The following is a 55,756-nucleotide window of genomic DNA, read 5'->3' as shown; positions in this document are numbered from 1 at the left end:
AACATCGCCGGCCGGCTGCTGTACCTGGTGGGCGAGGACGACCACGTCGTCCTGCCGGAGCAGCAGCGCGAGATCGCCGCAGCGCTGCACGCCGCCGGCTCGCAGCACCGGTTCGTCGCCTACCCGGGCGCCGGGCACGGCTTCCTGCGCACCGACCCGGCCGCGGCCGCCGACGCCTGGGAGCGCGTGCGGGATCTCCTGCTGAGGAAACAGCAGTAGGCCCGGTGCACGAGTGCACCGGGCCTACTGGGCTACTGAGTAGCGGGGACAGGATTTGAACCTGCGACCTCTGGGTTATGAGCCCAGCGAGCTACCGAGCTGCTCCACCCCGCGTCGGTAAACACGACTGTACGGCACCGGCCCCTCAGCGCGAAATCGCATTTCGCCACTCGTCGTCGAGGATGCTGAACACCTCCGAGTCCCGCCAGCCGTCGCGGAGCAGCATGTCGTGGCGGTGGCGGCCCTCCCACGTCATGCCGAGCTTGCCGAGCACCCGGGCCGACCCGGCGTTGCGCGGGTCGCAGGTGGCGTGGATCCGGTGGAGTCCGAGCTCCCCGAAGCCGCGGGCGAGCAGTTCGCGGCCGATCGCCGTCGCCACGCCCCGGCCCCAGAGGCGGGGGTGGACGATGTAGCTGATCTCGCCCTGCCGATGGTTCCGGTTGCGGACGTGCAACTCGCCCACGCCGACCACGTCGTCGTCGATGCGCGCCGCGTAGGTGAAGCGTCGCTGGGGCACCTCGGACCAGGCCTGGACGGCTGCCGCCACGTAGGCGCGGGTCTCTGCCTCGGTGTTGGGTCCCCAGGGCTGGAAGCGGCAGGCCTCGGGGAGGGCGGCCCAGGTGTGAACGGCCTGCCAGTCCGCGGGTTCGACCCTGCTCAATGTCACCATGGACCGATTGTGCCGCACGGCCCGCGCGCCGAACGCGCGGGCCGTGGAGACGAGTTGCTACTGGCCGTACAGGCGCCCGGCGAAGCGGCGGGCGAAGCCGTCGCCGGTGTTGGCCGTGACGGTGAAGTCGTAGCGGCCCGCCGCGGTGGCGTGCAGGGTGGCGTTGGCGGAGCCGCCGGCGGCCACGGTCACCTGGGTGGCGGTGCCGCCAGTGGCGAGGTAGGCGGCGTTCGGGTTGATGGTGAAGACAGCGGCCACGCTGCCGGCGTTGGTCAGCGTGAGGGCGAGGGTCGCGCCGTCCAGCTGGTCCACCGCGTACGCCTCGGGGTGTGCCTTGCTGGTGCTGGTCCAGGTGAGCACGTTGCCCTGGAAGCCGCGCAGGTAGCCGTCGGGGCCGTGCAGGTCGATGTCGTAGAGGCCGCCGCCGTAGGTCTTGGCGGAGAAGTAGTCGGAGATCGAGCCGCCGGCCGCGCAGGTGTAGGGCCACGCGGCGTACGTCCGGTCGTTGACGGTGTAGGCGGTGAACCCGGCGCCCAGCGCGCCCGCGGAGACCGTCTTGAACCAGAGCCGGCCGGTCGAGGTGTCCGTCCAGGACGTGGTGTTGAAGACGTAGCCGACCGGCTGCGCGGGGCGGTCGCCGGACTCCTGGGCCGGCAGCGCGCCGGCGGCGGGGACCTTGGGTGCGGGCAGCGACTCCTGCTTGTTCGCGGCGGCGACCAGGGCGGCGGTGTTCGGCAGACCGGTGGGGAAGGCGACCGGGCTCACGCCGAAGTTGAACGCGCTGGTGAGGTCGCCGGCGACCTCGCGCCGCCAGGCCGAGATGTTGGTGCACTGCACGCCGGTGACGAGCTCGGCGAACCGCAGCGGCGAGGTGTGGTCGAAGGTCTGCGAGCAGACCCGGCCGCCGGTGCTCCAGGGCGAGATGACGGTCATCGGCACGCGCGGGCCCATGCCGATCGGCGCGCCGTTGATGTACTCGTCCGCCGTGCCGGAGGGCGCGGTGGGCGGCGGGACGTGGTCGAAGAAGCCGTCGTTCTCGTCGAAGTTGTAGAAGACGACGGTGGAGTCCCAGGTGGCCTGGTCGCTCGCGATCGCGGCCAGCACGCCGCTGACGAAGTCGGCGCCGTCGGCGGGCCGGGAGGCGGGGTGCTCGCTCAGGGCCGTCGGGGCGACCACCCAGGAGACGGTGGGGAAGGTGCCGGCCGCGATGTCCGCGGCGATCGCGGAGTTGATGGAGCCGACCCGGGCCATGCCGTTGGTGTAGAGCGGGGAGGACGGCGAGGCGCTGGTGAACTGGGTGAACCAGGCCAGCGGGTTGTCGTCGAAGTTGTCGGCCTGCTGGTAGACCCGCCAGGAGACGCCGGCGTCCTGGAGCATCTCCGGGTAGGTGGCCCAGGAGTAGCCGTTCTCGCTGTTGTCGGTGACCGGGCCGCCGCCGGTGCCGTTCGGGTCGATCATGCCGGTCCACTGGTACAGCCGGTTCGGGTTGGTCGGGCCCTGGACCGAGCAGAAGTACTGGTCGCAGATGGTGAACGCGTCGGCGAGGCCGAAGTGGAACGGGATGTCGGCGCGGTTGTAGTAGCCCATGGTGAACCCGGTCTTCTCCGGGATCCAGTTGTTGTTGAGGCCGCCGTTCCACGCGCCGTGCGTGCCGGACCAGCTGTGGTCCAGGTCGCCGACCTGCTGGGCGTCGGTGGTGGCGGTGTTCAGGTGCCAGGGCTGGAGGATCGTGCCGCCGCCGGCGCTGCCCTTGGTGGACTGGTTCCACACGGTCGAGCCCTTGGGGAAGCGCAGCAGCGAGGTGTCGCCGAAGCCGCGCACGCCCTGCAGGGTGCCGTAGTAGTGGTCGAAGGAACGGTTCTCCTGCATCAGGATCACGACGTGCTTGACCGAGGAGAGCGAGCCGCTGCCGGTGCTCGCCGCCATCGCGCGACGGACCGAACCGGGCAGCACACCGAGCGCGCTGCCGGCACCGAGGGCGGCGGCCGAACCGAGCAGCGTACGGCGGGAGATCGGGGACATGCAGGGCCCTTTCGTCAGGGCCGCGCGGGGGCGGGAGACCGCGCGGCACTCGTGGGTCACGACTACCGAGAAGGGTGCGGGAACCCTCAGCAACTTGTCTGGACAAGTTCGCTGTACGGCACATGACGCACAGACAACGAATCGGCGAGCCTGCGAAAAGGGCGGCTACCGGGCGGCTACCGGGCAGTGGTCTGCGAGAAGCGCAGCATGTTGCCCGCGGGGTCGCGGAAGGCGCAGTCGCGCACGCCGTACGGCTGGTCGATCGGCTCCTGGACCACCTCGGCGCCGGACGCCTGGATGTGCTCGAAGGTGGCGTCGCAGTCGTCGGTCCTGAACGCCACCCCGCGCAGCACCCCCTTGGCCAGCAGCTCCGAGAGGATCTTCTGGTCGTCCGGCGAGGCGCACGGGTTCGCGCCGGGCGCCTCCAGGACGATCTCCAGGTCCGGCTGCAACGGGGGGCTGAGCGTCACCCAGCGCATCCCCTCGAACGCGACGTCGGTCCGCACCTGGAAGCCGAGCACGTCGCGGTAGAAGGCGAGCGCGCGCTCGTGGTCGTCAACGCCGATGAAGCAGTGGGAGATTCTGAGGTCCATGTTTCAAGGCTAGAGCTTGGGGCGGGTACCCCTGACCGGTCTGGTGTGCATCTTGGCGAAGCAGGCCGGGATCGCGGCGCCCAGCTCGTGGTCGCGAGCCCGGTACGCGCTCGGGGTCTCGCCGACCAGCTCGGTGAACCGCGAGCTGAACGACCCCAGCGAGGAGCAGCCGACCGCGAAGCAGACCTCCGTCACGCTCAGGTCGCCGCGGCGCAGCAGCGCCTTCGCCCGCTCGATGCGGCGCGTCATCAGGTACCCGTACGGCGTCTCGCCGAACGCGGCGCGGAAGCTGCGCGAGAAGTGGCCCGGCGACATCAGGGCGACCCGCGCCAGCGCCGGGACGTCGAGCGGCTGGGCGTAGTCGCGGTCCATCGCATCCCGCGCCCGGCGCAACCTGACCAGATCTGCTGTCACGCGTTCCAGGATGGCACGGGGCACCGACAGCGACGTACGCTGCCCACTGCCTCCGCCCGCCGCACCCCTGGGAGTCCCGGCCTTGCTCACCCTGGACCTGCATCCGATCTTCCGGAACAACCGCGACATCGAGCTCGCCCTGCGGGAGATCCTCTTCAAGGCGGTCCGGACCGGCGAGACGGTGATCGAGATCATCCCGGGGAAAGGGACCGGCCAGCTGAGGAAGCGGGTGCTCGCCTTCCTCGGCCAGCGCCACATCAGGAAGTTGTACGACCGCGTCGAGGCGGACCAGAGCAACACCGGCCGGATCCTGGTGCACCTCAAGCCGTAGCCCGGAGTAGCCCGGAGCCGTAGTCCGGGCCCGGCTACAGTGGCCGCATGACCATCCATCACCTGGACTGCGCCAGCATGTGCCCACTCGGCGGACGGCTGCTGCTGGGCAGCGGCGGACGGCTGACCGGACGCATGGTGGCCCACTGCCTGGTGGTGGAGTCCGCCGACGGCCTGATCCTGGTGGACACCGGGCTGGGGACCGGCGACATCGCCGACCCGGGCCGGCTGGGCCGCGGGTTCCTGACGATGGTGCGCCCGCAGCTCTCGCTCGCCTCCACCGCCCTGCACCAGCTGCGCGCGCTGGGCCACCGACCGCAGGACGTCCGCCACATCGTGCTGACCCACCTCGACGTCGACCACGCCGGCGGCCTCGCCGACTTCCCGGATGCCCGGGTGCACGTGCTGGCCGACGAGCTGCGGGCCGCCCGGGCCCGCGCGACCCGCGGCGAACGGGACCGGTACCGGCCGGTCCAGTGGGCACACGGGCCGCGCTGGGTGGAGCACGGGAGCGGTGGGGAGTCCTGGTACGGCTTCCAGGCGGTCCGGCCGCTGGCCGAAGCGAGCTCCGACCTCCTGCTGGTGCCGCTGCCGGGCCACACCCGCGGCCACAGCGGCGTCGCGGTCCGCGACGGCGAGGGCTGGCTGCTGCACTGCGGGGACGCCTACTTCTCGCACACGGACATCGACCCCGGCGCGGGTCGCCGCCCGCCCGGCCTGCGCGCCTTCCAGCGGATGGTGGCCGTGGACGACCGCGCCCGCCTGCACAACCAGGAGCGGCTGCGCGCGCTGCGCCGCGAGCACGGCGCCGAGGTCCGGCTGATCTGCGCCCACGACCCCGACGAGTTCGACCGCGCGGCCGGATAGCCGCACAGCCGGGTAATCGGGCGGCCGGGACCAGGGCGGGTCAGCGTGCGGTCCCGGCCGCGGCGGGGCCGGTGCGGAGGCCGGGCCCCGCCGGGCAGCCCCGCTCTTGGGGGGTGGAGGGCTGCCGTGACCGGGAACTCTAGACCCGCGCGGGCAGCCTGAACAGGGCTATGACCAGCGGTTTTTCCGGACACGGACATGCCAGGCGAGAGGCGCCGGGAAGCAGGTCACGTCACGGCGCGGCGCAGATGCCTCGCGCGTAGTCGAAGGTGGCGGCCGCCTGGGAGTACTGCCACTCGGGGGCGAGCAGGTTGGCGTCCAACTGCGCGGCGGCCTGCGGGTCTTCGACGATGTAGCCGAAGTCCTGCAGCCAGGCCGGGTACAGGTTCTTGGAGCCGATGTAGAACGCCGAGCCGTCGACCGAGACCAGCTTGTGGTGCAGCGCGAACGGGTGTCCGTCCGCCCAGCTGCTGCCGTCGGCGGCGCGGAAGGAGGCGAGCTGGAGGTTCTGGCACATCGCGGCCTGAGCAGACACCGGGTTGCCGGTGAGCGCGGTGAGGCGGCTGCGAAGCGCGTCGCTGACCTCCGAGAGCGACTTGATCTGCGAGTAGCCGCCGCTGCCGACCGCGCCGCGGTTGGCCGGGTCGCTGACCGTGATGCGGACCTTGACCCCGGCGGCGAGCTTGGCCGCGAGGGTGTCGTAGAGCCGGACGTCGTAGCGGGGAAGCGGGGGGCAGGTGCCGTTCAGGTCCTGCTGGGAGATCTCGACATGGCTGGTGGCACTGGCCACCAGCGCCCGCAGGGCGTTCTCCTCCGGGTTGACCGTCTCGTAGTCGCGGTCGGCGTTGGTGTGGTCGGGCAGGTGGATCAGGCCGCAGGCGGTGTCGGGCGCGGTGGCCGGGACGGGCTGGTACGTCGAGGCCGGGTCGCTGCTGCGGATGCCGACGCCCAGGCCGCCGACGGCGATCACCGGGACGGTGCCGGTCGCGGCGGCGGGGGCCGGGTTCGCGTCCTGCTCCAGGGTCGGCAGGCAGGGCGACCCGCCGGTGGAGGCGAACCAGGCGGCCGACAGCGGACCGGTGTTGCGGCAGGTCCAGGTCCACAGGGTGTCGAGGTAGGCGCCGGCGGCGGAGGCGGCCGGGCCGGTCAACGCGAGGTCGACGTCCGACACCGGGTGGGTGGTGTCGATGTAGTCGTCCTTCCAGTTGTTGATGCCGCCGGTGATCACGCTCTGGCCGTCGACCACCAGGAGCTTGGAGTGGTTCCAGGAGAACGAGGTCTTGGCGGTGGTCATCGACGCGACGTTCAGCGTGACGCCGTCCGCCGCCGGGCCGAGCTTCTTGACCAGCTCGTCGCGGTAGGAGGACGGCAGGGCGCTGATGTTGTAGAGCGGCGCGGCCCCGACCAGGATCCGGACCGTCAGGTGGTGGCCGGCGGCCGTCGAGGCCTTCAGGCCGGCGACGATGGCGTCCTCGAACTCCCCGTTCGGGAACGGCGCGAGCGAGGAGATGTCCACGGTACGGGTCGCCTGCGCGATGTTCCCGGTCATCTTCGCGAGCAGCCGGTCCGTGCCGGGCCGCTGGGCGCAGCTCGGGTCCCCCCAGCACCCGGGGGTCTGCAGCAGCCAGCCGGCCGGGTCGTCGGCCGGGGCGTCCAGGCTGTTGCCGCTGGTCCGCTGCCAGACGGATCCTTCGAGGCCCGGCGAGACCTGACGCAGCGTCTGCTCGACGGCGTCCAGGTGCGGCGTGGCCGAGGCGGGCGCTGCGGCGGGCGCCGGCACTGGGGTGTCCGCCAGCGCCGGAGTCGCGGATATCGCGACGAGGACGGCGGCGAACAGGGGGATCTGGTGGCGAAGCAAGGGCAATTCCTCCATAGGGTCTGCGAGTCCCCCGCGAATGACCCCTGGAATCTACCCGATAGTAACCTCACGTTGTGTCAGCGGCAGGTGTAGGTGAAGGTGGTGGACGCCGAACGGGCCTGCGGCGACAGGACGTTCAGCGTCGCGGTGGCCTGCATCGTGCCGTGGCCGTCGAAGGTCCAGCGCAGCACGACGTCGGTCCGGTGGCTGCCGCGGGCGATCGGCTGGGACAGCTCGTCGGAGACGGTGCCGTCGCTGCGCTGCCAGCGGTAGCGGACGGTTCCGGCGCCGCCGTCGGTCTGCAGGGTGCCGGTCACCACCGCGGTGCCGTCGCAGCCGGGACCGGCGGCGTCGCTGCGCACGGCCACGCCGGTCACCCGGACCGCCGGGGTGTAGCGCTGCCAGGCCAGGAAAGCCAGCACCGCGAGCAGGACGGCGATCGGCAGCAGCCAGCCGCCCAGCGCCCGGCGGCGACGGCGTACGGCGGGGACGTCTGAGGCGTCGGAGGCGGTGTCGCCGTGCCAGACGGCGGCGGCGAGCGCCGGGACGGCCGGCGCGGCGGCGGGGACACCGGGGCCGAAGCGGCGCAGTTCGCCGGGCGCCAGGGGTGCCGGGAGCGCCGCAGTCGGTTCCTCCTCGGCGAACTCCACCGTGGCCGCGTCGAGCGCGACTGTGGCGTCGAGCGCAACCGTGGCATCGAGCGCGACTGTGGCATCGGCGGCGGCGGTGCGCTTGACCAGGCTGACGCCGGTGGGAGCCACCGGGGTGCCGGCGGCGGGGGTCGGCCAGGCCGAGCTGTCGAGCAGGGTGGCGCTGTCGTCGGCGGGGGTCGGGGGCTGCTGAGGACTGGTCATGAGGTTTCCCTGGAGCAAAGGCTGGGCGAGTACGGGGTGGTGGGCGAGCGGATGCGCTCAGCCAGGGGGGTTGCAGAGCACCGAGGGCGTCCGCGTCGTGGCGAAGGGCGCGGGTGCGGCGCTCTGGGCTCCCCAGTACGCCGAGCGGTCGCCGTTGCCGAACGTACGGGTGACCGAGACGGTGCCGCGCTGCGGCAGCGGGACGGTCGTGCTGCCGACCACGATGACCCGGCCGTTGCTGTCGGTGTCCGTCCAGTCGATGGTCAGCTGACCGGTCCCCGTGCCGCTGGTGGCGACCGTCACGGGAACGCTGATGCCGTAGTTGGTGCAGCTCGGCGTGCCCAGCCCGACCCGCAGGATCCGCAGCGCGGGCGCGGGCGAGGGGCTCGGCTTGGGGGACGGCGAGGCGGAGGTCGGCGACGCCGTCGTGGGGCCTGCCACCGTGGGCGGCGCCGCGATGGTGGGCGGCGCGGCCATCGTCGGAGCTCCGGGCACCGAGGGAGCCCCGCCGGTGGCCGAGGACGTCGCGGGGGCCTCGGTGACGGCGCCGCCGAGGCGCGCCGAGGCGGACGCTGACGGCGTGGGGGTGGCCGAGACGGACGCTGATGCCGAAGGCGGGACCTGGCCGGAGGCGGAAGAGGAGGCGGAAGAGGCGGAAGAGGCGGACGGCGCGGGCGCGGAGGCCCCCGGGCCCAGACTCGTCGTCAGCTCCGGGGCCGGAGCGCCCACCGTGCTGCGGACGTCGGCGGCGTTCTCCCCCGCTATCGCGATCCCGCCGACCCCCGCGGTGAGCAGCACCGCCGCCGCGACGCCGCCGGTCAGCCGGGTCCGGCGACCGGTCCGCGCCCAGAGCGACCGCACGGGCGCGGCCGCCTCCGTCGCGACGCCGCCGAGCGTGGTGGTGGCCAGCGCCGTGGTGCCCCCGCCCGCCGCGCCGCCCGCCGAGGGCAGCAGCAGCGGGAGCAGCGCCACCAGGGCGGCGAGCTTGCGCTGCCCGCACTCCTCCCAGTCCTCGCCGTACCCGGCCGCCGCGACCGCCTCCAGTTCGACCACCAGCTCGGCCGCGCTGGACGGGCGGCCCTGCGGGGTCTTGGCCAGGCCCTTGCGGATCAGCGGCCGCACCTGGTCGGGCGCCAGCTCGTCGGGGATCGGCGCCTCGGTGTGCTGGAGCGCGAGTTCGACCAGCGTGGTGCCGCCGTACGGCTTCGCGCCGGTCAGGCACTCGAAGAAGGTCACGGTGGCCGCGTACACGTCGGCGGCCGGCGAGGCCGGTCGGCCGGCCCACTGCTCGGGCGCCATGTAGGCGGGCGTGCCCGAGATCGTACCGCTGTCGCCGCTGCGCACCGCGACGCCGAAGTCGACCAGCTTGGACGAACCGTCCGCGGCGACCAGCACGTTGGCCGGCTTGTAGTCGCGGTGCACGACCCCGGCGGCGTGGGCGGCGGCCAGGCCGAGCAACGAGCCCTTGAGGACCACCAGCGCGGCCTCCGGCCCGGTGGCCCCCTCCTGCTGGAGCAGCGTGCGCAGCGCGATGCCGTCCACCAGCTCCATCACGATGGCGGCGCCGAGCCCGCTCTCCACGTACTCGTACAACTGCGCGACGTGCGGCGAGCGCAGGTCGCCGAGCAGGGTGGCCTCGGCGCGGAAGGCCTCGCGGCCCTCGGCCGCCCGGCTCAGGTACTTGATGGCGACGGGGGTGCCGGTGGCCTCGTGCCGGGCGAGCACGACCCGGCCGCTGGCCCCCGCACCGAGCACCCGATCGTGGACGTACCCGGGCAGCTCCCAGGCCTCGGGTCTGTGGGACGCGTCGTTGCCGTTCATCGCCGATCGTTCCTTCTGTCGCGGAATTGCCGAGCGCACAGTAGTACGTGCCGCTGCCATCGACGCGTCCTCGACGCCTCGGGGTTGCGGGTCCGCGGGTCACGGTTCGGGTGCTTCGTGCACCACTGGAGTCGATCTTCGTTCTTATCGGTTTGTCCCCGGTGCGCACGGGCCGGTAGAACTACGGGCCGAGCCATCAGCTGGGAGCACGTACTTGACTGACACACCCGCAGAACCCGGTCGTCCCACCCTTCGTCCGATCACCGGACCGGAGGAGGTCGACCTGTTCAACCGGATCCCCTACGTCTTCAACCACGAAGTGGCCGCGGACCTGGAGTCCGGACACCGCCGCCCGGCCTGGACCTGGGTCGCGCTGGACGAGGACGGACGGCTGCTGGCCCGTGTCTCCTGGTGGTGCCGCCCCTCCGACGTCGAGCCCCTCCTGCTGGACGTCTTCGACTACCTGCCCGGCCACCGGGCCGCCGGCGCCGCGCTGTTGCGGGCGGCGCTGGCCGCGGTCGTCCCGGCGGACGTCGTGCCGCCCCGGTACACCCGGTTCCTGCCGGCCGACTGGCGCGCGGACGCCGAGCTGTGCGCCGCCGTCGAGGGCCGGCTCGCCGTGGTGCAGGAGCTGGGTGCGCGGCCGTTCGTGGAGCGGCTGCGCCTGCGGTGGACGGCCGGCACTCCGGTCCCGGCGCCCACCGGGCGGCTGGCCTTCCGGGCGGTGGCCGGGGAGGTGGAGCTGATCGACCTGCTGACGCGGATCCTGCCGGGCACGCTGGACGCGCACAGCCTGGACGACCTGAGCCGGATGACCCCGCGGCAGGCCGCGCAGTTCCACTACGACGACGAGTTCGCGCAGTACACCAGTCCGCGCGACTGGTGGCGGGTGGCCAGCCTGCCGCTGAGCGGCGAGCCGGTGGGCCTGGTGGTCGCCGCGCGCAACAGCTACCGCCCGATCATCGCGTACCTCGGGGTGCTGCCCGCGCACCGTGGCCAGGGCTATGCGGACGAGATCCTCGCCGAGGGCACCCGGGTGCTGGCGGCCACCGGGCCGGAGTGCATCGGGGCGTCCACGGACGTCGGCAACACCCCCATGGCGGCGGCCTTCGCCCGGGCCGGGTATCCCGTCCTGGAGCGGGAGATCATGCTCGGCTGGGAGGCGCCCGTCTACGCGTTGGACCTGCCGGCGGCCTGAGGCCGCCGCTTCAGCGCGGCCGGTCGCAGCCGCTCGCCGCGGAAGAAGCCGCGCAGCCTGCCGAGCCGGGTGAACCGCTCGCGGTTGGCCACCGAGGCCCGGTCCAGCTCCTCCATCAGGCGCCGGGAGCGGTGGTCCAGGTCCAGTTCGTCCAGGATCCGGTCGATCTCGGCCAGCAGTGAGCCGTGCAGCTGCCAGGCCTTGGGATGCTCCTGAACCCGGCGCAGCAGCAGCTGGGCGACGTTCTCCCGGCTGGCCCAGGCGGCGGCGAGCTCGGCCGCCAGCCGGTCCTCGGCCTCCTCGGCGTTGCGGCTGACCTGCGTGGTCACCAGGACGGCGAAGCTGACCAGCGCACCACCCAGGTGTCCCAGCAGCTCCTCCAGCGCCACCGCCACCTCCGCCGGGAAGAGCTCCTCGCCCTCGTCGCGGCGCTTGGCCAGGTCGGTGAGCGAGCGGGCCAGCACCCGGATGACGACCACGCAGATCTCCAGCGTGTCCAGCCCGGTGCGCAGCATCACCCGGGAGACCACGCCCTCGGTGATCCTCGGGTTCAGCCGCAGGCTGTCCTCGGCCTGCCGCAGGGCGCCGTCGACGTCGGCGATGGCCTGGTCAAGGCGGCGCGCCTCGTGCAGCCTGGCGGCGGCCTGCGCCACCGGGGTGTGGCCGCCGAGCTCCTCGCCGATCCGCACCAGCAGGTGACGGGCCCGGCGGGCCAGGTCCTCGATGGACTCGCCGGCCGTGTCCACCCAGACCGGCGGCGCGAACAGGAAATTGAAGAGCAGGCCCACCCCAGCCCCGATCAGCGTCTCCAGCACCCGGTCCCAGGCCTGCGACGCCAGCCTGGTGACCCCGAGCACCAGCATCGCGCTGATCGCGACCTCGTTGACGAACTCGTCCACCCGCACGAACCGGCCGATCGTCAGCGAGGCCAGGATGATCAGCGCCAGGCTCCACCAGGACAGGCCCACCACCGAGCTGAACCCCACCGCGATCAGCACCCCGACCACCACGGAGTTCACCCGTCGGATGCTGGTGGTCAGCGTGGAGTACAGGGTCACCTGGACCACCAGCAGCGCGGTGAGCGGCGCCGTCAGCGGCGCCGGTTCGCTGCTCAGGTGCACCGCGACGGCGTAGGACAGCGTCGCGGCCACCGTCGCGCGCACGGTCTGCTCGACGACCGGCTCCTTGAGCCGGCGGCGCAGCGTCTCGGTCGTTTCCGGGAAAGGGAGACCAGGCATCCTCCCCTTGTTCCCCCGCAGCCGCCGAACCATCGCGGACCCGGCATCCCGCACCCGGATGCCATCCGGCCTTCAGGGACGGCCCAGGTCCTGGCGGGAGTGCCGGCCCAGTTTGCGCATCGCGCGGGCCACGTGCTGCTCGACGGTGCGCGGCGAGAGGTGCAGGGTGCTCGCGATCTCGCGGTTGGTCAGGCCGGTCGCGGCCAGCTCGGCGACCTCCTGCTCGCGCGGCGAGAGCTGGTCGCCGTAGCCCGGACGGCCGGGGGCGCGGCGGTCCTCGGAGGGCTGGTGGGCGCGCAGGGTGGCGCGGGCGCGGGCGGCGTCCCAGACCGCGCCCAGCGCCTCCAGGCGCTGGGCCGCGCCGGTCAGCTCCGCCGTCGCCGTCCCGTCCGCCACCGGCCCCAGCGCGCAGCGGCCGGCGCCCTCCGCCGTCAGGGCCTGCGCATAGGGCCGGTCCAGCTCCCCGTACGCGGCGCCGGCCCGGCGGAAGTACGCGGCCGCGGCGGCCGGCTCGTCGGCCGCCTCCGCGAGCACCGCGCGGCACCAGAGCAGGGCGGCGGCCGCCGACGGCGCGTCGCGGCCCGCCAGCCCGGCGGCGAACTCCGCCACCAGCTCTTCGGCCGCCGCGGGCCGCCCGGCGGCGGCCAGGGCCTGCGCGGCCCAGGGCGCCAGCTCGGCGCCCCACACCCAGACGCCCTTGCGCCGCAGCCCCGCCCAGGCACGCTCGGCCTCCTGCGCGGCGGCCGCCACCTCCTGGCGGGCCAGCGCGAGGCGGATCCGGGCTCCCGAGGCGGTGGCCGTCAGCGGCACCGCGCCGTCCTCGCCCGCCGGGCTGCCGGCCGCGGCCAGCCACTCCTCCACCTGCGCCCACTCGCCGCGGGCCAGCGCGAGCAGGCCGAGCACCACGTGCGCGTCCGCCGCGATCACCGGCATCTCACCGGCGTCGGCGACCAGCTCCCTGGCCCGCGCGGCCAGGCCGCCCCAGCGTCCGGCCGCCCAGTCCAGCAGGAGGACGGTGCTGCGCCCGGTCTGCTCGGTGTAGGCCGCGCCGGAGCGCACGGCCAGCTCGACGCCCTCGGCCAGCAGCTGCTCGGAGCGCCGGTAGTAGCCCAGCCAGACCGCCGCGTCCGCCGCGTTGCAGAGCCCGCGCGCCACGTGCTGGCGGCAGGCCAGCTCGTCGCTGTCGCGCGGCAGCGCGTCCAGCAGCTGCCAGCAGGACGGGTCGCCGATGTTCATCAGCACGGCCACCCGGTTGACCGCGACCGCCATCTTCACCGCCGGGTCCCCGCTGCGCTCGGCGGTGGCCTCGGCCCGCTCGATCCAGCTCAGGTTCTCCTCCCAGGGCGCCGCCGGCCAGTACGGCATGGCCAGCGCCGACATGGCCCGGGCCAGCAGCACCGGCCGCTCGCTCAGCTCCTCGACCGCCCGCAGCAGCTCGACCGTGCCCTGCGCGCGGCGGCCCACCTGGTTGCAGAGCAGCAGGCCCAGATCGAGCCGGACCTCGCCACGGACGGCCGGCGGCAGCTCCTGGTCGTCGACGATCTGGCGCAGCACCGTCACCGTCTGCTCCGAGCCCAGCCCCAGCACCGCGCTGCGGGCCAGCAGCGGAGCCAGCCGGGCCCGGGCCTCCTGCGGCAGGCCGGGCGCGGCCAGGGTCTGCGACAGCAGGGCGGTCGCCGCCTGGTGCTCGCCGACCAGGTCGGCCCGGCGCGCCGCGCGTTCCACCGCGCGCAGCCAGGCGCCGCGCGGCCCGCCGCTGCGCCGGTGCACGGCCACCTGGGCCCAGGGCACCGGCTGGCGGCGGGTCAGCACGTCCGCCGCGCGCCGGTGCAGCTCCTGGCGGACCGGACCCGGCAGCTCGCGGTGCACCGCGGCGCCCGCCAGCGGCTCGCGGAAGCCGTACCGGCCGTCGCCGTCCTCGCTCAGGACCGCGCCGCGCAGCGCGGCCAGCAGGGCTTCGCGGCCCTCCGCGGCGCCGAGCCCGGCGACCGCCACCAGCTCGGCCGCGCTCACGTGCTCGTCCAGGACCGCCGCCGCGGCCACCACGCGGCGCGGCAGCTCGGGCAGCGCCGCCGTCCGGCCGAGTACGGTCTCGGCGAGCCGGACCGGCACGCCCACCGCGTCCACGTCCCGGACGCTGAACCGCTCGCGGGCGCCGCCGGCCTCGGCCAGCAGCTCCACCAGGTCGGCGACCACCCTGGGCGTGCCGCCGGAGCGTTCGTGCAGGCGGGCGGTGAAGTCGGCAGGGCAGCGGGCCTCGCCCAGGGCGCTCACCGCGATCCGGCGCACCTCCTGCGGTCCGAGCGCGGCCAGCCGGATCCGCAGCACGGCGAGCTCGGGCGGGTAGGCGAGCGTGCGGCCCAGCGGCAGGCCGGGTTCGGCCAGCTCCTCGGGCCGGTAGGTCAGCACGCAGGCGGCCGGCGCGGGACGGGTCTCCAGCAGCTGCCGCAGTGCCGTGAGCGACGGCTGGTCGGCCCGGTGGACGTCCTCGGCGACCAGCAGGCCGGGACCGGCGGTGGCGCGCCAGTGCGCCAGCTCCTCGTCCAGGCCGCGCGGCGCCGCGTCCGGCTGTTCGTGGGCGACGACCGGGGCGCCGTCCGCGCCGAAGGAGACGATCAGCCGCGCCGCGGTGCGCGCCGTCGGCCGGCCCAGCAGGCGGGCGACCAGTCGGCTCTTGCCCGTCCCGGCCGTCCCCTCGACCAGGAACAGGACCGGCCCGCCGCCCCCCGACTCGTCCCCGGCCGGGGCCAGGCTGCGTCCCAGCCGCTGCTCCCAGGTCCCCTCGCGCTCACCCACCATGGCCGCCCGCTCGCCTCGATCGACACTGACCGTCACCGCCCCGGCACCGCGCGGGGACTTCGAGTTCTTTGCGTATCCGTACTTCAGTGTCCCCTGATTGTGCGGTAGAGGGGTGGGCAGCGACGGTAGCGGGTGAGAGGCCGCCTGGCCTCCGAGACTGCGAGGGGGACCGGCCCCAGTGGCCCTGCGTGACTGCGGCGACGCCCGCCGCACCGCGACCCCGCCATCCCCCCACGATGAAGCCGGACCGTTCGGACCGGCGCGCAGGAGTTCCTCTTGACCGCCTCCGCCCCCGCCACCGCCTCGATCAGCGCGGTACTCCCCCACCCCCTCGCGCTTCCGCTGCCCGCCGACCGCCCAGCCTCCGCCGCGCGCGGGTCGGCGCTCTGCGCGATGACGGCCGTGCCCGAGGCGGTGCCCGCGCTGCGGCACTTCGCCCGCGACCTGGCGCTGCGATGGCAGCTGTCGCAGGACGCGGTCGACGCGGTGAGTGTGATCGTCACGGAACTGGTCGCCAACGTGGTGCTGCACAGCGGCAGCCATGACGTGGTCCTGCTGGTCACCCTGCAGGCCGAGGCCCTCACGGTCGAGGTCAGGGACTCCGGCCGGTGGCGTCCGCGCAGCACCCCGCGCCGGGCGGCCCTGGACGCGGACGCGGTCTGCGGCCGGGGCCTGCGCCTGGTGGAGGCGTACGCGAGCCGCGTGGCGGCCAGACTGACCGGCAGCGGCACGCTGATCGCGGCCGAACTGGCGCTGGGGTAACGCGTTTTCAAATGAAACCCAGGTAGTCCGTACGGGTGGCCGGAAGGCGCCGGTGGACATGACGGAAGCATTGCTGCGTCACGCTGTGCACTGTCATGATCACACCAGCTGATATCGGGCCTACCCAAGGACTCCCATGCCACTGCGCCGCCTGCTAGCCCTGCCCGCCGCCGCGGCCCTGCTCGGATCCGCCCTCACCCTGGCCGCCGCCCCCACCGCCTCGGCGACCCGCACCTCAGCGGCGCCGAGCGCCGCCGCCCCCGCGTCGTCCTCGCTCTCCATCCGGACGTCGGCCCGCCTGCGGCACGCGGCCGACCCGGGCGACCCCGTCCTGGCCGCGCCGATCACCACCAGCGCCTGCCTCACGCAGCTCAAGCGCGCCTGCTACTCGCCGCTGCAGTACCGCACCGCCTACAACCTCAACCCGCTCTACGCCGCCGGCATCACCGGCAAGGGCCGGACCATCGTCATCGTCGACTCCTTCGGCTCGCCGACCATCCAGCACGACCTGGACGTCTACTCCGCGCAGTGGGGTCTGCCCAGCAGCCAGGTCCAGGTGGTGAAGTGGGGTCAGGTCCCGGCCTTCGACCCCACCAACGCGGACATGGACGGCTGGGCCGGCGAGACCACCCTCGACGTGGAGGCCGCCCACGCGGTCGCGCCCGGCGCGAACATCGTGCTGCTGGAGACCGGCGTCTCGGAGACCGAGGGACCGGTCGGCATCCCGGAGATGATGAGCGGCATCAACCACCTGGTGAACGCGGGTCAGGCCGACGTCGTCTCGATGAGCTGGGCCACCAGCGAGGGGCAGTTCCCGGGCTTCGACCTGGGCGACTACACCAGCCTCACCACGCTGCGCTACGCCTTCACCAACGCGGCCCAGCACGGCGTGACCCTGACCGCCAGCTCGGGCGACGGCGGCGGCGACTCCACCAAGCTGGACGCCGCCTGGCCGGCCGGCGACCCGCTGGTCACCGCGGTGGGCGGCACCGAACTCCAGCTGAACGACCAGGGCGTGCGCACCGCGCCGGACAGCGCGTGGTCGGGCAGCGGCGGCGAGCAGTCCCAGGTCTTCGCCCGACCCGACTACCAGGACGCCGTCCGCTCGGTGGTCGGTGAGCACCGCGGCACCCCGGACGTCAGCATGGCGGGCTCGCCCAACGGCGCGCTGTGGCTGTACTCCAGCTTCGACCCGGCCAACACCGGCTGGACCGCCGACGGCGCGGGCACCAGCGAGTCGTCGCCGCTGTTCGCCGCCGTGGTCGCACTGGCCGACCAGGCCGCCGGGCACCGGCTCGGCGTGATCGACGACGACCTCTACCGGCTGTACGCGCAGCACTCCGCCGGACTGGTGGACGTGACCACGGGCTCGACCGGTACCAGCGGATACACCGCCGGCCCCGGCTACGACCAGACGACGGGCGTCGGCACGGTGGACGCCACCAAGCTCGTCCGGGCCCTGGCGCACCAGCGCTGACGGCTGCTCGGTTCGGTGGCGCGGCCGTCGGGGGGTCCCCGGCGGCCGCGCTGTTATCCGCCGGTTATCCGCCGGAAATCAAAAGAGACACGGCGTCAGTTACCCGCTAGGGTCGCGACTCGTTCCCGTCCCCATTCCTTCAGCGGAGACCCCTGTGAATCTCGACTTCAGCAACGAGCCCCTCTTTTCCTGGTATGTCCTTCTGCTGGGACTCAGCGGCCTCGTCCTGATCGGGCTCGCCGCCGCAAAGGGCGGCCAGAGCACCGGTATGCGCGTCTTCAACGCGATAGTCGGTGCGGCCTTCCTCGGCTACGGCTTCTACCTCGGATTCATCTTCCAAGGCGGCACCTACTACATCTTCTTCAAGGTGCTCCTCGTCCCGGTGCTGCTGATCGTCAACTTCGTCAAGTCGCTGAGTGCGCGCAGCAAGGCCAACGCACCGGTGCAGTTCCAGCCCGCGCAGCCCGGCCAGCCCGGCCAGCCGTTCCAGCCCGCACAGCCCAACCCGTACCAGACGCAGCCCTACCAGGCCCAGCAGCCGAACCCGTACCAGACCCCCCAGCCGCAGGATGCCGCGCCGGCGCAGCCGTACCGGGCCGGCTGATCCACTGCTCGGTCCCGTCTCCCCGCGTCCCCGCAACTCGTCTGCGGGGGCCCGGGATTGAGACGTCGTACGGACGGGGAGGCTCGGCAGCGAAACGCCCCGTCCGCGAGGTGACCGGGGAGCCGCCCGTCCGGCGGTAGCCTGCTCAGCGGTCCCGGGAACGACGAGCAAAGGACGCGACGATGGTGCACGCACGAGCCGGTGAACTCGCCCGAGCAGACGATCTGGTGGACGTGGCCAGGCTGGTGACGGCCTATTACACGCTGCACCCCGACCCGGCCGAGCCCGCCCAGCGGGTCGCCTTCGGCACCTCCGGGCACCGCGGCAGCGCCCTGGACCACGCCTTCAACGAGGACCACATCGCCGCGACGACCCAGGCGATCTGCGACTACCGCTCGGCCCAGGGCACCGACGGTCCGCTCTTCCTCGGCGTGGACACGCACGCCCTGTCGGAGCCCGCCCGGGCCACCGCCCTGGAGGTGCTCGCCGCCAACGGCGTCACCGTCCTGCTCGACAGCGCGGACGGCTACACCCCGACCCCGGCCGTCTCGCACGCGATCCTCACCCACAACCGCGCCCAGCCGCGCGGCAGGGCGGACGGCATCGTGGTCACCCCGTCGCACAACCCGCCGGCCGACGGCGGCTTCAAGTACAACCCGCCGCACGGCGGTCCGGCCGGCTCCGAGGCCACCGGGTGGATCCAGGACCGCGCCAACGCGCTGATCGCCGCCGGCCTGGCGGACGTCCGCCGGGTGCCGTACACCCGGGCGCTGGCCGCCGGCACCACCGGCCGCTACGACTTCCTGGGCCGCTACACCGACGACCTGCCCTCCGTCCTGGACCTGGACGCCGTGCGCGCGGCCGGGGTGCGGATCGGCGCCGACCCGCTGGGCGGTGCCTCGGTCGCCTACTGGGGCCGGATCGCCGAGACCCACCGGCTCGACCTGACGGTGGTCAACCCGCTCACCGATCCCACCTGGCGCTTCATGACGCTGGACTGGGACGGAAAGATCCGGATGGACTGCTCCTCCCCCTACGCGATGGCCTCGCTGATCGCCCGTCGGGACCAGTACACCATCGCCACCGGAAACGACGCCGACGCCGACCGGCACGGCATCGTCACCCCCGACGCCGGGCTGATGAACCCCAACCACTACCTGGCGGTGGCGATCGACTACCTCTACCGGCATCGCGGCGACTGGCCGGGCGGCGCGGCCGTCGGCAAGACGCTGGTCTCCTCCTCGATGATCGACCGGGTGGCCGCCGACCTCGGGCGCGAACTGGTCGAAGTCCCGGTCGGGTTCAAGTGGTTCGTCGACGGGCTGCTCGGCGGGGACATCGCCTTCGGCGGCGAGGAGTCCGCCGGTGCGTCCTTCCTGCGGCGTGACGGCGGGGTGTGGACGACGGACAAGGACGGCATCCTGCTGGCGCTGCTCGCCGCGGAGATCACCGCGGTCACCGGCCGCACCCCCTCCGAGCACTACGCCGACCTCACCGGCCGCTTCGGCACCCCCGCCTACGCCCGGGTGGACGCCCCCGCCGACCGCGCGCAGAAGGCCGTGCTGGCCGCACTCAGTGCCGACCAGGTCCGGGCCGACGAGCTGGCCGGCGAGCCGATCACCGCCGTGCTCACCAAGGCCCCCGGCAACGGCGCCGCCATCGGCGGTCTCAAGGTCTGCACGGAGAACGCCTGGTTCGCCGCCCGCCCGTCCGGCACCGAGGACGTCTACAAGATCTACGCGGAGAGCTTCCACGGCCCCGAGCACCTCACCCGCGTCCAGGACGAGGCCCGCGCCCTGGTGACCCAGGTGCTGGACGCCGCTCGGCCCTGAGCTGGGGTGGCCGGCGCTCCGGAGATGCTGCTGGACAGCGCCGGCCTCCCCACTCGCGCCGAAGGGCTACGGCCGCAAGGCCTTCCGGAGCAGCTCACCGAACTCGGCCGGGTGCGTGGTCAGACCGGTGTGCCCGCCGGGGAAGTGCAGGAGTTCCGTGCCGAAGCGCTCAGCCAGCAGAGCGGCCGGACGGTAGGCCAGTTCGCCGCGCGAGTCCTGGCCGCAGGCGAGCACGAGGCGGTCCGAGAGCGCCCGCAGCCGGTGGACGTCCGGGGCGTAGGACATGAAGCTCGGCACGATGCGTCCGACGAAGTAGGGCAGGTCGGCCATCGTCTGCTCGGCCCTCGCCGCCGCCTGCGGCGGGAGCTCGATCTCGGCCCTCGGCTCGGCGGTGTCGTCATCGTCCTTCTTCAGACCTGCCGCGAACACGGCCATCGCCGGCATGAGCCCCTGCGTGCGGAAGGTCTCCCGCACACGCGCGAGGAGCGCGCGATGGTCGGCGACGTCCGGCAGGACCTCCACCACCGGCGGCTCGTGCGCCACCAGCCGTTCGACCCGGTCCGGATGGGCGCAGAGCAGGTGGAGCGCGGCGATCGCGCCCGAGCTGGCGCCGAACACTCGGGCAGGCTCACCCGGCGACAGCAACTCCAGCAGCCGGAACGCGTCGTCGGCGTGCTCGGCCACGCGCTGCTCGGCCTCGGGATCGTCCAGGGTGCTTCGGGACATGCCGCGCGGGTCGTAGGTCGCGACCGTGTACTGCGCCGCAAGGTCGTCGGCGACGGCGTCGAAGGAGGCCGCGCCGCCCGTCCCCCCGGGGATCAGCAGCAGGAGCGGGCCCTGGCCGCGTACTTCGTAGTGCAGGCTCGCGCCGTTCACGCGCAGGCTGCCGGTGGTCGGGGTGGTCATCACGAGTCTCCTACCGATGGGGGCCAGTGCTCCAGGAGGGTGTGCAGGGCGTCGAGGGCGCGGACCCAGGACTGCTGCGGCGAGCGCCGGTGCGCGAACCCGCCTGCGGCCTCCAGGGCGACGAACCCGTGGAACGTGCTGCGCAGCAGCCGGACCGCGTCGGTCAGGTCGGGCTCGGCGAGTCCGTAGCCGCGCAGCATGCCGTAGGTCAGCTCCACCGCGCGCCGCGGTCCGAGCGCCTTCGCGGCCAGCTCGGGGTCGATCTCGATCGGGGTCTGCGTCGCCGTGTAGCGGCCCGGATGCCGGTGGGCGTACTCGCGCCAGGCGTTCGCGAACGCGACCAGCGCGTCCTTGCCCGCCAGCCCGGCGGTCGCCTCGGCGATACGGATGGTCTTCTCGTCCGCCGCCAGCAGCGCGATCCGCCCGCGCAGATCCTCCAGGCCGCGCACGTGCGAGTAGAGGCTCGCGTCCTTCACCCCGAGCTGCCGTGCCACCTGCGACATGGTCACCCGGTCGAGCCCGACCTGGTCCGCCAACTCGGCGCCCGCGATCGTCACCTGCTCCGCCGTCAGTCCGGCCCGTGCCATCCGCCCTCCTTCGTTCCTAGGGATCCTAGGATAAACCTAGGGCCCCTAGGAAAGGCAAGAGCTTTCCCGGGCCCGGGGTCTTATGCCAACGGCATTGACGCTACTGGTGGGGCCGGAGTTACATCGGCCCCACCAGCAAGAACTGAGTGCGGACTGGAGAGATCTCTGATGCGGATCATGCTTGTCGGAGCCGGCGGGGTCGGCACCGCCGTCACCAAGATCGCCGCGCGTCGCTCGTACTTCGAGCACATGGTCGTCGCCGACTACGACCTGTCGCGGGCCGAGTCCGCCGTCGCGGAACTGGCCGACCCGCAGGGCAGGTTCAGCGCCTGCCGGCTCGACGCCTCGGACTCGGCGGGCGTCACCGCCGCCCTGCTCGAACAGCGCTGCGACGTGCTGCTCAACGCCACCGACCCGCGTTTCGTGATGCCGCTGTTCAACGCCGCTCTGGCGGGCGGCGCGCACTACCTGGACATGGCGATGTCGCTGTCCCACCCCCACCCCGAGCGCCCGCACGAGGAGTGCGGGGTCAAGCTCGGCGACGAGCAGTTCGCCGCCGCCCACCTCTGGGAACAGGCCGGGCTGCTCGCCCTGGCCGGCATCGGCGTGGAGCCGGGCCTGTCCGACGTCTTCGCCCGCTACGCGGCGGACGAACTCTTCGACGAGATCGAGGAGATCGGCGTCCGCGACGGCGGCAACCTCACGGTCGAGGGCTACGACTTCGCCCCCTCGTTCAGCATCTGGACCACCATCGAGGAGTGCCTCAACCCACCCGTCGTCTACGAGGCCGAGCGCGGCTGGTTCACCACCGAGCCGTTCAGCGAGCCCGAGGTCTTCGACTTCCCCGAGGGCATCGGCCCGGTGGAGTGCGTCAACGTCGAGCACGAGGAGGTCCTGCTGATCCCGCGCTGGATCGACGCCGGGCGGGTCACCTTCAAGTACGGGCTCGGCGACGACTTCATCGCCAAGCTCAAGACCCTCCACGCGCTGGGCCTGGACAGCACCGTCCCGGTGAGCGTGCGGACCGACCTGGGCCCGGCGCTGGTCTCGCCGCGCGACGTCGTCGCGGCCTGCCTGCCCGACCCGGCCGGCCTCGGCGCGCTGATGCACGGCAAGACCTGCGCCGGCACGTGGGTCAAGGGCGCCAAGGACGGCAAGCCGCGCGAGGTGTACCTCTACCACGTGGTCGACAACCAGTGGTCGATGCGCGAGTACGGCTCCCAGGCCGTGGTCTGGCAGACCGCGATCAACCCCGTCATCGCGCTCGAGCTGCTGGCGACCGGCGTCTGGCAGGGCAGCGGCCTGCTCGGGCCGGAGGCGTTCGCGCCCGGGCCGTTCCTTGACCTGCTCACCGCCTACGGTTCGCCGTGGGGCATCCGCGAGCAGTAGAGCCGCGGCCGTACGAAGGAAGCGAGTCACGCCGTGGCCAAGCAGGTGATCCCGGAGGGCGACCGCCGGCGACGGCGTCCGACCAAGCAGGGCGAGGTGCTGTCGGAGCAGGCGTACATCGACACGGCGCTGCGGATGCTGCACGAGCACGGCAGCAACGGGCTGACCGCCCGCCGGCTCGGCCTCGCGCTGGGAGCCGATCCCAGCACGCTCTACCGGTACTTCAGCGGGATGGACCAGCTCACCCTCGCCATCGGCGACGAACTCATCGGCCGCGCCCTGGCGAGCTGGCGGGCGACCGGCGACTGGCGCGCGGACCTGCGCGAGCTGGGCCTGCGCATCCACGGCGCCTACCTCAACCACCCGCAGGCCGCCGTACTCACCGCCAGCCGGGTCAGCGGCCGCGAGCGGGAGATCGCGGCGGACGAGACGATCCTCGGAGTCCTGCGCACCGCGGGTTTCCCCGATCCTGCCGCAGCCCGGATCTACCACGTGTTCATCGACCAGAGCCTGGCGTTCGCCGCCCTGGACGCCGCCTCCCTCGCCCTCCCCCAGGCGGCCCGCCAGGCCGACGAGGACAAGTGGGAGTCGACCTACGCCATGCTCCCCGCGGAGTCCCACCCGCACATCTCGGCCACCGCCGACCTGCTGATCGCCCGGATGAAGGAGAGCGCCTACCCCGACGCCCTGGAGATGCTGCTGGACAGCGCAGCCTCCCAACTCGCGCGGCTCGCCCGGATGATGTCGTCCAAGGGGTGAAGCGAGCTGAAAGCGGTGGCGGCGTCCGACACCGAGCGAGTACCGTCCGGGTTTTGATGACTGACTCCTGGGACACCATCGCCGACTGGTACGCGGACCTGCTCCAGGCCGGTTCCGCCATGCACGACTTCAACCGCGATGTCCTGCTCCAGCACCTCCCGGAGGAGCTCGGCGGCCATCGCGCCCTCGATCTCGGGTGCGGTGAGGGGATCATCGCCCGAGCACTGGCCGCCCGCGGAGCCTCCGTCGTGGGCATCGACCCGTCGCCGCGCATGATCGAACACGCGCGGGCCGTCGAGGCAAGCCATCCCGGCACGGTGATCTACTCGGTCGACGACGGATGTGTGCTGAGCACAGTCGTCGCCGACTCGGTCGACTGGGTGACCGCCGGGCTGTCCCTGAACAACGTGCCCGACCTGGATGCCGCGCTCGCGGCCGTGCGGCGAGTGCTGGTGGCGCAGGGCTCACTCGTCTTCACCATCCCCCACCCCTGCTTCGAAGCGCCGTACGCCAGCTGGACGCAGGCGGCCGATGGGGCCGTCCGCCGGGTCGTCGGCAACTACCTCACCGAAGGCTTCTGGCGCTCCGACAACCCCGACGGCGCTCGCCGGGCCGGCAACCAGCACCGGACGGTGTCCACGTACCTGACCGCGCTGGTCCGGCACGGATTCGTCCTGGAAGCCGTTACCGAGCCGGTCCCCAGTGCCCAAGTGGCGGCCGCGCAACCACAGCGGGCCGGGCTGCCACCGTTCCTCGCCATCCGCGCGCGCCGCGCCTGAACACGAACCGGTGCCAACCGACGCTTCGGTTCCGGCTTCGTCCGGCTTCGGGTCCAGGTCAGGTGCAGATCGCGGCCGTCTGCGCGGTGGAGATGGCGTCCGTCTGCGGGAAGGGCCGCTGGTGCAGCAGGTCCTTGCCGAGGTCGAAGACGGTTCCCACCAGGATCAGTTGGCGGCTGCCGTCGGCGGTGGTCAGGGAGATGCTGGTGAAGCCGGGGCCGCCGCCGTCCGTCTCCCAGACGGGGACGGACCGGCCCTGGCAGTCGAGCGTCGACTGCTGAACGCCGAGCGCGTAGCCGGGTGAGTCCGGGAGCTGGACCACGGTCTCCAGCTCGCGCTGCTCGGCCGGCGGCAGCAGCCGGCCGGTGAACAGCGCCCGGTCGAAGCGGGCGAGGTCGTCCAGGGTGGAGATCATCGCGCCGGCTGTCCAGTCGTAGGAGGGGCTGAACGTGGTCATGTCGTTCCGGTCGAGGTCGTACCCGTGCAGGTGGGGGCCGTGGATCTGCGGGTCGGTGAGGGGCAGGGTGGTGTGGGTCAGGGCGAGCGGGACCAGCAGGCGGTCGTGGATCTCCTGCCCGGCGCTGCGACCGGTGACGGCCTCGATGACCAGCCCGGCGACCAGGTAGTTGGTGTTGGAGTAGTTCCACGCCGCGCCCGGTGCCGCCAGGGGCGGGTGGGCGACGGCCAGCGCGACGACCTGGCGCGGCGTGTGGACGAAACCGCGGTCGCCGCCCTGAAGGTAGGGCGCGAAGAAGGCGGGGTCGGTGGTGGGGTCGTAGAGGCCGCTGGTCTGGTTCAGCAGCTGGCGCACGGTGATCGCGCCGCCGTCGTTCCCCGCGCCGTCGATGACGCCCGGCAGCCACTTCTCCACGCTGTCGTCCAGGGCGAGCCGGTGCTCGCCCACCAGTTGCAGCAGTACGGTCGCCACGAAGGCCTTGGTGTTGCTCGCGATCCGGAACCGGTCGCCGACCCGCGCCGGCTCGCCGGTCGCGAGGTCCGCGACCCCCGAGGCCACCCGGGTGACGGTGTCACCGTCGCGGCCGTACGCGATGGCGGCGGGGAAGCCGGATGCGACGGCCTGGTCCACCGCCGCTTGCAGGCCGGCCGCCCTGACGTTCGGCGCCGCCGACGCCGGTACGGCGCACGATGCCGCCACCGCCGCAACCACGCACATCCCCACCGCGGTGGCCGCCAGTTTCCTCATGTCCGCTCCCGATCCCCGTGTGCTCCGATGATGCCCGCAAGTCTGCCGTGTGCGAACAGAGCGTCACCATGGTGCTGCCTCCCGAAACCGACCGGGGGCCAGCACCATCCCCACCCGCCGCGCGGGTGCATGCTGGGTGCATGCCCGAAGGTGACTCCGTCTTCCGCACCGCCGCCCAGCTGCACGAGGCGCTGGCCGGCCGGACGCTGACCGTGGCCGACCTGCGCGTCCCGGCCCACGCCACGGCCGACCTGACCGGGCGCCAGGTCCTGGACGTGACGCCGCGCGGCAAGCACCTGCTCACCCGGCTGGAGGGCGGCCTGACGCTCCACACCCACCTGCGGATGGACGGCCGCTGGCAGGTCTACCGCACCGGCGAACGCTGGACGGGCGGTCCGGGCCACCAGATCCGGGCCGTCCTCGGCCACCAGCAGCACACCGCCGTCGGCTACCGCCTCCCGGTCGTCCAACTCCTGCGCACCAGCGACGAATCCACGGTCGTCGGCCACCTCGGCCCCGACCTCATCGGACCGGACTGGGACCTCGACGAGGCACTGCGCCGACTCACCGCCGACCCCGCCCGGCCGATCGCCGCGGCCCTGCTCGACCAGCGCAACCTGGCGGGCATCGGCAACATCTACGCCAACGAGCTCTGCTTCCTGGGCACGGTCACCCCCTGGACGCCGGTCGGCGAGGTGGCCGCGCCGCAGCTGCTGCTCGGCTGGGCGCGCCAACTGCTGGTCCTCAACCGGCTGCGCCCCGGCCACCCCACCACCGGCCCCCTCAGCACCGGTCCTCTCACCGCCGGCCCCCTCACCACCGGCCCTCTCCGCACCGGCCCTCTCCGCACCGAACGCAGCGCGCCGCCCGTCCGCGCCCGCGAGCGCAACTGGGTCTACGCCCGCGGCGGCCGCCCCTGCCTGCGCTGCGGCACGATCATCCGCACCGCCCAGCGCGGCACACCGCCGCAGCAGCGGGTCACCTACTGGTGCCCGACCTGCCAGCACGGCCCGGCGCCGACCGGCTGAGCGCGAACAACCGAGCCACCCACGGCGTGCGCATCAGGCAGGATGGCAGCTGACGGACGACGAGGAGGAGGCGCGCGGTGGGTGGAGCAGGGAAGTACCGGAAGGCGCTGGCCGTGCTGGCCGCCGTCCTGGTCCTCTGGCTGCTGAGCCGCGGGCACAGCCCGGGGTCGGGGGCGTCCGCTCCGTCCGCCGCCACCTCCGCCTCTCCGTCCTCTCCGTCGGTGTCCTCCTCCCCCTCCCCCGCCGCCTACGATCCGGCGCAGCTCGCCCCGCAGGTGCGCAGGTACGCCGAACAGGCCGGGATCGACGCGCAGTTGCTGATGGCCATCCTCTACAACGAGTCGTACAAGCCGCACGACCCCGCGTTGGAGCGCGCCTGGCAACAGCTCAAGCCGGACGCCGCGTTCGGCGTCGCCAACATGCACCGGGCCGCGTTCGACGAGACCAAGCAGGGCCACGACTTCGCCGCCCGAACATGGGAGGAGCTACCCGACGACCGCGCCCTCGCCGTCGAGGCCGCCGCCTGGTACCTGCACGACCTGGCCGCCCAACTCCCCGCCCACCGCTCGGCCCCGTACACCGAGGACGAGCTGCTCGCCCTCGGCTACAACACCGGCCCCGGCAACATGCTGGCCTTCGCCCGCGGCACGGCGCCGGGTTCGGCGGCCCGCTCCTACCTCGACCAGTTGCACGCCAACTGGTCCAAGTCAGCCGCCGCACTCAAGCTTTGACGAGCCCCGCCCTCCCACCCTCTCACCCAGGAGCTCCCTCCCGATGACGACACCACCACGCCTGATCCAGCTGCTGGAGCAGTTCGACTTCGCATCCAAACGCCTCACCGACCGCATGACGGGCCCGGTCATGGACAGCGGCAACGGCACCGACGTCGAGGTCGGCCCGATGACCGACGACGAGTACTTCTGGGAGCCCGTCCCCGACTGCTGGTCGGTCCGGCGGCACAAGGACGGACCGGGCGCGCGGGCCACCCTCCTGGTCGGCGCCGGCGACTGGGGACGCGACACCGCCCCGGCCCCGCACCCCGAACCGGCCCCCTTCACCACCATCGCCTGGCGCCTGAACCACCTCAACGAAATGCTGACCCTCCGCGCGGACCACACCGCCGGCAGCCGCTCCCTGACCCGCGACGACTACCCCGTCAGCCCCGACGCCGCCTCCGCCATCACCGCCTTCAGCTCCGGAGCGGCAGCCTGGCGCGCAGCGCTGCTCCTGGCCGACGACACCGTCCTCGACACGGTCGGCCACAGCAGCTACCCGCACGGCAGCGACCCGGAGAGCCTCTTCCTCGACCTCATCTGGTGGGTCAACCAGGAAGTCCTGCACCACGCAGCCGAAATAGCCCTCCTCCGCGACCTCTACCGCGCCCAGCCGCACTGATCCCCCGTCACGGCCCTGGAACTCCCACGGGGGTGGCCGGCGAGCTCCGGGAGGGCTGGGCCGCCGAGACGGGGAAGACCAGGCCGTTGGTGCTGCGGGGCGTGTCCACCGCGATGTACCCCAGCGGTCCACCCGTGCCGGTGGTGACCCGCCACGACGTCATGGCGGCGCCGGAGACCCCGCAACCGGCGTGCACCGGGACCTGGTCACCCGGTTGCAGGGTCACCGAGGTCGTCACCGGGTCGCAGTACCCACCCACGCACTGGTCCACCACGACCGGTGCGGTCGAGTCGTTGCGGATGGCCACGGCGCTGTAGTTCATCGGGTCGGTGGCGTCGACCGACCCGCAGCCCGCCTGCAACATCCGCTCGTCGGCCCAGAAGAGCGCCCCCATGAACACCGCGAACCCACCCACCAGGACCCCGCACCCGATCCCGACGCGACGTGGCCGGCGCTCTCGGTTGACCATCGATTCCCCACCCTTCTGTCAGGGCAGATCCGCCCCCGCCACATGATCCAGAAGACGCTCCCCCACCCACGGCGGTTGCGTAGAGCTTCCGCCTGCGGGCTCAGACGGTGGCTTCGAGGGTGACCTCGATGTTGCCTCGGGTGGCGTTGGAGTACGGGCAGACCTGGTGGGTGGTCTCCACGAGCTGGTCGGCGGTGGCCTGGTCCAGGCCGGGCAGGTGCGCGGACAGTGCGACCTTCAGCGAGAAGCCTCCGTTGTCCAGGGTGATCAGGCTCACCGTGGACCTGACGGTCGACTCACCGAGCTTCACCTTCTGCTGACCTGCTATCAGGCGCATCCCGTTGTGGAAGCAGGCGGCGTAGCCGGCGGCGAAGAGCTGCTCGGGGTTGGTCCTGTCGCCGCCGGGGCCGCCCATCTCCTTGGGGACCGCGAGGAGTTCGTCGAGCACCCCGTCGGAGGTGCGGACCTCTCCGTTGCGGCCGTCGCCGGTCGAGAGTGCTTCGGTGGTGTAGAGCGTGGACATGGTGTCTCCATTCACAGGTGTTCAGAAAGGGTGGACGGGTTGCTGGTTGCCGGACGGGTGTGTCCGTCGGGGGTAGTGGCTTGGGTGAGCAGGGTCAGCGCGGCCTGCGAGGCCGAACCCGCCGCGGCGGTGACCGCGACGAGTCGCTGTCCCGGCTCGTTCGGGACCGGCATGGCCTGCTGGGTGATGTCCATCGGTCCGACGAGCGGATGGCGCATCCGGTAGGCCGCGGTGTCCCAGGCGCGGACCCGGTGCTCGGACCACAGGTCGGTGAACTCCGGGCTGTGCATGACCAGTTCACCGATCAACGCGGCGAGCAGCGGATCGTCGGGGTAGCGGCCGACGGCGAGGCGCAGTCGGCCCACCGCGTCTCTGGCCTTCTTCGGCCAGTCCTCGTAGAGCTCGCGGGTGTGGGCGTCCCGGAAGACCAGCCGCGCGGTGTTCGGACGCCGGGCCGGGTCCTGCGGGCTCCTCGGATCGAGGTGCCCGGCGAAGAGCGCATGCCCGGCGCGGTTCCACGCCAGCACGTCGCTGCGGCGGCCGAGCACGACGACCGGGGTGTCCCCGAAGGCGTCGACGAGCTGCCGGGTCGTCTCGCTGATGCGCTCGGGTGCCGGCGGCTTGCGGGTTCGGTCGTTGCCGCCCTTCCGCCCGACAGCAGCGAGGTCGTACAGGTGACGCTGCTCGGTCTCGTCCAGGCCAAGCGCCCCGGCGAGCGCATCCAGCACCTCCGTCGACGCGCCCCGCGACACCCCCTGCTCCAGCCGCGTGTAGTACGACTCGCTCACCCCGGCCAACTGCGCGAGCTCGTCCCGGCGCAGACCCGGCACCCGCCGCCGCTCACCGAACTCCGGCAACCCGACGTCCGCCGGCTGTAGTTGCGCCCGACGCGTCCTCAGGAACCGCCCCAACTGCGACTTGCTCTTCATGGACTTGAGTATGGACACGGGCGGCGGCGCGTGCCTGCCCCTGTCAGTGCCAGGCAACGCAGCTCGAGGTGGAGTCGGCTCAGGGGGCCGTCGCGGGAACGAGGTGGTCGAGCCCCTGCGCACTGCCCGTCGCGGCCTCGATCGAGCGCGGCAGCATGACGCTCTCGTAGGCGCGGACGGCATCGCCGACGCCGGTTTCGGCGACGAGGGCGTGGGCGAGGTCGGATCCGTCGAGCATGGCGAGATTGGCGCCCAGCCCGACCGGGGGCATCAGGTGCGCGGCATCGCCGAGCAGCGTGACGCCGGGAACGTGCTCCCAGGTGTGCGGGGCGGGCAGGACGAACAGGGAGCGGTTGACGAATCCGCTGTCGCTGTTGCTCAGGAGGTAGCGCAGGCTCTCGTCCCAGCCGTCGAACATCCTCAGCAGGTGTGTCCGCACGGCCCGCCGGTCGCCGAGGTCGATACCGGCGGCCACGTGCCAGTCCTCCGGCGTGCGGAGCGCGACGTAGGCGCGGATGTGGTCGTTGCTGTTGCGCTGGGCGACCAGGGACATGCCGGCGCCCTTCGCCAGCATCGATCCGTTGCCGACCAGCCGCGCGAGGTCGGGATGACGGGTGTCGCAGTGGTCGAATCCGGTCTCGACGAAGGTGACACCGGTGTAGCGGGGTGCGGCGTGCGACAGGGCCGGGCGGACGCGCGACCAGGCGCCGTCGGCGCCGACCACCAGGTCGAAGTCCTCGGCGGTGCCGTCATCGAAGAGCAGCCGGAAGGTGCCGTCCGCCAGCGGGGTGACCCCGCCGACGGCGCGGTCCCACCGCACTGTGCCCTCGGTGAGCGAGTCCAGGAGCAGAGCGCGCAGTTGGCCTCGGTCGATCTCCGGCCGGCCGCCGTCGGCGGAAGGCCCGTCGGCGGAAGGCCCGTCGGCGGAAGGCCCCTGGTGCGCCAGGGGGGCGGCGGTGGCGAAGTCGAGCACGCGCCACTCGTCTCCTTCGGGGCGGGCGAGGGCGTGGAATCGGTCGAGGAGCCCCGCCGCACGCAGGGCGGCCTGGCCGGTGTCGGGATGCATGTCGAGGGTGCCGCCCTGCGGGCGGGCGTCGGCGGACGCCTCGCGCTCGAAGACGGTGACGGAGCGGCCGTGTTGCTGCAGGACTCGGGCGCAGGTGAGGCCGCCGAGGCCGGCGCCGACAATCGCGATGCGCGGATCACGAGCAGAGTTCATGGGAGTGCCCCTCGGGGGGTGGGTGAGCTGCCGGGAGGTCCGGCATCACCAAGAAAGCACACTCACGAAATAAGTGCAATGACTCAACTTTTGCAGTCGCTCCACACTGGAGTATGGTGAGCGAGTGACCGAACCGACCGGGCGCCGCGAGCGCAAGAAGGCCCAGACCCGCCAGTCCCTGGCGGACGCCGCACTCGAACTCTTCCTCGAGCGCGGCTACGACCAGGTCGGCGTCAAGGACGTCGCCGACGCCGCCGATGTCTCGGTGACCACCCTCTTCAAGCACTTCTCCGGCAAGGAAGCCCTGGTCTTCGATCAGGACGACGACCTTGAAGCAGCACTCGTGGCCGCCGTGCGCGACCGCACCCCCGGCCAGTCGATCCCGCAGGCGCTGCGTGAGCACCTCCTGCTGAAGCAGACCCAGCTCGCCGTCCATGCCACGGACCCGCGGTTCGCCGACTTCACCCGCCTGGTGCAGGAGACCCCCGCCCTGCACGACTACGCCCACCGCATGTGGACGCGCCACGAAGCAGCCCTGACGCGAGCCATCACCGAGGCTGTCGGCGCCCCCGAGGACGACGTCAGCTGCGCCGCCCTGGCTCGTTTCGCCCTTGAGGCCCGCAGCCTCATCCTGCGACACGCCGAACCGCGCCGAGCCGCCGCCGAGGCCTTCGCGCTGCTCGAACACGGCTGGGCAGCCTCCCACCCGGGCAACTGACCCGGCCTGCGCGCGAGTTTGCGGCTCTCAGCGGTCGTCGGCGGGGTCGTCGGCAGGGCCGTCCGCTGCGGCGTCCAGCGCGAGGGTGAGCTGTTCGAGTTTGGTGCGCAGTTCGACGGCTTCGGCGGGGCCCAGGCCGCTGGCGGCGATGATCTCCATGGGAACCCGCTCGGCCCGGGCGCGCAGGGCGGTGCCCTCGCCGGTGGGGCGGACGATCACCGAACGCTCGTCGTGGGGGCTGCGTTCGCGTTGGACCAGGCCGGCGGCGTCCAGGCGCTTGAGCAGCGGGGAGAGGGTGCCGGAGTCGAGTCGGAGCAGTTCGCCGAGCTGCTTCACCGGCATGGCGCCGTGCTCCCAGAGCGCCATCATCGCCAGGTACTGGGGGTAGGTGAGGCCGGTGTCGCGCAGCAGGCGGCGGTAGACGCGGTCGAAGGCGCGGGCGGTGGCGTGCAGCGCGAAGCAGACCTGGATGTCGAGCTGGAGGAGGTCCGGGCCGGCCGACGGGGGGAGCTGCGATGCGGACTGCGGAGTCGTGGAGGCCATAACTCCAGAGTACAACTTGGTTGCGCGCAATTCAGTTGTGTGCAACCATCTAGTCATGCGGTCGACCGGGCCGCAGCGACGACAAGCGCACGACACTCTGCGAAATGGGATGGTTCCGATGGACGCGCTCTACACCGCTGTTGCCACCGCCAACGGCCGCGAGGGCCGCACGGTCAGCTCGGACGGCCGGCTTGACCTGCAGCTCGCGTTCCCCCAGGCGCTGGGCGGCAACGGCGAGGGCACCAACCCCGAGCAGCTGTTCGCCGCCGGGTACGCGGCCTGCTTCGCCAGCGCCCTGGGAGCGATCGGCCGCGCGGCGAAGGTGGACACCAAGGACGCCTCGGTCACCGCCGAGGTGGGCATCGGCAAGGACGGCGACGACGGCTTCGGCCTCACCGTCACCCTGCGCGTCGAGCTCCCGGACGCCCTGCAGACCGACGCCGGCCGCGCCCTGGTCGAGCAGGCGCACGCCTACTGCCCGTACTCCAAGGCCATCCGCGGCAACATCCCGGCCGTGCTCGTCATCGAGTAGTAGTCGTGGAGCACCTGCATCCACACGTACGGCGGGCGCCCCCAGGTCAGTTGACCTGGGGGCGCCCGCCGTACGTGTGCTTCAGATCAGGACAGGCCGGCCTTGACCGAGCAGACCGGCCAGGCACCCGGACCCTGAGCGGCCAGCACCTTCTCCGCGACCGAGATCTGCTGCGCCTCGGTGGCGTGCGAGGCCTTGTCCGCGAACGCGGTGCCACCGAACGCCGCCCACGTCGACTGGGTGAACTGCAGACCACCGGAGAACCCGTTACCCGAGTCGATGCTCCAGTTCCCCGTGCTCTCACACTGCGCGACCTTCTCCCACGTGGAGGTCGACGCGGCCGAAGCCGCCGTCGCCGTCACGAGACCCGCAACCGGCAGGGCGACAATGACGCCACCCATCAGCGCCATCCGCAGACGACCACGGCTACGCCCGGCCTTCACAGAGTTCTCGGCGACAGCGGCGGCGGTGTTCTCGGTACGGAAGGTCATGCAAAATCCTCTCGACATCCCCGGGCGGACACACGGAACCAGACCCCGGAAAAGGGCCTCGAAATCCCGCTTGCCTCTCCAAACGGACGGCCGGCGCGTCCTCGACGCGCCCCGCCGCCCCGGCCACCCGTCCACACCCGCACGCCCCGGACAGGGGGCCGTACGAGAGGGGGTGAACCCGAGCAGTGCTCGCTGCACTGGGAACGAACTTAGGCGGCACCCACCCCGGTGACAACCATTTCGACGAACCCCCAGCTCAGCACCCCGTTACCACCGGTAAAGATCTCCCCGACCACCCCCACACCCGCTCAACCCCAACACCCCCGCACCACCCCGAACCCCCCGAAAGTGGCCCACCCCACACCGAAATCCCGGCCCGCCGACACGCTCCGTCCGCGGTCGGGGACCTCAGTGCGAGGGGCAACCCCACCCACCAGTGGTCCCCGCCACACGCCAACGCGGGTCAGGGCTTCGGCTCCCAGCCGGGCGGCGGCCCGATGGTGGAGGCCTCGGGGCCGAAGGAGGCGACGTAGCCGGGGTGGATCGCGCTCCACCGCTGGCCCGGGCTCCACGACGGGCCGGTGCCGTCCAGGTGGACGGCGAGCAGGTCGAGGCACTCGTGCCAGCCGGCGCCGTCGCGGGCGGCCTTGCCCAGCTCGTCGAGGGTGTCCAGCAGGACGAGCGTGCAGCCGCCCGCCCGTGCGGACACCTCCAGCCGGATCACGTCCGGCCCCCAGCTGAACTCCAGGAGCGAGGGCGGCACGTAGGCGAGTACCTCGCCCTGGAAGTCGGGCCCGCGGCCCTCCGCGTCGGCGAAGACGAGGGTTCCGCCGAGCGTCCACTCGCCGGTGATCAGGTGCGGGAACCAGGCGGCCAGGTGCTCGTGTTCGGTGATCGCCTGCCAGACCTTCTCGGGCGGGTGGTCGAGTTCGCGGGTGAAGCGCAGGCGCCAGCAGTCGCCGGACCGTTCCAGCGCTCCGATCCCGTTCTTACTGCTGCCGGTCATGCGGGCCTCCCGAGTGCAGGGGGGAAGTCGGGTCGTCCATGGTGTCGAGGTGGCGTTCGAGCCGGTCGAGGCTGGCGCCCCACCCGGCGCGGTACGGCGCGAGCCAGGCGTCGAGTTCGCGCAGCGGCTCGGACCGCAGCCGGTAGAGCCGGCGCTGCTCCGCGACACGGACCGGACATGCCGACGGCCCGGCCGTCCCCTGTGATGGTGGGGGACGGCCGGGCCGTGGTCAGGCTATGACGGTGGTGCGGGTCAGGACAGGCCGGCCTTGACCGAGCAGACCGGCCAGGCACCGGGGCCCTGAGCGGCGAGCACCTTCTCCGCGACCGAGATCTGCTGCGCCTCGGTGGCGTGCGAGGCCTTGTCCGCGAACGCGGTGCCACCGAACGCCGCCCACGTCGACTGGGTGAACTGCAGGCCCCCGGAGAACCCGTTGCCCGAGTCGATGCTCCAGTTCCCCGTGCTCTCACACTGCGCGACCTTCTCCCACGTGGAAGTCGACGCGGCCGAGGCCGCAGTCGCCGTCACGAGACCCGCAACCGGCAGGGCGACAATGACGCCACCCATCAGCGCCATCCGCAGACGACCACGGCTGCGCCCGGCCTTCACGGAGTTGTCGGCGACAGCGGCAGCGGTGTTCTCGGTACGGAAGGTCATGCAAAATCCTCTCGACATCCCCGGGCGGACACACGGAACCAGACCCCGGAAAAGGGCCTCGAAATCCCGCATGTCGCTCCAGCAGACGACCGGCCACGCCTTGGACGCTCCGTGCCGCCCCTGGTCACCCGCCGCATGAGAAGCACCGGATGACCGGTGCGTGGGGCGAGGTGAACCCGAGCAGTGCTCGCTGCACTGGGAACGAACTTAGGCAACCCCCGGGCCGGTGACAAGCATTTTGGCAAACCCGCAGCTCAGCGGCGGGTTACCGCCCGTAATGATCACCGATCCCGCCCGCACGGCCCGGTCGCCCCTTGGCGCCGCGTCCGCCGTCCCTGGCCCGAAGTGGCCCAGCCCACACCGAAATCCCGACCCGCGGACACGCTCCGTCAACGGTCGGGAAACCCAGTGCGAGCGGCCACCCCATTCGCCAGTGGCCCCCGCCACACGGTCTCAGCTGCGCAGGATGCCGCCGACGATCGAGCCGAGCCCCGCACCCTCCGCGCCGGCCGTGGCCGCGTCGCGGGCCAGGTAGGGCTCCAGCGCGTGGGCCAGGCCCGACAGCGGCATGCTCTGCAGCCAGATCTGGCCGGGGCCGGTCAGCGCCACCAGGTGGTAGCCGTCGCCGCCGAAGATCTTGTTGGCGATGCCCGGCACCCGGGTGATGGTGAACTGCACCTGCTCGTCGAACATCCCCACGTGCCCGGGGTGGACCAGCATCGTCTGGCCGGGCGCGAGGGTGTACTGGGTGAGTTCGCCGGACAGTTCGATCCAGGCCCGGCCCTGCCCCTGGAGGCGCTGGAGCACGAAGCCCTCGCCACCCCACAGTCCGCCGCGGAAGGACTGCTGCAGGGCGACCGTCGGGCTGACCCCGGGGGTGCCGCAGACCCAGCCGTGCCGGTGCACCAGGACGCCGCGGCCCGGCGCGATGTCCACCGGGACGATGTGCCCGGGCACCTTGGCCGCGAAGGCCACCAGACCGTTCCCGCCCTGCGCCTGGTACTGCGTCAGGAAGATCCCGCCGCCGCCGACCGCGCGCTTGATCGCGCCCATGAACCCGCCGCCACCGGGGCCGCCGGCGTTCGTGGTCTGCGACATCTGCATGTTCGCCGACATCCACGAGAGCTCACCGTGAGCGGAGATCACCGCCTCCCCCGGCGCGAGTTCGATCTCCAGCACCGGCATCGTGCTGCCCTTGACCACAGCCTGCATTTCGGTCCCCTCCCCAACACACCCCGGACGGTCCGACGCCGCCCACCGGGCGCACGGTATCGCTGGATCCCGACGGCGACCAGGGCGGGTGCATCCTGCGGGCGCCGGGCGGCGGAGGGGGTCGGTTGCGGAGCCCACCCGTCCGCACAGTCGTCCGAGGCTCCCGCTATGCTTCCCCCCACCGCCGTGCGGTGGCCGGGCGACAAGGGGAAGCACGTGCAGCAGTCAGGGAACGAACGGGACATGACGGGCCTTCAGGCCGATCGTCCGCACCCCGCCCGCATCTACGACTACTGGCTGGGCGGCAAGGACAACTTCCCGCCCGACCGTGCGGCCGCGGAGCACGCGATCAGCGTGTCGGCGGACATCCCGGCTGCTGCCCGCGAGAACCGCGCCTTCCTCCAGCGCGCGGTGCGGATGTGCGCGCAGCAGGGCATCCGCCAGTTCATCGACATCGGCGCCGGCCTGCCCTCGCCGGGCAATGTCCACGAGGCGGCCCAGTCGGTCGCGCCGGACTCCCGGGTGGTCTACGTCGACAACGACCCGATCGTGCTCACCCACGGCCGCGCGCTGCTCGCCGACAACCGCTCGACCACCGTGCTGACCGGGGACGTCCGCGAGCTGGACGAGCTGCTCGACCGGCCCGAACTGCGCGCCCTGGTCGACCTCTCGCAGCCGGTCGCCGTGCTGCTCGTCGCGGTCCTGCACTTCGTCAGCGACGAGGAGGCCCGCGAGGCGGTGGAGAAGGTCAGGAGCCGGGTCGCACCGGGGAGTTACCTGATCCTCTCGAACAGCACCCACGAGGGCAACCCCGAGCGCGCCGCGGCCGCCGCCAAGACCTGGGACAAGACGACCTCCGGCATCCGGCTGCGCGACCGCGCGCACGTCCAGACGTTCTTCGACGGCTGGGAGCTGCTGGAGCCGGGCGTCACCTTCGTCCCGCTCTGGCGCCCCGAGGGCCCCACCGAGCAGAGCACCCGCTGGATGTACGCGGGCGTCGGCCGCAAGGCCTGAGACCGCCGAGCTCTACCTCCCTGGCGGGCGGCGCGGAGCATCGAGCCACGGCGCGGCGACCTCGACCATGCGGTGCATGACGGGGACGGGGACAACAGGGTTGCGGACCGCGATCTCCGCGCTGCGCGGGTCGAGCAGCAGCGCCACCAAGTCGTCCGGGGGAATGGCCGGGTTCGACGCCGCACGCCAACGCACCCCGCGGTCAGGGTCGGTGGCCAAGCGGACCGCGGCCCCGGGCGCGAGCCGAGGGTCCTCGGCCGCGGACCTGCGGACGATCTCGTGGGGATCGTCGGCGGCCTGCTCGACGAGGGCCGCGGTGGAGGCCGGGTCGTCCAGCGCCAGGGCCCGCAGGCGCGGGTTCGGGTCCGCCGCGAAGCGCAGCAGGCCCTGTCGGGGGAAGTTGGGATGGTTGCGCGGTCGGCCGGGGAACGAGTAGCTCGCATCCCACCATCCTGCGACCTCGAGGAGCAGCCCGGGCGGGGCGTCCTCGCAGGACTCGGCCAGGAAGAGGCGCACGACGCGGTCCTCGTCGCGGGCGAGGAGTTCCACGACGTCCGCAGGCAGGCGCGGTGCCCTGGCGACGCTGCGGCGCACCAGCAGCTTGGGGGAACTCGCGAGTTGGCGCATGGCCTCGGCGTTCGCGTGCAGTGCGCCGATCCACCACAGGGCCGTCGTCGAGCCGTGCGGATCGATGTCGGGGACCTCGCAGGCCATCGCCGCGATCTCGGCCGGCGTCGCGGGCGGCGCGGCGTCGGGGTGGGGTGCACGCCCGACGCCTCGGCCGCCGCGCCGCAGCCGCCGGGCTGTCAGTTGCTCCGCGGCGAGCTCCGTCAGCTGCCGGCGCAGGTCCGGCTCGGGCGAGGCGGCGACAAGCCGTTCCCATTGCGCTGGGGAGAGGCGGCCGATTTCCGCGGTACGGGCGCGGACGCTGCGGCTGCGGTGGCCGGCCGCGGTGTCCATGACGCCGTCCGGCAGGTCTTCGCGCTGTAGAAAGTCGGTCACACCGACGTCCAGGAGCTGGTGGAGCAGTTCAACTGGTGCCGCGCGGTTGAAGCCGAGTCCGGAAAGCCACGAAAGCCCCACTCGTCGGTCGACTTCGCCTGCTGGGGTGAGCCTGGCCCACGCTGGGCTGTGCGTGGCGGGCTGGTTTTCTGTCATCGGCTGAAGAATAGGGCCGGGACGAGCACCTTGGGGTGGACTGCGCGGCCGTCCGTTCGGCCGAACCTGGCGCGCTGCCTCTACGCGCGTCCGGGCGCTGGAGGTCGCGCGACCCTAGCCTTCGTCTCGTGACGAGACGCGAACCGGAAGAGCTGTCACCGGTGCTGTGGTGGGTGCAGGGTGTGCTGCTGGTGGGCGCGGCCGGACTGCTGTACAGCCCGCTGGGGGTGTGGCTGCTGGTCGACCACGCGGTCATGGCGGTGGCGATGCTGGTGGTGGCGGCCGGGGCGCAGGCGCGTGCAGGTGCGTCCGCGCCGAGGAGGTGGGAGGCCGGAGCAGTCGGTGCTCTGGGCCTGCTGGGGCTGGCGGGACTGGCGATGCCCGTCGCGGTTTCGTGGTGGTGGATGGGCGCGTTCTGGCTCGTGGTCGCGTTCTGCGAGCTCCTCGCGGGTCCGGACCGGGACGATCCGGTCGCGATGTCGCTGCCGGTGGCGTTGTGGTTCGCGTTCGCGGGTGTGGTGACGCTGACGCTGCCGTACCGGCTGGGCACCGACCTCGCGCTCTGCTCGGTGGTGTTCCTGCTGGTCGCCGGCCTCTCGCTGGTGGTGCGCGGGGTGCGGCTCGGGCGAGTGGGGCGGGCCGGGAAGCCGTCGCGGCGCTGGGTCCGGCGGACCGCGGTGGCCGCGCAGGTCGCGGTGCTAATCGTCGCGGTCGGCGGGTACGCGGCCACCGTCACGGTCGCCTCCGACTTCCGGCAGGGCCAGCAGAGCGTCGCCGACTTCTACCGGCCACCGGCCGGGTCGGCGCCGGCCGCCCCGGGCGCGGTGATCCGCACCGAACCCGTCGAGGCGGCATCCGCCCACGGCAGCGGACGGCGAGTGCTCTACTGGTCGCAGGACAGGAACGGCCGGCCCACCGTCTCCTCCGGCATGGTGTGGACACCCGTCCAGGGCAGCGCGCAGGGGCGGCCGATCCTGGACTGGACGCACGGCACCGTCGGCCTCGACCCGCAGTGCGCACCCTCGCGCCGCGACCTCCCGTTGCAGAGCATGACCTGGATCAACCACGCCCTCGACCGGGGCTGGGTGGTCGCCGCCTCGGACTACGCCGGAGCGGGCGGTACCGCGGGCCCCGACGGCAGCGAGGCCTACTTCGTCCTCGCCGACCAGGCCCGCGACGCGCTGAACATCGCCCGCGCCGCCCGGTCCATGCCCGGCACCGGCGCCGGCGACCAGCTGACGGTCTTCGGCGCGTCCCAGGGCGGAGGCGTCGCCCTCGCAGCGGCCCAGCTCGCCGCCGCCTACACACCCGAACTGCACCTGGCCGGGGTCGCCGCCTCCGCCCCCGCGGCCAACGTGGGCCGGCTGCTCCAGGACCAGCCGGCGGACTCGTTGGGCTCCTGGTGGGTCGGCTCGATGGTGGTTCGCAGCTACGCCCAGGCGTACCCGGCCACCGCGCCGAGCGCGGTGCTGACCGACGCCGCACGACTGCGCCTGCCGGAGACCTCGCAGGCCGTCTGCGACAGCGAGCCGTGGCTGCTGCTGCCCCGACTGGTCGAACTGAACATGCTGGGCACGTTCTTCGCGCACCCGCCGCTGTCGGATCCCGCCTGGCAGCAGGCGTTCGCGGAGAACCGGGTCTCGTCGATGACTCCCGGCGTCCCGGTCTTCCTCGCGCAGGGGCTGAGTGACCCGCTGATCCTGCCCAAGTACACCGCCGGGCTGGTCCGGCGCTACTGCGCGGCGGGGACGGCGGTCACCACCGACTGGATGCCCGGGGTGTCCCACGACGGCTCGGTCCAGTCCGGTCCGGCCGCGATCGCCTGGCTGGCCGACCGGGTGGCCGGCCGGCCCGCGCCGAGCTCCTGCGCCGAGCCGCTCCCGGTCACTCCGGACTCCAACTGGTAGCCCGACAACGGATCTTCAGGCTGCTGCCGGGGCCGACCAGTCGATCCGGTGCTCGAACTGCCAGGCCATCTTCTCCGGGCTGATCAGCTTCATCCCGAGGGGCATCAGCGCGTCCCGGAGCACCCGCGCGACCGGGCCGGCGGCCTTGTTGCCGTTGGTCCGCTCGGCCGCCCTGATGATCCGCTCGACCCGCGGGCGGCGCAGCGCCTCGTACTGCGCCAGCGCCTGACGCAGCGGCAGATCGCGTAGGCAGCGCGCCAGTTCGACCGCGCTCTCGATGGCCAGCGACGCCCCCTGGCCGGAGCTGGACGAGGGCGCGTGCACGGAGTCCCCGACCAGCACCATCCGGTCCCTGCTCCAGTGCGGCATCACCGGCATGCTCTCCATCGGACCGGTGATCATCAGCTGGGCGGGGTCGGTGCGGCGGATCAGTTCGGCGGCCGGGGTTCGGTCGCCCGCGCACGCGACCTCCAGCTCCTTCAACCACCCCTCGGCACCGCGTGCCGAGGCCTCGGCCTGGGTGAGCGGCTCGGCCCACGGCAGGTTGACGAACCAGACGGCGTTGCCGTTGATCACCTGGAGGCCGAAGAAGGCCCGCTTGCCGAAGGTCATGTACATCTTGCCGCCGGTGTCCGGCACCAGGCCGGCCTGCGCGGTCATCGAGCCGAAGCCCTGAAGGCCGGCGTACCGCGGCTGCGGGGCGGCCGGGTCGATCAGGCCGCGCACGGTGGAGCGGATCCCGTCGGCGCCGATCAGCAGCTCGCCGGTGGCGGTGGAGCCGTCGGCGAACTGCGCCGTCACGCCGTCCGCGGTCCTCGTCACGCCGGTCAGCCGCTTGCCGTGCTCGATCCGGATGCCCCGCCGGACGGCTTCGCCGTACAGCGCCTGGTACAGGTCGCTGCGCATCACCAGCCTGGTCGGCTCCAGCCGGCCGGGGCTGCCGAACTCGGCGAGCCGCCGGCCGTTCCAGCTCTGCAGCACGATGGCGTCCATCGGGTCGCCGAGCCGGCGCACCAGGTCGCCGGCGCCGATCACGTCCAGCGCGGCCAGCCCGTTCGGCGCGAGCCCGAGCCCGGCGCCGACGCCGGTGGCGGTGTGCGTGTACGCCTCGTGGACGGTGGCCTCGATGCCCGCCTGCTGGAGGGCCATCGCGGTGACGGGTCCGGCGACTCCGCCGCCGATGACCAGCGCGTTCTTGATCCTCGTTGCCATGGCGGTCTGCCTCCTGATCTCGATCGCAGCAGACTCTCTGCCGACCGCTCCATAGTTGCACTGAATCTAGTTTCAGTGCAACTAGTTCCGTCGCGGGTAGCATCAGCGCATGAGTACCGCCGTGAAGAGCTCCCCCCTGGGCCTGACCGTCCTGTCGTTGCTGCACTTCAAGCCGCTGCACCCGTACGGCATGCAGCGGCTGCTCAAGCAGTGGGGAAAGGATCAGGTGGTGAACGTCGGCCAGCGCACCGGCCTGTACCGCGCCATCGACCGGCTGCTCACGGCGGGCCTGATCACCGTCCGCGAGACCGAGCGCGACCAGCAGTACCCGGAGCGGACCGTCTACGAGCTCACCGAGGCGGGCCGGGAGACCACCCGCAGCTGGCTGCTGGACATGCTCCGCACGCCCAAGCAGGAGTTCCCGGAGTTTCCGGTGGCCCTCTCCAACCTGATGCTGCTCGCCCCGGCCGAGATCGAGGAGGCCCTCGCCGCCCGCCTCGCCTCGGTCCGCGACACCCTGACCGCCCTGGAGCGCGGGCTGGCCGCGACCGCCGAGTTCGGCGTCCCCCGGGTCGCCCTGCTGGAGACCGAGTACAGCCTCGCCGTCGCCAGGGCCGAGGCCGGCTGGCTGGAGTCGGTCATCGCCGACCTCCGCTCGGGCGCGCTCGCCTGGAGCGCCGAAGAACTGCTCGCCGTCGCCACCGCCAGTGAGGCACAGGCGGTCTGACGTTTCGTCAGACCTGGTGGTGGCGGTAGAACTCGGCAGTGTCGGGCTCCGGAGGAGTGTTGCCCAGCAGGAGGTCGGCGGCCTTCTCGGCGAGCATCATCACGGGGGCGTAGATGTTGCCGTTGGTCACGTACGGCATCGCGGACGCGTCGACCACGTGCAGGCCCTCAAGTCCGTGCACCGCCATGGTGGTCGGGTCGAGCACCGACATCTCGTCGGTGCCCATCCGGGCGGTGCAGGACGGGTGCAGCGCGGTCTCGCCGTCCTTGGCCACCCACTCCAGGATCTGCTCGTCGGTCTCCACGCCCGGTCCGGGCGAGATCTCGCCGTCGCTGAACCCAGCGAAGGCGTCCTGGCCGAGGATCTTCCGAGTGACCCGGATCGCCTCCACCCACTCCCGCCGATCCTGGTCGGTCGAGAGGTAGTTGAACCTCAGTGCGGGGTGCTCGCGCGGATCCCTCGACCTGATCTTCACCGAGCCGCGGGCGTCGGAGTACATGGGTCCGATGTGCACCTGGTACCCGTGCCCGCCCGCCGGCGCGGAGCCGTCGTAGCGCACCGCGAGGGGCAGGAAGTGGAACATGAGGTTGGGATAGGCGACCTCCTCGTTGCTGCGGACGAAGCCGCCGCCCTCGAAGTGGTTGGTCGCTCCGGGGCCCTTGCGCAGGAAGAGCCACTGGGCACCGATGAGGGGCCGCCGCCACATCTTCATGGCCGGCTGCATCGACACCGGCTGCCTGCACGCGTGCTGCACGTACACCTCCAGGTGGTCCTGGAGGTTCTCGCCGACGCCGGGCAGGTGCTGGACGGTCCGGATGCCCAGCGCGCCCAGCTCCGCGGCGTTGCCCACCCCCGAAAGCTGGAGCAGCTGCGGGGAGTTGATCGCACCGCCGGACAGGATCACCCTGCCACCGCTCACCCGATGCGTCGTGCCGCCCTGACTGTACTCCACGCCGACCGCGCGCCTGCCCTCGAACAGCACGCGGCTGACCAGCGCCCGGGTCCGCACCGCGAGGTTGGGGCGGTCCTTGACCGGGTGCAGGTAGGCGCGGGCGGCGCTGAGGCGGCGACCGCGGTGCAGGTTGCGGTCGAAGGCGGCGAAGCCCTCCTGGCGGTAGCCGTTGACGTCGTCGGTCAGCGGGTAGCCGGCCTGCTGGACCGCCTCGAAGAACGCCGCGAACAGCGGATTGGTGACCGGTCCGCGCTCCAGAACGAGGGGGCCCTGATCTCCGCGGAAGGTGCCCTCACGATCGGCGAGGCAGTTCTCCATCCGCTTGAAGTAGGGCAGGCAGTGGGCGTAGTCCCAGTCCTTCATGCCCGGGTCGGCGGCCCAGCGCTCGTAGTCGAGCGGGTTGCCGCGCTGGAAGATCATCCCGTTGATGCTGCTGGAGCCGCCGAGCACCTTGCCCCGGGCGTGGTAGATCTTCCGCCCGTTCATGAACGGTTCCGGCTCGGACTCGTACTTCCAGTCGTAGAAGCGGCTGCCGATCGGGAAGGTCAGGGCGGCCGGCATGTGGATGAAGACGTCCCACGGGTAGTCGGGCCGGCCCGCCTCCAGCACCAGCACGCGGTGGGCGGGGTCGGCGCTGAGCCGGGCCGCGAGCGCACAGCCGGCCGAACCTCCGCCGACGATGATGAAGTCGTACTGCTGCAAGGTCATGGGTGTCCTGTCCTGCCATGGGGGATCGCTGTCGGGAGGTGACGCCGATTCTGCGAGTCTGGCGGGGTGGCGAGTTCAGCTTGTCGCACTGTTGTGCTTTACGCAACACCGTGCGTAGTCTGAAACAGCATTGAGGAGGTAGTCCGCGATGTCCCACCAGTTGCCGGCCCACCAGTTGCCCGAACACCCCGACTGGTTGTGGCGCACCCCCGACCCCAAGCGCTCCTACGATGTGATCATCGTCGGCGCAGGAGGCCACGGGCTGGCCACCGCCTACTACTTGGCCCGCAACCACGGCATCACCAACGTCGCCGTCCTCGAACGCGGTTGGCTGGCCGGCGGCAACATGGCCCGGAACACCACCATCATCCGGTCGAACTACCTGTGCGAGGAGAGCGCGGCGCTCTACGAGCACGCGCTGAAGCTCTGGGAGGTGCTGCCCCAGGAGTTGGAGTACGACTTCCTGTTCAGCCAGCGCGGCGTGCTCAACCTGGCCCACACCCTTCAGGACGTCCGCGAGGGCACCCGCCGGGTGAACGCCAACCGGCTCGGCGGGGTCGACGCCGAGTGGCTGGACACCGACCAGGTCCGTGCGTTCTGCCCGATCGTCAACACCTCTCCCGACCTGCGCTATCCGGTGCTCGGCGCGACCCTGCAACCGCGGGCCGGCATCGCCAAGCACGACCACGTCGCCTGGGCACTGGCGCGCCGGGCGGACGAGTACGGCGTCGACCTGATCCAGGGCTGCGAGGTCACCGGATTCCTGCGCGACGGCGACCGCGTGACCGGCGTGCGGACCAACCGGGGGCCGATCAGCGCGGGGAGGGTCGCGCTGGCCGCCGCCGGGCACAGCAGCGTCCTCGCCGACCTGGCCGGACTGCGGCTCCCCGTGCAGAGCCACCCCTTGCAGGCCCTCGTCTCCGAGCTGCTGGAACCCGTGCACCCGACCGTCGTGATGTCCAACCACGTGCACGTGTACGTGAGTCAGGCACACAAGGGCGAGCTGGTGATGGGCGCGGGCGTGGACTCCTACAACGGCTACGGGCAGCGCGGATCGTTCCACATGATCGAGCACCAGATGGCCGCCGCCCTCGAACTGTTCCCGATCTTCGCCCGGGCGCACGTGCTGCGGACCTGGGGCGGCATCGTCGACGTCACCCCCGACGCCTCACCGATCATCGGCCCGACGCCGATCGGGAACCTCTACCTCAACTGCGGGTGGGGCACCGGCGGCTTCAAGGCGACGCCCGCCTCCGGGTGGGTGTACGCGCACACCATCGCCACCGGCGAGCCGCACCCGCTGGCCGCGCCCTTCGGGCTGGAGCGGTTCACCACCGGCGCGCTCATCGACGAGCACGGCGCCGCCGCCGTCGCGCACTAGAAGTCGCCAGGAACCACTAGGAGTTCGGAATGCTGCTGATCGCCTGTCCGTGGTGCGGCGAACGAGAGGAGCTCGAGTTCCACTACGGCGGCCAGGCCCATGTCGGCTACCCGGCGAACCCCGAGGGGCTGACCGACAGCGAGTGGGCCGAGTACCTCTTCGTCCGCGACAACCCGAAGGGCCTCTTCGCGGAACGCTGGTCGCACGCCGCCGGATGCCGGCGCTGGTTCAACCTGATCCGACACACCGTCACCCACCAGATCCTGGCCGTGCAGAGCAATCGCCCGGTGGCGGCCGGCCAGCCGAAGCCGGTGATCCCTTGAACCGCCTTTCCGACGGCGGGCGCGTCGACCGCTCCGCTCCGCTGCGCTTCACCTTCGACGGCGTGCAGTACACCGGACTGCGCGGCGACACCCTCGCCTCCGCCCTGCTCGCCAACGACGTGCTGCACACCGCCCCGAGCCTCTATCGCGGACGGCCGCGCGGCATCGCCACGGCCGGGGTCGAGGAGCCCAACGCCCTGGTCCAGATCGAGGGGCCCGGTGCGGAGCCGATGCGGCTCGCGACGACGGTCGAGCTGTACGAGGGCCTCTCGGCGACCAGCCTGCGCGGCCGCGGCCGCCTCGACCCGGCCCTGGACGAAGGCGTCTACGACAAGATGCACGTCCACACCGAGGTCCTGATCGTCGGCGGTGGCCCGGCCGGCCTGGCCGCCGCCCTCGCCGCCGCACGCTCCGGCGCCCGGGTCGTCCTGGTCGACGACCAGCCGGAGCTCGGCGGGTCCCTGCTCGCCGGGCGGGAGGAGATCGACGGCCGTCCGGCGCTCGACTGGGTGGCGGACGTCCGTGCGGAGCTGACCGCGCAGGCCGACACCCGGATCCTCACCAGGTCGACGGCGACCGGCTACTACGACCACAACTACCTGCTCGTCGCCGAGGACCGCACCGGCCGCCCAGGGCCTGTCCGACAGACGCTGTGGCACATCCGGGCCCGGCGGGTGGTGCTGGCAACCGGCTCGCACGAGCGGCCGATGGTCTTCGCCGGAAACGACCTGCCGGGCGTGATGTCCGCCGCCGCCGTGCGCGCGTACCTGAACCGGTACGCCGTGCTCCCCGGCCGCCGCTGCGTCCTGCTGACCACCAACGACCACGCCTACGCCGTCGCGCTCGACCTGGTCTCGGCCGGCGCGCAGGTGGCGGCGCTGGTCGACACCCGGCCCCGGCCGCCGGCCGAGCTGGTGGACTCCGCGCGCCGCGCCGGGATCGAGGTCATCGCCGGATCGGCCGTGGTCGCCGCCCGGGGCGGGGCGCGCGTGCAGGCGGTGCGGATCGCCGCGCTCGATGCCGCCGATACGATCAGCGGCCCGGTCCGCGAGGTGGCGTGCGACCTGCTCGCCGTCTCGGGGGGCTGGAGCCCGGCCGTTCAGCTGTGGAGCCAGTCCCAGGGCAGCCTGCGCTACGACGAGGCACTGGCCGCGTTCGTCCCCGACGAGGCGGCGCAGAACGTCGACAGCGTCGGCGCCTCGCGCGGCGTCCTCGACCTGGCCGGGTGCCTGGACGACGGGTTCGCCGCCGGGGCCCGGGCGGCCGCACTGGCCGGCTTCCCGGTCGCCGTGCCCCCCACGCCGCCCACCTCCGGTGACGGCCGGCCCGCCCGGCCGCGACCGGTGTGGGTGGTGCCCGGCGAGAGCGGCGAACCGTCCGACTGGAGCGAGCACTTCGTCGACCTCCAGCGTGACGCGACGGTCGCCGACGTGCAGCGCGCGATCCGGGCCGGGATGCGCTCGGTCGAGCACATCAAGCGGTACACGACCATCGGGACCGCGCACGACCAGGGCAAGGCCTCCGGGGTGAGCGCCACCGGGGTCATCGCCCGGCTGCTCGGCGCCCGCTCGCCGGGCGAGGTCGGCACCACCACCTTCCGCGGCCCGTACGTTCCGCTGACCTTCGCGCTGCTCGCCGGACGCGAACGCGGCGCCCTCTTCGACCCGGTGCGCACCACCGCGATCCACCCGTGGCACGTCCGGCACGGCGCCGTCTTCGAGAACGTCGGCCAGTGGAAGCGGCCCCGGTACTACCCGCGGCCCGGGGAGTCGATGGAGGCGGCCGTCCTGCGCGAGTGCGGCGCGGCCCGCGAGGGCGTCGGCGTGATGGACGCGACCACCCTCGGCAAGATCGACGTGATCGGCCCCGACGCCGGCGAGTTCCTGAACCGGGTCTACACCAACGCCTTCGCCAAGTTGGCCGTCAACTCCGCGCGGTACGGCGTGATGTGCCGCGCCGACGGCATGGTCTTCGACGACGGCGTGACCCTGCGCCTGGCCCAGGACCACTACGTCATGACCACCACGACCGGGAACGCCGCAGGCGTCCTCGACTGGCTGGAGGAGTGGCTGCAGACCGAATGGCCCGAACTGCGCGTGCGTTTCACCTCGGTGACCGAGCAGTGGGCCACGGTCGCGGTGGTCGGCCCCCGATCACGCGAGGTGCTCACCGCCCTCGCCCCGGAGCTGGACGTGTCGAACGACGCCTTCCCGTTTATGACGGCCCGTCAGATCTTGCTGGCCAACGGCGTGTCGGCACGGATCTGCCGGATCTCCTTCTCCGGTGAACTGGCCTTCGAGATCAACGTCGCGAGCTGGTACGGCCTGGCCACCTGGGAGTCGGTGATCCGGGCCGGCGAGCACCTGGGCATCACCCCGTACGGCACCGAGACCATGCACGTCCTGCGCGCCGAGAAGGGCTACCCCATCGTCGGCCAGGACACCGACGGCACGGTCACCCCGCACGATCTGGGCATGGAGTGGGTCGTCTCCCGACACAAGGACTTCATCGGCAAGCGCTCCTTCGCCCGCGCGGACACCGCGCGCACCGACCGCAGGCAGCTGGTCGGCCTGCTGCCGGTGGACCCCGCCGTGCTGCTGCCGGAAGGCGCGCAACTCGTGGCGGATGCCGAAGTCGCCGTTCCCACAAAGGCTCTGGGACACGTCACCTCCAGCTACCGCAGCGCGGCGCTCGGCCGCACCTTCGCCCTGGCGCTGGTGGCCGGCGGGCGGGAGCGGCTGGGCGAGACGGTGTACGCGCCGCTGGCCGACGGCGGCATGATCGCCGCCACCATCACCGACACCGTGCTGTACGACCCGAAGGGAACCCGCCGTGACGGCTGAGAACCTGCCCACCTTGCACGCCTTGCGGCGCAGCCCGATCGGGCACCTCACCGATGTCCTCGCCGAGCACTCGGCCGCCGGTAGGCGCAGTGTGCGGCTGCGCGAAGTGCCGTTCCTGGCGCAGCTCGACCTCCAGCTGCACCAGCACGGCTCGGCCGCATTTGATCGGATCGCCTCGGCCCTGGGCGAGCCGCTGCCGACCACCCCGAACACCGCCGTTGAGGCGGGCGACCTGCGGGTGCTCTGGCTGGGCCCGCAGGAGTGGCTGCTGATCGGCCCGGACGGCTCCGCGCCCGCCACGGCGGACCTGCTGCGCGCGGCGCTGGGGGACGAACCCGGGTCGCTGGTGGACGTCTCCGCCAACCGCACCACGCTCGAACTGGCCGGCCCCGCAGCCCGCCAGGTCCTGGAGAAGGGCTGCGCCCTGGACCTGCACCCGCGCTCCTTCGGGCCGGGCCGCTGCGCGCAGACCCTGCTGTCGAAGGTCGGCGTGATCCTCCACCAGGTCGACGCGGAGCCGACCTACCGGCTGCTGGTCCGCGGCTCCTTCGCGCAGTACCTGGCGGACTGGCTGCTCGACGCGATGGTCCTGCTCTAGCGCAGCCGATCGGTGACCCACTGGTGGAACGCCCCGATGTGGTGCTCGCTCGGCACCAGCACGCCGCCGGTCCGGTAGGCGCGCGAGTCCATGGCGGGCTGGCAGCGCTCGCAGGCGTCGAAGTCCTGCACGTTGACGCGGTGGAAGAGCTCCACCGAGCGGGAGACGTCGCGGCCTGCTTCCACCACGTCCTTGAGGAAGAGCCAGTCGCACTCCACCACGGTGTGGTCGGCGGCCAGCGGGTACATCCGGTGCACGATGACGTGGTCGGGCACCAGGTTGACGAAGACCTGCGGCTTCATCGTGATCGCGAAGTACCTGCGGTCCTGCTCGTCGGAGACGGTCGGGATCCGGTCCGCGCCCGCGCTGCCGTCGACGGTGAATCCCTGGACCTCGCCGGCGAACTCCGCGCCGTGTCCGACGTAGGACTGCGCGGCGTAGCCGCCGGCGAACTCCGGTAGCACCTCGGTCAGTTCGGGGTGGATGGTCGCGCAGTGGTAGCACTCCATGAAGTTCTCGACGATCAACTTCCAGTTGGCGCGCACCTCGTAGCGAATCCGGCGGCCGACCGAGAGTCCGTCGACCTGGTAGCGGTCGATGGCGGACGGATCACCGAGCCGCTCGGTCGCCGCGCCGATGATGTCCGTCTCGAAGGAGGGCGGTTCCTCGGCCAGGCAGACCCACACGTAGCCGAGCCACTCGCGCACGTGCACCGGCAGCAGGCCGTAGGTGGTGCGGTCCACGTCCGGCATGCCGGTCAGGTGCGGCGCGGCGACCAGCTTGCCGTCCAGGCCGTAGGTCCAGGCGTGGTACGGGCATTGGAAGGCCCGCTTGACCTCGCCGGCCTCCTGGGTGCACAGTCGCGCGCCGCGGTGGCGGCAGATGTTGAGGAACGCCTTGACGCTGTCGTCCCGGGACCGGGTCACCAGCACGCTCTCCCGGCCGACCTGCACGGTCCGGAAGCTGCCCGGCCGCTCGAGGTCGTCCGCCCGCACGGCGCAGAACCACATCTGCTCGAAGATCCGCTCCTGTTCCCGCGCGAAGATCTGCGGGTCGGTGTAGGAGGAGCCGGGGAGGGTGGGGAGCAGGCTCGGCGGGAGTTCGCTCGTCATGATGCTGCGCCTTTCGTCAGCGGCGGATGCGGGCCATCTTCGGGTCGAACAGCGGCTCCTCGGTGACGGTCGCGGGCAGCCGCTCGCCGAAGTACTCCACGCTCACCCGGGTGCCGGGGCCGGCGGCGGCCCGGGGCAGCCAGGCGTAGGCGAGGGAGGCGCCGATGCTGTACCCGTAGGCGGCGCTGGTGACGTACCCGGCGGGGACACCGTCGACGTACACCGGCTCCCTGCCCATGACCACGGCCTGCGGATCGTCGAGAAGCAGGCAGACCAGTCGGCGCGACACCGTCTGCTCGTCGACGCCGAGCAGCGCCTGCCGGCCCAGGAAGTCACCCTTGTCCATCCGGACGGCGAAGCCGAGTCCCGCCTCGAAGGGGTTGTGTTCCGCGGTCAGGTCGGTGCCCCAGGAGCGGTAACCCTTCTCCAGGCGCAGGCTGTTGAAGGCGCTGCGGCCGGCGGCGAGGACGCCGAGCGGCTGCCCGGCGGTCCAGAGGGTGTCCCACAGCTTGGGGCCGCAGTCGGCGGTGGTGTACAGCTCCCAGCCGAGTTCGCCGACGTAGGACAGCCGCATCGCGGTGACCGGCACGTTGCCGACGTAGGCCGGCTTCGCCTTGAAGTAGCCGAAGCCCCTGTGCGAGACGTCCGCGTCGGTGAGCGGTTGGAGAAGGTCGCGGGCGCGTGGGCCCCAGAGGCCGATGCAGCAGGTGCCGGCGGTCGTGTCGCGGACCTGGACCGAACCGTCGTCGGGCAGGTGGCGGGTGAGCCAGTCGAGGTCGAGATTGCCGTTGGCGCCGAGCTGGAAGCGCTCTTCGCCGAGCCGGGCCGCCGTCAGGTCGCTGCGGACGCCACCGGTCTCGTCCAGCAGCAGGGTGTAGGTGACGGACCCGACCGGCTTGTCGAGCTGGTTGGTGGTCAGGTACTGGAGGAACGCGAGCGAACCGGGACCGGTGACCTCCAGCCGCTTGAGCGGGGTCATGTCGTACATCGCCACGCGCTCGCGGGTGGCCAGCGCCTCGGCGCCCGCGATCGGCGACCAGTAGCGCGAGGCCCACGCACCCCGTCCGGGGATCGAAGCCACCTCGGCCAGAGCGGCGTTGGCCTCGTACCAGTGCGGCCGCTCCCAGCCGGCCGCCTCCAGGAAGTAGGCGCCGAGTTCGCGCTGGCGGGCGTGGAAGGGGCTGACCCGCAGCGGGCGCGGCTCAGCCATGGGTTGCAGGGGGTGGATGATGTCGTAGACCTCGACGAAGTTCTGGCAGCCGCGCCGGTGCACGTAGGAGGGGGCGAGCTGCACCGCCTCGAAGCGGTTCAGGTCGCACTCGTGCACGTCGGTGCGCGGCGTGCCCTCGACCAGCCACTCGGCCATCGCCCTGGCCACGCCCGCCGAGTGGGTCACCCAGACGGCCTCGGCGACCCAGAAGCCGCGCAGCTGCGGCGACTGCCCCATCAGCGGGAAGCCGTCGGTGGTGAAGGAGAAGATGCCGTTGAAGCCCTCCTCCACCTCGGTCCGGGCGAGCGCGGGCAGGAGCTGCTGCGAGTCGGCCCAGGCCTGCTCGAAGTCCGCTGCGGTGAACGGCAGCATCGACGGCATCCCGGGCCCGCCCGGGAGGTCGTCCAGGTCGACGGGCATCGGGCCGTGGGCGTAGGAGCCGATGCCGATCCGGTCGCCGTGCTCGCGGTAGTAGAGGTCGCGGTCCTGGTGGCGCAGGATCGGCTTGGAGGCCTCCAGCGCCTCGGAGTTGTGGCCGGCCAGCGCGGGGACCGGGGTGGTCCTGGCGTACTGGTGGGCCAGCGGGACCAACGGGACGGTGAGCCCGGCCATCCGGCCGATCCTCGGCCCCCAGAACCCGGCGCAGGAGACGACCACGTCGGCCGGGAAGCTGCCCCGGTCGGTGGCGACGGCGGTGACCCTGCCGCCCGCCGACTCGATCCCGGTGACGGTGTGGTGGGGCAGGAAGCGGGCACCGCGCTCGATCGCCCGCCGGGCCTGCGCCTCGCCCGCGCGGACGGCCCTGGCCAGGCCGTCGGTGGGCACGTGGAAGCCGCCGAGGATCCGGTCCGGGTCGAGCAGCGGGTGCAGGGCCGCGCACTGCTCGGGGTCGAGCAGCGTGCCCGCCACCCCCCAGGAGGCGGCCAGCCCGTGCTTGCGGCTCAGCTCGGCGAGCCGCTGCGCGGTGGTGGCCACCTCCAGCCCGCCGACCTGGCGGAAGCACCACTGGCCGTCGAGGGTCAGCTCCGCGTACTTGCGGACGGTGTAGGAGGCGAACTCGGTCATGGTCTTGGAGGAGTTGGTCTGGAACACCAGACCCGGTGCGTGCGAACTCGACCCGCCGGTGGCGAAGAGGGGGCCCTGCTCCAGCACGGTGACGTCGGTCCAGCCGCGTGCGGTGAGTTCGTCGCTCAGCGCGCAGCCGACGATCCCGGCACCGACGATCACGACCTTCGGTTGGGCTGTCAAAGCATCCATCCCCTCGGGGAGTCGGGGAGTTGCATATGGCGCATCCAACTGCGCGATGAGAAACAGACTCGACCTCGCCCTGCACGCTGTCAAGAGCCCGCCCCCAGCCCTGCTGGAACCGCCCCCTTGACATGGATTTGAGGCCCTTTCATACTCGCCGCACAAGTTGCGCATGAAGACAGACGTCTCGTATCGCGCAACTCATCGAGAGGCGGCAGCCTGTGCCCCTGACGAGTGACCCTGCCTGTCTGCTGATCGACGGCACCTGGACGGCGGCCGAGGACGGCCGGCAGCGAGCCGTCGTCAATCCCTTCGACGCGTCCACGCTGGCGTTGGTCGCCGAAGCGTCAGCCGCCGACGTGGGCCGGGCCGTTCGCGCCGCCCGGGCTGCCTTCGACGAGGGCTCCTGGGCGCACGCCCCGGCCGCCCGCCGCGCGGGCGTCCTGACGGCCACCGCCGACGCGCTCCAGGAGCAGCGCGAGGAACTGGCCGTGCTGGAAACGCTCGACACGGGCAAGACCCTGTCGGAGAGCCGCGCCGACGTCGACGACGCCACGGCCGTTCTCCGCTACTACGCGGCGCTGTCGGCGGCCGACCCGAGCCGCACGGTCGACACCGGACGGCCCGACGCGGTCAGCCGCGTGGTGCACGAACCGGTGGGCGTCTGCGCGCTGATCACGCCGTGGAACTACCCGCTGCTGCAGATCTGTTGGAAGATCGCCCCGGCCCTGGCGGCCGGAAACACCGTGGTGGCCAAGCCCAGTGAGGTCACCCCGCTCACCACGATCCGCCTCTTCCGACTGCTCCAGCGGAAGTTGGAGCAGGCCGGCGCGCCCAGCGGCACAGCAAACCTGGTCCTGGGCGGCGGTGCCATCGGTGCCGCGCTGGCCGAGCACCCCGAGGTCGACCTGGTCTCCTTCACCGGCGGTCTCGCCACCGGCCGCTCGGTGATGCGGGCGGCGGCCGACACCGTCAAGAAGGTCGCGCTGGAACTCGGCGGCAAGAACCCCAACATCATCTTCGCCGACGCCGACCTGGACGCCGCGGTCGACTTCGCACTCACCGCCGCCTTCCTGCACTCCGGCCAGGTCTGCTCCGCCGGCTCACGACTGCTGCTGCACCGAAGCCTGCATGCCGAGTTCACCGCCGAGTTGGCCCGCCGCGCCGAGCTCATCCGGCTCGGCAGCGGGCTGGAGAAGGGCGTCGAGACCGGTCCGCTGGTCTCCGCGGAACACCGGGAGAAGGTCGAGCGCCTGCTCGCGGGCGCTCTCGCCGAGGGCGCGGTGCTCCGCGCCGGCGGCGGCCGGCCCTCCGAGCCCGAGTTGCAGGCGGGCTTCTTCCTGCGACCCACCGTGCTCGACGGCTGCCACGCCGGCATGACGGTGGTGCGCGAGGAGGTGTTCGGACCCGTCCTCACCGTCGAACTCTTCGACCAGGAGGACGAGGTGGTGGCCCTGGCCAACGACACCCCGTACGGTCTGGCCGGCGCGGTGTGGACACAGGACGCCGAACGCGGCGAGCGAGTGGCGACCCGGCTGCGCCTCGGCACCGTCTGGATCAACGACTACCACCCGTACGTGCCGCAGGCCGAATGGGGCGGGTTCAAGCAGTCCGGAACCGGCCGCGAACTCGGCCCGTCCGGGCTGCGCGAGTACCAGGAGACCAAGCACATCTGGCGCACCGTCAGCCCCGCCGCCCAGCACTGGTTCGCCGGCTGACCTCCCCCACTCCCCCGCCTCTGGAGCGACCTTGAGCAATCCGGGAATGTCCAGCAGAACCAGTACCGCTCCCCCGCCCGGCGACGACACCGCCGACCTCGCCCGCTTCGGCTACCGACAGGAGCTGGAGCGTTCGCTCGGCTCCTTCTCCAGCTTCGCCGCCGGCTTCAGCTACATCTCGATCATGACCGGTGTCTTCCAGCTCTTCGGCTTCGGATTCGCCTCCGGCGGCCCGGCCTTCATCTGGACCTGGCCGCTGGTCTTCATCGGCCAGGGGGCGGTGGCCCTCTGCTTCGCCGAGATGGCGGGCCAGTTCCCGCTGGCCGGCTCGGTCTACCAGTGGTCCAAGCAGATAGCGCGGCCGGCGGTCTCCTGGATGTCCGGCTGGATCATGACCGTGGGGGCGGTCGTCACCGCGGCCGCCGTGGCGGTCGCCTACCAGATCATCCTGCCGCAGGTCTCACTGGCCTTCGAGATCGTCGGCGGCTCCGGCGACGCCGGGCAGACCACGACGCCCAACGGTGCCAAGAACGCGATCCTGCTCGCCCTGGGCCTGATCGTCTTCACCACGATCGTCAACATCATCGGCGTCCGGCTGATGGCGAAGATCAACAACTTCGGCGTCGCGGTCGAACTGATCGGCGTCACGCTGCTCATCATCATGCTGGCCGTGCACATCAAGCGCGGCCCGCAGGTCGTCCTACAGACCCAGGGCACCGGGGCCGGCCACTCCTGGGGCTACCTCGGAGCCTTCCTGGTGGCCTCGATCATGAGCGCGTACGTCTTCTACGGCTTCGACACCGCCGGGTCGCTGGCCGAGGAGACCAGGGAACCGCGCCGGCACGCTCCCCGAGCCATCCTGCGCGCGCTCACCGCCGCCTTCCTCGCGGGCGGACTGCTCATGCTCGTCGGCATGATGGCGGTCGGGAACATCAAGGCGCAGGAACTCGGCACGCTCGGCATGCCCTACCTGATCAAGAGCACGCTCGGCACCGGCCTCGGCGACGTCTTCCTGGTCTGCTCGGCGATCGCCATCACGGTCTGCTGCCTCGCCGTGCAGACGGCCGCCATCCGGCTGCTCTTCTCGATGGCCCGCGACGGACGCCTTCCCTTCGGCGCCTCGATCGCCAGGGTCTCCCCCAGGTCCGGCACCCCGGTGCTGCCCGCCGTCATCACCGGTGTGCTGACCATCGCCCTGCTGCTCGTCAACATCGGCAACCAGCGGGTCTTCTACATCCTCACCTCGGTCGCCATCCTGCTCTTCTACATCCCCTACCTGCTGGTCACCGCCCCGATGCTGATACAGCGCCTGCGAGGCCGGTGGCCGCGGGCGGACCACGGCCCGTACTTCGGCATGGGCCGCTGGGGGCTCGCGGTGAACATCGTGGCCGTGCTCTACGGCGCGGCCATGACCGTCAACCTGGCGTGGCCGCGAGCCGCCGTCTACGGCAACGACCACTGGTACTACCAGTGGGGCGCCCTGGTGTTCACCGCGGCGATCGCGGCGATCGGCGGCCTGCTCTACCTGCGCTACCGCCGAGTCACCGACTCCTGAGCATCCGGGCGGAGGTAGCCGAGCCGGGCCGATACCTGCTCGGCCGCGGAGCGCACCGCGGCGGCCACCTGCGGGATCCGGTCCTCGGTCAGCCGGAAGGAGGGGCCCGAGGCGCTGATGGCGGCCACCACCTGACCGTTCTGCGCGAGGACCGGGGCCGCGACCGCGTTCAGCCCCGGCTCCAAC

50 protein-coding genes, 1 tRNA gene and 2 pseudogenes (2 of these 53 cut by a window edge) are annotated in these 55,756 nt (G+C 72.3%); 25 read left to right on the top strand and 28 right to left on the bottom strand.

Annotation, left to right across the window (positions count from 1 at the left end):
- Positions 1-219, top strand: the end of a protein-coding gene (locus P3T37_RS13785) for a dienelactone hydrolase family protein (RefSeq protein WP_280723870.1). The gene continues 510 nt to the left of window position 1, outside the view; the window shows 219 of its 729 coding nt (coding positions 511-729); the start codon falls outside the window, past its left edge; it ends in the stop codon at positions 217-219.
- A 40-nt stretch (positions 220-259) separates the two neighbouring features.
- Here P3T37_RS13785 and P3T37_RS13780 read toward each other — a convergent pair.
- The 5 genes from P3T37_RS13780 to P3T37_RS13760 all read right to left on the bottom strand — a co-directional run bounded on the left by P3T37_RS13780 (position 260) and on the right by P3T37_RS13760 (position 3,876).
- Positions 260-333: transfer RNA gene (locus P3T37_RS13780), tRNA-Met, on the bottom strand.
- A gap of 31 nt (positions 334-364) precedes the next feature.
- Positions 365-889, bottom strand: a complete 525-nt coding sequence (locus tag P3T37_RS13775) for a GNAT family protein (protein ID WP_280723869.1) — start codon at positions 887-889, stop codon at positions 365-367.
- Between the two features lie 57 nt (positions 890-946).
- Entirely contained in the window at positions 947-2,911 is a 1,965-nt protein-coding gene (locus P3T37_RS13770; protein WP_280723868.1) for a phospholipase C, phosphocholine-specific, read from the bottom strand.
- 176 nt (positions 2,912-3,087) lie between these two features.
- Positions 3,088-3,504 carry a VOC family protein gene (locus tag P3T37_RS13765; RefSeq protein WP_280723867.1) on the bottom strand — a complete coding sequence of 139 codons (417 nt, stop codon included), beginning with the start codon at positions 3,502-3,504 and terminating at the stop codon, positions 3,088-3,090.
- 9 nt (positions 3,505-3,513) lie between these two features.
- Positions 3,514-3,876: a helix-turn-helix transcriptional regulator gene (locus P3T37_RS13760; protein ID WP_280723923.1), complete on the bottom strand. Its 363-nt coding sequence runs from the start codon at positions 3,874-3,876 to the stop codon at positions 3,514-3,516.
- Positions 3,877-4,000: 124 nt separating this feature from the next.
- Here P3T37_RS13760 and P3T37_RS13755 point away from each other — a divergent pair, with 124 nt between their 5' ends.
- Together P3T37_RS13755 and P3T37_RS13750 are read left to right on the top strand one after the other, a co-directional pair.
- On the top strand, positions 4,001-4,249 hold the full coding sequence (locus P3T37_RS13755) for a Smr/MutS family protein (RefSeq protein ID WP_280723866.1): 249 nt from the start codon (positions 4,001-4,003) through the stop codon (positions 4,247-4,249).
- Positions 4,250-4,296: 47 nt separating this feature from the next.
- Positions 4,297-5,115 carry an MBL fold metallo-hydrolase gene (locus tag P3T37_RS13750; RefSeq protein ID WP_280723865.1) on the top strand — a complete coding sequence of 273 codons (819 nt, stop codon included), beginning with the start codon at positions 4,297-4,299 and terminating at the stop codon, positions 5,113-5,115.
- Positions 5,116-5,347: 232 nt separating this feature from the next.
- On the opposite strand, the gene P3T37_RS13745 is transcribed toward P3T37_RS13750, so the two are convergent.
- From P3T37_RS13745 to P3T37_RS13735, 3 genes are all read right to left on the bottom strand, one after another.
- Positions 5,348-6,973, bottom strand: a complete 1,626-nt coding sequence (locus P3T37_RS13745) for a phospholipase D-like domain-containing protein (RefSeq protein ID WP_280723864.1) — start codon at positions 6,971-6,973, stop codon at positions 5,348-5,350.
- A gap of 77 nt (positions 6,974-7,050) precedes the next feature.
- Entirely contained in the window at positions 7,051-7,827 is a 777-nt protein-coding gene (locus P3T37_RS13740) for a hypothetical protein (RefSeq protein WP_280723863.1), read from the bottom strand.
- Positions 7,828-7,884: 57 nt separating this feature from the next.
- Positions 7,885-9,648 carry a serine/threonine-protein kinase gene (locus P3T37_RS13735; protein WP_280723862.1) on the bottom strand — a complete coding sequence of 588 codons (1,764 nt, stop codon included), beginning with the start codon at positions 9,646-9,648 and terminating at the stop codon, positions 7,885-7,887.
- 214 nt (positions 9,649-9,862) lie between these two features.
- Between P3T37_RS13735 and P3T37_RS13730 the strand changes: the two genes are divergently transcribed.
- Positions 9,863-10,846 (top strand): GNAT family N-acetyltransferase, encoded by a 984-nt coding sequence (locus P3T37_RS13730; RefSeq protein ID WP_280723861.1) that lies wholly within the window; start codon positions 9,863-9,865, stop codon positions 10,844-10,846.
- Here the strand turns inward: P3T37_RS13730 and P3T37_RS13725 are convergent.
- Positions 10,819-12,084 carry an aromatic acid exporter family protein gene (locus P3T37_RS13725; protein ID WP_280723860.1) on the bottom strand — a complete coding sequence of 422 codons (1,266 nt, stop codon included), beginning with the start codon at positions 12,082-12,084 and terminating at the stop codon, positions 10,819-10,821. The two genes, P3T37_RS13730 and P3T37_RS13725, sit on opposite strands and share 28 nt — an antisense overlap.
- A gap of 72 nt (positions 12,085-12,156) precedes the next feature.
- Complete coding sequence (locus P3T37_RS13720; protein ID WP_280723859.1) at positions 12,157-14,919, bottom strand: LuxR family transcriptional regulator; 2,763 nt, start codon at positions 14,917-14,919, stop codon at positions 12,157-12,159.
- A 240-nt stretch (positions 14,920-15,159) separates the two neighbouring features.
- On the opposite strand from P3T37_RS13720, the gene P3T37_RS13715 reads away from it, so the two are divergent.
- The 4 genes from P3T37_RS13715 to pgm all read left to right on the top strand — a co-directional run bounded on the left by P3T37_RS13715 (position 15,160) and on the right by pgm (position 19,558).
- Positions 15,160-15,645 carry an ATP-binding protein gene (locus P3T37_RS13715; protein ID WP_280723858.1) on the top strand — a complete coding sequence of 162 codons (486 nt, stop codon included), beginning with the start codon at positions 15,160-15,162 and terminating at the stop codon, positions 15,643-15,645.
- 136 nt (positions 15,646-15,781) lie between these two features.
- Positions 15,782-17,122: a S53 family peptidase gene (locus P3T37_RS13710; RefSeq protein ID WP_280723857.1), complete on the top strand. Its 1,341-nt coding sequence runs from the start codon at positions 15,782-15,784 to the stop codon at positions 17,120-17,122.
- A 154-nt stretch (positions 17,123-17,276) separates the two neighbouring features.
- A complete protein-coding gene (locus tag P3T37_RS13705; protein WP_280723856.1) occupies positions 17,277-17,726 on the top strand; it encodes a hypothetical protein in 450 nt (149 codons plus the stop codon).
- 182 nt (positions 17,727-17,908) lie between these two features.
- Positions 17,909-19,558: a phosphoglucomutase (alpha-D-glucose-1,6-bisphosphate-dependent) gene (gene pgm / locus P3T37_RS13700; protein ID WP_280723855.1), complete on the top strand. Its 1,650-nt coding sequence runs from the start codon at positions 17,909-17,911 to the stop codon at positions 19,556-19,558.
- A gap of 66 nt (positions 19,559-19,624) precedes the next feature.
- Here the strand turns inward: pgm and P3T37_RS13695 are convergent, their stop codons facing one another.
- Both P3T37_RS13695 and P3T37_RS13690 read right to left on the bottom strand, forming a co-directional pair.
- Complete coding sequence (locus P3T37_RS13695) at positions 19,625-20,464, bottom strand: alpha/beta hydrolase (protein WP_280723854.1); 840 nt, start codon at positions 20,462-20,464, stop codon at positions 19,625-19,627.
- The gene (locus P3T37_RS13690) at positions 20,464-21,051 is read right to left on the bottom strand and encodes a TetR/AcrR family transcriptional regulator (protein WP_280723853.1); all 588 of its coding nucleotides are present in this window, start codon (positions 21,049-21,051) and stop codon (positions 20,464-20,466) included. The genes P3T37_RS13695 and P3T37_RS13690 overlap by 1 nt, the downstream gene beginning before the upstream one ends.
- Before the next feature lie 168 nt (positions 21,052-21,219).
- Here P3T37_RS13690 and P3T37_RS13685 point away from each other — a divergent pair, with 168 nt between their 5' ends.
- From P3T37_RS13685 to P3T37_RS13675, 3 genes are read left to right on the top strand one after another with little or no spacing between them, the layout of a single operon-like run.
- Positions 21,220-22,440 carry a saccharopine dehydrogenase C-terminal domain-containing protein gene (locus P3T37_RS13685; RefSeq protein ID WP_280723852.1) on the top strand — a complete coding sequence of 407 codons (1,221 nt, stop codon included), beginning with the start codon at positions 21,220-21,222 and terminating at the stop codon, positions 22,438-22,440.
- Between the two features lie 33 nt (positions 22,441-22,473).
- Entirely contained in the window at positions 22,474-23,199 is a 726-nt protein-coding gene (locus P3T37_RS13680) for a TetR/AcrR family transcriptional regulator (RefSeq protein WP_280723850.1), read from the top strand.
- Between the two features lie 56 nt (positions 23,200-23,255).
- Positions 23,256-23,978: a class I SAM-dependent methyltransferase gene (locus P3T37_RS13675; RefSeq protein ID WP_280723849.1), complete on the top strand. Its 723-nt coding sequence runs from the start codon at positions 23,256-23,258 to the stop codon at positions 23,976-23,978.
- Positions 23,979-24,036: 58 nt separating this feature from the next.
- Here the strand turns inward: P3T37_RS13675 and P3T37_RS13670 are convergent, their stop codons facing one another.
- Positions 24,037-25,182, bottom strand: coding sequence for a serine hydrolase domain-containing protein (locus tag P3T37_RS13670; protein WP_280723848.1), 1,146 nt, complete (start codon positions 25,180-25,182; stop codon positions 24,037-24,039).
- A 140-nt stretch (positions 25,183-25,322) separates the two neighbouring features.
- Between P3T37_RS13670 and P3T37_RS13665 the strand changes: the two genes are divergently transcribed.
- The 3 genes from P3T37_RS13665 to P3T37_RS13655 all read left to right on the top strand — a co-directional run bounded on the left by P3T37_RS13665 (position 25,323) and on the right by P3T37_RS13655 (position 27,605).
- Positions 25,323-26,210: a DNA-formamidopyrimidine glycosylase family protein gene (locus P3T37_RS13665; RefSeq protein WP_280723847.1), complete on the top strand. Its 888-nt coding sequence runs from the start codon at positions 25,323-25,325 to the stop codon at positions 26,208-26,210.
- 143 nt (positions 26,211-26,353) lie between these two features.
- Positions 26,354-26,941: a transglycosylase SLT domain-containing protein gene (locus P3T37_RS13660; protein WP_280723922.1), complete on the top strand. Its 588-nt coding sequence runs from the start codon at positions 26,354-26,356 to the stop codon at positions 26,939-26,941.
- A gap of 43 nt (positions 26,942-26,984) precedes the next feature.
- Positions 26,985-27,605, top strand: a complete 621-nt coding sequence (locus P3T37_RS13655; RefSeq protein ID WP_280723846.1) for a DinB family protein — start codon at positions 26,985-26,987, stop codon at positions 27,603-27,605.
- A gap of 7 nt (positions 27,606-27,612) precedes the next feature.
- On the opposite strand, the gene P3T37_RS13650 is transcribed toward P3T37_RS13655, so the two are convergent.
- The 4 genes from P3T37_RS13650 to P3T37_RS13635 all read right to left on the bottom strand — a co-directional run bounded on the left by P3T37_RS13650 (position 27,613) and on the right by P3T37_RS13635 (position 30,745).
- A complete protein-coding gene (locus P3T37_RS13650; protein WP_280723845.1) occupies positions 27,613-28,074 on the bottom strand; it encodes a hypothetical protein in 462 nt (153 codons plus the stop codon).
- A 100-nt stretch (positions 28,075-28,174) separates the two neighbouring features.
- Positions 28,175-28,597, bottom strand: a complete 423-nt coding sequence (locus tag P3T37_RS13645) for an organic hydroperoxide resistance protein (protein ID WP_280723844.1) — start codon at positions 28,595-28,597, stop codon at positions 28,175-28,177.
- Positions 28,598-28,608: 11 nt separating this feature from the next.
- Positions 28,609-29,526 (bottom strand): helix-turn-helix transcriptional regulator, encoded by a 918-nt coding sequence (locus P3T37_RS13640; RefSeq protein ID WP_280723843.1) that lies wholly within the window; start codon positions 29,524-29,526, stop codon positions 28,609-28,611.
- A gap of 79 nt (positions 29,527-29,605) precedes the next feature.
- Positions 29,606-30,745, bottom strand: coding sequence for an NAD(P)/FAD-dependent oxidoreductase (locus P3T37_RS13635; protein ID WP_280723842.1), 1,140 nt, complete (start codon positions 30,743-30,745; stop codon positions 29,606-29,608).
- 124 nt (positions 30,746-30,869) lie between these two features.
- On the opposite strand from P3T37_RS13635, the gene P3T37_RS13630 reads away from it, so the two are divergent.
- Positions 30,870-31,463, top strand: coding sequence for a helix-turn-helix domain-containing protein (locus P3T37_RS13630; RefSeq protein ID WP_280723841.1), 594 nt, complete (start codon positions 30,870-30,872; stop codon positions 31,461-31,463).
- A 27-nt stretch (positions 31,464-31,490) separates the two neighbouring features.
- Here the strand turns inward: P3T37_RS13630 and P3T37_RS13625 are convergent, their stop codons facing one another.
- The gene (locus P3T37_RS13625; RefSeq protein ID WP_280723840.1) at positions 31,491-32,006 is read right to left on the bottom strand and encodes a MarR family transcriptional regulator; all 516 of its coding nucleotides are present in this window, start codon (positions 32,004-32,006) and stop codon (positions 31,491-31,493) included.
- A gap of 118 nt (positions 32,007-32,124) precedes the next feature.
- On the opposite strand from P3T37_RS13625, the gene P3T37_RS13620 reads away from it, so the two are divergent.
- On the top strand, positions 32,125-32,538 hold the full coding sequence (locus tag P3T37_RS13620) for an organic hydroperoxide resistance protein (RefSeq protein ID WP_280723839.1): 414 nt from the start codon (positions 32,125-32,127) through the stop codon (positions 32,536-32,538).
- Between the two features lie 89 nt (positions 32,539-32,627).
- On the opposite strand, the pseudogene P3T37_RS13615 reads toward P3T37_RS13620, so the two are convergent.
- From P3T37_RS13615 to P3T37_RS13600, 4 genes and pseudogenes are all read right to left on the bottom strand, one after another.
- Positions 32,628-32,936, bottom strand: a pseudogene (locus P3T37_RS13615) (transglycosylase family protein); the annotation flags it as partial.
- Positions 32,937-33,492: 556 nt separating this feature from the next.
- The gene (locus P3T37_RS13610) at positions 33,493-34,035 is read right to left on the bottom strand and encodes an SRPBCC family protein (RefSeq protein WP_280723838.1); all 543 of its coding nucleotides are present in this window, start codon (positions 34,033-34,035) and stop codon (positions 33,493-33,495) included.
- Between the two features lie 255 nt (positions 34,036-34,290).
- Positions 34,291-34,599, bottom strand: a pseudogene (locus P3T37_RS13605) (transglycosylase family protein); the annotation flags it as partial.
- A gap of 546 nt (positions 34,600-35,145) precedes the next feature.
- Positions 35,146-35,904, bottom strand: a complete 759-nt coding sequence (locus P3T37_RS13600; protein ID WP_280723837.1) for a TIGR00266 family protein — start codon at positions 35,902-35,904, stop codon at positions 35,146-35,148.
- 243 nt (positions 35,905-36,147) lie between these two features.
- Between P3T37_RS13600 and P3T37_RS13595 the strand changes: the two genes are divergently transcribed.
- Positions 36,148-36,918 carry an SAM-dependent methyltransferase gene (locus tag P3T37_RS13595; RefSeq protein WP_280723836.1) on the top strand — a complete coding sequence of 257 codons (771 nt, stop codon included), beginning with the start codon at positions 36,148-36,150 and terminating at the stop codon, positions 36,916-36,918.
- A gap of 12 nt (positions 36,919-36,930) precedes the next feature.
- Here P3T37_RS13595 and P3T37_RS13590 read toward each other — a convergent pair whose 3' ends face one another.
- On the bottom strand, positions 36,931-37,920 hold the full coding sequence (locus tag P3T37_RS13590) for a hypothetical protein (RefSeq protein WP_280723835.1): 990 nt from the start codon (positions 37,918-37,920) through the stop codon (positions 36,931-36,933).
- Between the two features lie 284 nt (positions 37,921-38,204).
- Between P3T37_RS13590 and P3T37_RS13585 the strand changes: the two genes are divergently transcribed.
- Entirely contained in the window at positions 38,205-39,983 is a 1,779-nt protein-coding gene (locus P3T37_RS13585; protein ID WP_280723834.1) for a lipase family protein, read from the top strand.
- 15 nt (positions 39,984-39,998) lie between these two features.
- Here P3T37_RS13585 and P3T37_RS13580 read toward each other — a convergent pair whose 3' ends face one another.
- Complete coding sequence (locus tag P3T37_RS13580) at positions 39,999-41,195, bottom strand: FAD-dependent monooxygenase (protein WP_280723833.1); 1,197 nt, start codon at positions 41,193-41,195, stop codon at positions 39,999-40,001.
- Positions 41,196-41,304: 109 nt separating this feature from the next.
- On the opposite strand from P3T37_RS13580, the gene P3T37_RS13575 reads away from it, so the two are divergent.
- Positions 41,305-41,922: a PadR family transcriptional regulator gene (locus P3T37_RS13575; protein WP_280723832.1), complete on the top strand. Its 618-nt coding sequence runs from the start codon at positions 41,305-41,307 to the stop codon at positions 41,920-41,922.
- A gap of 7 nt (positions 41,923-41,929) precedes the next feature.
- Here P3T37_RS13575 and betA read toward each other — a convergent pair whose 3' ends face one another.
- A complete protein-coding gene (gene betA / locus P3T37_RS13570; RefSeq protein WP_280723831.1) occupies positions 41,930-43,582 on the bottom strand; it encodes a choline dehydrogenase in 1,653 nt (550 codons plus the stop codon).
- A gap of 148 nt (positions 43,583-43,730) precedes the next feature.
- Here betA and P3T37_RS13565 point away from each other — a divergent pair, with 148 nt between their 5' ends.
- From P3T37_RS13565 to P3T37_RS13550, 4 genes are read left to right on the top strand one after another with little or no spacing between them, the layout of a single operon-like run.
- On the top strand, positions 43,731-44,963 hold the full coding sequence (locus P3T37_RS13565; RefSeq protein ID WP_280723830.1) for a sarcosine oxidase subunit beta family protein: 1,233 nt from the start codon (positions 43,731-43,733) through the stop codon (positions 44,961-44,963).
- A 29-nt stretch (positions 44,964-44,992) separates the two neighbouring features.
- Positions 44,993-45,286: a sarcosine oxidase subunit delta gene (locus P3T37_RS13560; protein ID WP_280723829.1), complete on the top strand. Its 294-nt coding sequence runs from the start codon at positions 44,993-44,995 to the stop codon at positions 45,284-45,286.
- Complete coding sequence (locus P3T37_RS13555; protein ID WP_280723827.1) at positions 45,283-48,129, top strand: sarcosine oxidase subunit alpha family protein; 2,847 nt, start codon at positions 45,283-45,285, stop codon at positions 48,127-48,129. Before P3T37_RS13560 ends, P3T37_RS13555 begins: the two co-directional genes overlap by 4 nt.
- On the top strand, positions 48,119-48,727 hold the full coding sequence (locus tag P3T37_RS13550) for a sarcosine oxidase subunit gamma family protein (protein ID WP_280723826.1): 609 nt from the start codon (positions 48,119-48,121) through the stop codon (positions 48,725-48,727). The genes P3T37_RS13555 and P3T37_RS13550 overlap by 11 nt, the downstream gene beginning before the upstream one ends.
- Here the strand turns inward: P3T37_RS13550 and P3T37_RS13545 are convergent.
- A complete protein-coding gene (locus tag P3T37_RS13545; protein ID WP_280723825.1) occupies positions 48,724-49,839 on the bottom strand; it encodes an aromatic ring-hydroxylating dioxygenase subunit alpha in 1,116 nt (371 codons plus the stop codon). The two genes, P3T37_RS13550 and P3T37_RS13545, sit on opposite strands and share 4 nt — an antisense overlap.
- 16 nt (positions 49,840-49,855) lie before the next feature.
- Positions 49,856-52,297, bottom strand: coding sequence for an FAD-dependent oxidoreductase (locus P3T37_RS13540; RefSeq protein ID WP_348533238.1), 2,442 nt, complete (start codon positions 52,295-52,297; stop codon positions 49,856-49,858).
- 221 nt (positions 52,298-52,518) lie between these two features.
- Between P3T37_RS13540 and P3T37_RS13535 the strand changes: the two genes are divergently transcribed.
- Positions 52,519-54,015: an aldehyde dehydrogenase family protein gene (locus P3T37_RS13535; RefSeq protein WP_280723823.1), complete on the top strand. Its 1,497-nt coding sequence runs from the start codon at positions 52,519-52,521 to the stop codon at positions 54,013-54,015.
- Positions 54,016-54,061: 46 nt separating this feature from the next.
- Positions 54,062-55,570: an amino acid permease gene (locus P3T37_RS13530; protein WP_280723822.1), complete on the top strand. Its 1,509-nt coding sequence runs from the start codon at positions 54,062-54,064 to the stop codon at positions 55,568-55,570.
- On the opposite strand, the gene P3T37_RS13525 is transcribed toward P3T37_RS13530, so the two are convergent.
- Positions 55,546-55,756: the 3' end of an IclR family transcriptional regulator gene (locus P3T37_RS13525; RefSeq protein WP_280723821.1), read on the bottom strand. 590 nt of this gene lie beyond the right edge of the window; the window shows 211 of its 801 coding nt (coding positions 591-801); the start codon falls outside the window, past its right edge; its stop codon occupies positions 55,546-55,548. The genes P3T37_RS13530 and P3T37_RS13525 overlap by 25 nt on opposite strands.

Source organism: Kitasatospora sp. MAA4 (genome assembly GCF_029893355.1).
Lineage (GTDB): Bacteria > Actinomycetota > Actinomycetes > Streptomycetales > Streptomycetaceae > Kitasatospora.
Note: the sequence above shows the minus strand (reverse complement) of the source record. Positions and strands in the feature narration are given on the sequence as shown.

Excerpts from the sequence above, each read along its gene's own strand:
- P3T37_RS13650 (WP_280723845.1), bottom strand. The coding sequence starts at position 28,074 with ATGGTCAACCGAGAGCGCCGGCCACGTCGCGTCGGGATCGGGTGCGGG.
- P3T37_RS13690 (WP_280723853.1), bottom strand. The coding sequence starts at position 21,051 with ATGGCACGGGCCGGACTGACGGCGGAGCAGGTGACGATCGCGGGCGCC.
- P3T37_RS13575 (WP_280723832.1), top strand. The coding sequence starts at position 41,305 with ATGAGTACCGCCGTGAAGAGCTCCCCCCTGGGCCTGACCGTCCTGTCG.
- P3T37_RS13725 (WP_280723860.1), bottom strand. The coding sequence starts at position 12,084 with ATGCCTGGTCTCCCTTTCCCGGAAACGACCGAGACGCTGCGCCGCCGG.
- P3T37_RS13770 (WP_280723868.1), bottom strand. The coding sequence starts at position 2,911 with ATGTCCCCGATCTCCCGCCGTACGCTGCTCGGTTCGGCCGCCGCCCTC.
- P3T37_RS13635 (WP_280723842.1), bottom strand. The coding sequence starts at position 30,745 with ATGAACTCTGCTCGTGATCCGCGCATCGCGATTGTCGGCGCCGGCCTC.
- P3T37_RS13565 (WP_280723830.1), top strand. The coding sequence starts at position 43,731 with ATGTCCCACCAGTTGCCGGCCCACCAGTTGCCCGAACACCCCGACTGG.
- P3T37_RS13735 (WP_280723862.1), bottom strand. The coding sequence starts at position 9,648 with ATGAACGGCAACGACGCGTCCCACAGACCCGAGGCCTGGGAGCTGCCC.
- P3T37_RS13710 (WP_280723857.1), top strand. The coding sequence starts at position 15,782 with ATGCCACTGCGCCGCCTGCTAGCCCTGCCCGCCGCCGCGGCCCTGCTC.
- P3T37_RS13775 (WP_280723869.1), bottom strand. The coding sequence starts at position 889 with ATGGTGACATTGAGCAGGGTCGAACCCGCGGACTGGCAGGCCGTTCAC.
- P3T37_RS13600 (WP_280723837.1), bottom strand. The coding sequence starts at position 35,904 with ATGCAGGCTGTGGTCAAGGGCAGCACGATGCCGGTGCTGGAGATCGAA.
- P3T37_RS13665 (WP_280723847.1), top strand. The coding sequence starts at position 25,323 with ATGCCCGAAGGTGACTCCGTCTTCCGCACCGCCGCCCAGCTGCACGAG.
- P3T37_RS13685 (WP_280723852.1), top strand. The coding sequence starts at position 21,220 with ATGCGGATCATGCTTGTCGGAGCCGGCGGGGTCGGCACCGCCGTCACC.
- P3T37_RS13610 (WP_280723838.1), bottom strand. The coding sequence starts at position 34,035 with ATGACCGGCAGCAGTAAGAACGGGATCGGAGCGCTGGAACGGTCCGGC.
- P3T37_RS13530 (WP_280723822.1), top strand. The coding sequence starts at position 54,062 with ATGTCCAGCAGAACCAGTACCGCTCCCCCGCCCGGCGACGACACCGCC.
- P3T37_RS13625 (WP_280723840.1), bottom strand. The coding sequence starts at position 32,006 with ATGGCCTCCACGACTCCGCAGTCCGCATCGCAGCTCCCCCCGTCGGCC.
- P3T37_RS13655 (WP_280723846.1), top strand. The coding sequence starts at position 26,985 with ATGACGACACCACCACGCCTGATCCAGCTGCTGGAGCAGTTCGACTTC.
- P3T37_RS13675 (WP_280723849.1), top strand. The coding sequence starts at position 23,256 with ATGACTGACTCCTGGGACACCATCGCCGACTGGTACGCGGACCTGCTC.
- P3T37_RS13645 (WP_280723844.1), bottom strand. The coding sequence starts at position 28,597 with ATGTCCACGCTCTACACCACCGAAGCACTCTCGACCGGCGACGGCCGC.
- pgm (WP_280723855.1), top strand. The coding sequence starts at position 17,909 with ATGGTGCACGCACGAGCCGGTGAACTCGCCCGAGCAGACGATCTGGTG.
- P3T37_RS13750 (WP_280723865.1), top strand. The coding sequence starts at position 4,297 with ATGACCATCCATCACCTGGACTGCGCCAGCATGTGCCCACTCGGCGGA.
- P3T37_RS13695 (WP_280723854.1), bottom strand. The coding sequence starts at position 20,464 with ATGACCACCCCGACCACCGGCAGCCTGCGCGTGAACGGCGCGAGCCTG.
- P3T37_RS13545 (WP_280723825.1), bottom strand. The coding sequence starts at position 49,839 with ATGACGAGCGAACTCCCGCCGAGCCTGCTCCCCACCCTCCCCGGCTCC.
- P3T37_RS13580 (WP_280723833.1), bottom strand. The coding sequence starts at position 41,195 with ATGGCAACGAGGATCAAGAACGCGCTGGTCATCGGCGGCGGAGTCGCC.
- P3T37_RS13765 (WP_280723867.1), bottom strand. The coding sequence starts at position 3,504 with ATGGACCTCAGAATCTCCCACTGCTTCATCGGCGTTGACGACCACGAG.
- P3T37_RS13670 (WP_280723848.1), bottom strand. The coding sequence starts at position 25,182 with ATGAGGAAACTGGCGGCCACCGCGGTGGGGATGTGCGTGGTTGCGGCG.
- P3T37_RS13760 (WP_280723923.1), bottom strand. The coding sequence starts at position 3,876 with ATGGACCGCGACTACGCCCAGCCGCTCGACGTCCCGGCGCTGGCGCGG.
- P3T37_RS13740 (WP_280723863.1), bottom strand. The coding sequence starts at position 7,827 with ATGACCAGTCCTCAGCAGCCCCCGACCCCCGCCGACGACAGCGCCACC.
- P3T37_RS13595 (WP_280723836.1), top strand. The coding sequence starts at position 36,148 with ATGACGGGCCTTCAGGCCGATCGTCCGCACCCCGCCCGCATCTACGAC.
- betA (WP_280723831.1), bottom strand. The coding sequence starts at position 43,582 with ATGACCTTGCAGCAGTACGACTTCATCATCGTCGGCGGAGGTTCGGCC.
- P3T37_RS13640 (WP_280723843.1), bottom strand. The coding sequence starts at position 29,526 with ATGAAGAGCAAGTCGCAGTTGGGGCGGTTCCTGAGGACGCGTCGGGCG.
- P3T37_RS13560 (WP_280723829.1), top strand. The coding sequence starts at position 44,993 with ATGCTGCTGATCGCCTGTCCGTGGTGCGGCGAACGAGAGGAGCTCGAG.
- P3T37_RS13620 (WP_280723839.1), top strand. The coding sequence starts at position 32,125 with ATGGACGCGCTCTACACCGCTGTTGCCACCGCCAACGGCCGCGAGGGC.